The sequence below is a fragment of the Paenibacillus maysiensis genome (genome assembly GCF_000520815.1).
Lineage (GTDB): Bacteria > Bacillota > Bacilli > Paenibacillales > Paenibacillaceae > Paenibacillus > Paenibacillus maysiensis.
In genome coordinates, this window is record NZ_ASRY01000313.1 from 1 (window position 1) to 44671 (window position 44671).

50 protein-coding genes and 2 pseudogenes are annotated in these 44671 nt (G+C 44.5%); 7 read left to right on the forward strand and 45 right to left on the reverse strand.

All coding sequences use genetic code 11. The features are described 5' to 3' along the window. Positions 1–217 precede the first annotated feature (217 nt). Entirely contained in the window at positions 218–1369 is a 1152-nt protein-coding gene (locus L696_RS0124470) for an iron-containing alcohol dehydrogenase (protein ID WP_025685968.1), read from the reverse strand. Between the two features lie 283 nt (positions 1370–1652). Between L696_RS0124470 and exlX the strand changes: the two genes are divergently transcribed. Beyond that, positions 1653–2366: an expansin ExlX gene (exlX, locus tag L696_RS0124475; RefSeq protein ID WP_025685969.1), complete on the forward strand. Its 714-nt coding sequence runs from the start codon at positions 1653–1655 to the stop codon at positions 2364–2366. A gap of 273 nt (positions 2367–2639) precedes the next feature. After that, entirely contained in the window at positions 2640–4901 is a 2262-nt protein-coding gene (locus L696_RS0124480) for an AraC family transcriptional regulator (protein ID WP_025685970.1), read from the forward strand. Positions 4902–5224: 323 nt separating this feature from the next. On the opposite strand, the gene L696_RS0124485 is transcribed toward L696_RS0124480, so the two are convergent. The 5 genes from L696_RS0124485 to L696_RS0124505 all read right to left on the reverse strand — a co-directional run bounded on the left by L696_RS0124485 (position 5225) and on the right by L696_RS0124505 (position 9651). Next, positions 5225–6766: an extracellular solute-binding protein gene (locus L696_RS0124485; RefSeq protein WP_025685971.1), complete on the reverse strand. Its 1542-nt coding sequence runs from the start codon at positions 6764–6766 to the stop codon at positions 5225–5227. 115 nt (positions 6767–6881) lie between these two features. After that, positions 6882–7775 carry a carbohydrate ABC transporter permease gene (locus L696_RS0124490; RefSeq protein WP_025685972.1) on the reverse strand — a complete coding sequence of 298 codons (894 nt, stop codon included), beginning with the start codon at positions 7773–7775 and terminating at the stop codon, positions 6882–6884. 18 nt (positions 7776–7793) lie between these two features. After that, entirely contained in the window at positions 7794–8789 is a 996-nt protein-coding gene (locus L696_RS0124495) for an ABC transporter permease (protein WP_025685973.1), read from the reverse strand. 206 nt (positions 8790–8995) lie between these two features. After that, positions 8996–9343 carry a hypothetical protein gene (locus L696_RS0124500; protein WP_025685974.1) on the reverse strand — a complete coding sequence of 116 codons (348 nt, stop codon included), beginning with the start codon at positions 9341–9343 and terminating at the stop codon, positions 8996–8998. Between the two features lie 83 nt (positions 9344–9426). Further along, positions 9427–9651 (reverse strand): hypothetical protein, encoded by a 225-nt coding sequence (locus L696_RS0124505; protein WP_025685975.1) that lies wholly within the window; start codon positions 9649–9651, stop codon positions 9427–9429. A gap of 92 nt (positions 9652–9743) precedes the next feature. Between L696_RS0124505 and L696_RS0124510 the strand changes: the two genes are divergently transcribed. Beyond that, the gene (locus L696_RS0124510) at positions 9744–9923 is read left to right on the forward strand and encodes a hypothetical protein (RefSeq protein WP_025685976.1); all 180 of its coding nucleotides are present in this window, start codon (positions 9744–9746) and stop codon (positions 9921–9923) included. Positions 9924–10457: 534 nt separating this feature from the next. Here the strand turns inward: L696_RS0124510 and L696_RS0124520 are convergent. Further along, the gene (locus L696_RS0124520) at positions 10458–11345 is read right to left on the reverse strand and encodes a DMT family transporter (protein ID WP_025685978.1); all 888 of its coding nucleotides are present in this window, start codon (positions 11343–11345) and stop codon (positions 10458–10460) included. 189 nt (positions 11346–11534) lie between these two features. Between L696_RS0124520 and L696_RS0124525 the strand changes: the two genes are divergently transcribed. Continuing rightward, positions 11535–12284: a YdcF family protein gene (locus tag L696_RS0124525; protein WP_025685979.1), complete on the forward strand. Its 750-nt coding sequence runs from the start codon at positions 11535–11537 to the stop codon at positions 12282–12284. A 447-nt stretch (positions 12285–12731) separates the two neighbouring features. After that, complete coding sequence (locus L696_RS0124530; protein WP_025685980.1) at positions 12732–13802, forward strand: SDR family oxidoreductase; 1071 nt, start codon at positions 12732–12734, stop codon at positions 13800–13802. 46 nt (positions 13803–13848) lie between these two features. On the opposite strand, the gene L696_RS0124535 is transcribed toward L696_RS0124530, so the two are convergent. Next, positions 13849–14229: a winged helix-turn-helix transcriptional regulator gene (locus L696_RS0124535; protein WP_025685981.1), complete on the reverse strand. Its 381-nt coding sequence runs from the start codon at positions 14227–14229 to the stop codon at positions 13849–13851. A 244-nt stretch (positions 14230–14473) separates the two neighbouring features. Continuing rightward, positions 14474–14944 carry a 2-thiouracil desulfurase family protein gene (locus tag L696_RS0124540; protein ID WP_025685982.1) on the reverse strand — a complete coding sequence of 157 codons (471 nt, stop codon included), beginning with the start codon at positions 14942–14944 and terminating at the stop codon, positions 14474–14476. Positions 14945–15459: 515 nt separating this feature from the next. Here L696_RS0124540 and L696_RS0124545 point away from each other — a divergent pair. Continuing rightward, positions 15460–15825 (forward strand): annotated as a pseudogene (locus L696_RS0124545) (sigma-70 family RNA polymerase sigma factor); the annotation flags it as partial. Here the strand turns inward: L696_RS0124545 and L696_RS0124550 are convergent. From L696_RS0124550 to L696_RS0124740, 33 genes are all read right to left on the reverse strand, one after another. Further along, entirely contained in the window at positions 15820–17319 is a 1500-nt protein-coding gene (locus L696_RS0124550) for a recombinase family protein (RefSeq protein WP_025685984.1), read from the reverse strand. The pseudogene L696_RS0124545 and the gene L696_RS0124550 overlap by 6 nt on opposite strands. A gap of 162 nt (positions 17320–17481) precedes the next feature. After that, entirely contained in the window at positions 17482–17847 is a 366-nt protein-coding gene (locus L696_RS0124555; RefSeq protein WP_025685985.1) for a phage holin, LLH family, read from the reverse strand. A gap of 18 nt (positions 17848–17865) precedes the next feature. Continuing rightward, on the reverse strand, positions 17866–18747 hold the full coding sequence (locus L696_RS0124560; RefSeq protein ID WP_025685986.1) for an N-acetylmuramoyl-L-alanine amidase: 882 nt from the start codon (positions 18745–18747) through the stop codon (positions 17866–17868). A 133-nt stretch (positions 18748–18880) separates the two neighbouring features. Continuing rightward, the gene (locus tag L696_RS32195; RefSeq protein ID WP_025685987.1) at positions 18881–19222 is read right to left on the reverse strand and encodes a hypothetical protein; all 342 of its coding nucleotides are present in this window, start codon (positions 19220–19222) and stop codon (positions 18881–18883) included. A 98-nt stretch (positions 19223–19320) separates the two neighbouring features. Beyond that, a complete protein-coding gene (locus L696_RS0124575; RefSeq protein WP_025685988.1) occupies positions 19321–23697 on the reverse strand; it encodes a hypothetical protein in 4377 nt (1458 codons plus the stop codon). A 4-nt stretch (positions 23698–23701) separates the two neighbouring features. Next, positions 23702–24142, reverse strand: a complete 441-nt coding sequence (locus L696_RS32200) for a glucosaminidase domain-containing protein (protein WP_081750790.1) — start codon at positions 24140–24142, stop codon at positions 23702–23704. Then, on the reverse strand, positions 24115–25614 hold the full coding sequence (locus L696_RS0124585) for a hypothetical protein (protein ID WP_025685990.1): 1500 nt from the start codon (positions 25612–25614) through the stop codon (positions 24115–24117). The genes L696_RS32200 and L696_RS0124585 overlap by 28 nt, the downstream gene beginning before the upstream one ends. A 54-nt stretch (positions 25615–25668) precedes the next feature. Beyond that, complete coding sequence (locus L696_RS0124590; protein WP_025685991.1) at positions 25669–26295, reverse strand: stalk domain-containing protein; 627 nt, start codon at positions 26293–26295, stop codon at positions 25669–25671. A gap of 66 nt (positions 26296–26361) precedes the next feature. After that, entirely contained in the window at positions 26362–27114 is a 753-nt protein-coding gene (locus L696_RS0124595) for a hypothetical protein (RefSeq protein ID WP_025685992.1), read from the reverse strand. Next, complete coding sequence (locus L696_RS0124600) at positions 27107–28498, reverse strand: hypothetical protein (protein ID WP_025685993.1); 1392 nt, start codon at positions 28496–28498, stop codon at positions 27107–27109. The genes L696_RS0124595 and L696_RS0124600 overlap by 8 nt, the downstream gene beginning before the upstream one ends. A 4-nt stretch (positions 28499–28502) precedes the next feature. Continuing rightward, positions 28503–28691: a hypothetical protein gene (locus L696_RS0124605; protein WP_025685994.1), complete on the reverse strand. Its 189-nt coding sequence runs from the start codon at positions 28689–28691 to the stop codon at positions 28503–28505. A 12-nt stretch (positions 28692–28703) separates the two neighbouring features. Continuing rightward, positions 28704–29954, reverse strand: a complete 1251-nt coding sequence (locus L696_RS0124610; RefSeq protein ID WP_025685995.1) for a glycosyl hydrolase family 28-related protein — start codon at positions 29952–29954, stop codon at positions 28704–28706. Then, a complete protein-coding gene (locus tag L696_RS0124615) occupies positions 29951–30535 on the reverse strand; it encodes a phage adaptor protein (RefSeq protein WP_155985468.1) in 585 nt (194 codons plus the stop codon). The genes L696_RS0124610 and L696_RS0124615 overlap by 4 nt, the downstream gene beginning before the upstream one ends. 44 nt (positions 30536–30579) lie before the next feature. After that, positions 30580–30909 (reverse strand): hypothetical protein, encoded by a 330-nt coding sequence (locus L696_RS0124620; RefSeq protein WP_025685997.1) that lies wholly within the window; start codon positions 30907–30909, stop codon positions 30580–30582. Between the two features lie 44 nt (positions 30910–30953). Beyond that, positions 30954–31928 carry a N4-gp56 family major capsid protein gene (locus tag L696_RS0124625; RefSeq protein ID WP_025685998.1) on the reverse strand — a complete coding sequence of 325 codons (975 nt, stop codon included), beginning with the start codon at positions 31926–31928 and terminating at the stop codon, positions 30954–30956. A 14-nt stretch (positions 31929–31942) separates the two neighbouring features. Beyond that, on the reverse strand, positions 31943–32737 hold the full coding sequence (locus tag L696_RS0124630) for a hypothetical protein (protein ID WP_025685999.1): 795 nt from the start codon (positions 32735–32737) through the stop codon (positions 31943–31945). Positions 32738–32829: 92 nt separating this feature from the next. Continuing rightward, positions 32830–34584, reverse strand: coding sequence for a portal protein (locus L696_RS0124635; protein ID WP_025686000.1), 1755 nt, complete (start codon positions 34582–34584; stop codon positions 32830–32832). A gap of 2 nt (positions 34585–34586) precedes the next feature. Next, complete coding sequence (locus L696_RS0124640; protein ID WP_025686001.1) at positions 34587–34787, reverse strand: hypothetical protein; 201 nt, start codon at positions 34785–34787, stop codon at positions 34587–34589. Continuing rightward, positions 34780–35058 carry a hypothetical protein gene (locus tag L696_RS0124645; RefSeq protein WP_025686002.1) on the reverse strand — a complete coding sequence of 93 codons (279 nt, stop codon included), beginning with the start codon at positions 35056–35058 and terminating at the stop codon, positions 34780–34782. Before L696_RS0124645 ends, L696_RS0124640 begins: the two co-directional genes overlap by 8 nt. Further along, positions 35052–36533 carry a PBSX family phage terminase large subunit gene (locus tag L696_RS0124650; RefSeq protein WP_049827517.1) on the reverse strand — a complete coding sequence of 494 codons (1482 nt, stop codon included), beginning with the start codon at positions 36531–36533 and terminating at the stop codon, positions 35052–35054. Before L696_RS0124650 ends, L696_RS0124645 begins: the two co-directional genes overlap by 7 nt. Next, positions 36520–36957: a hypothetical protein gene (locus L696_RS0124655; protein ID WP_025686004.1), complete on the reverse strand. Its 438-nt coding sequence runs from the start codon at positions 36955–36957 to the stop codon at positions 36520–36522. The genes L696_RS0124650 and L696_RS0124655 overlap by 14 nt, the downstream gene beginning before the upstream one ends. A 94-nt stretch (positions 36958–37051) precedes the next feature. Beyond that, positions 37052–37240, reverse strand: a complete 189-nt coding sequence (locus tag L696_RS0124660) for a hypothetical protein (protein WP_025686005.1) — start codon at positions 37238–37240, stop codon at positions 37052–37054. Then, positions 37218–37391, reverse strand: coding sequence for a hypothetical protein (locus L696_RS29925; RefSeq protein WP_162472204.1), 174 nt, complete (start codon positions 37389–37391; stop codon positions 37218–37220). The genes L696_RS0124660 and L696_RS29925 overlap by 23 nt, the downstream gene beginning before the upstream one ends. 297 nt (positions 37392–37688) lie before the next feature. Then, positions 37689–38126, reverse strand: a complete 438-nt coding sequence (locus L696_RS0124670) for a sigma factor-like helix-turn-helix DNA-binding protein (protein WP_025686006.1) — start codon at positions 38124–38126, stop codon at positions 37689–37691. Positions 38127–38404: 278 nt separating this feature from the next. Beyond that, the gene (locus tag L696_RS0124680; RefSeq protein ID WP_025686008.1) at positions 38405–39397 is read right to left on the reverse strand and encodes a coiled-coil domain-containing protein; all 993 of its coding nucleotides are present in this window, start codon (positions 39395–39397) and stop codon (positions 38405–38407) included. Positions 39398–39782: 385 nt separating this feature from the next. Further along, entirely contained in the window at positions 39783–40079 is a 297-nt protein-coding gene (locus L696_RS0124690) for a hypothetical protein (RefSeq protein ID WP_025686010.1), read from the reverse strand. 103 nt (positions 40080–40182) lie between these two features. After that, a complete protein-coding gene (locus L696_RS0124700; RefSeq protein WP_025686011.1) occupies positions 40183–40386 on the reverse strand; it encodes a hypothetical protein in 204 nt (67 codons plus the stop codon). Next, positions 40383–40793 carry a YopX family protein gene (locus L696_RS0124705; protein WP_025686012.1) on the reverse strand — a complete coding sequence of 137 codons (411 nt, stop codon included), beginning with the start codon at positions 40791–40793 and terminating at the stop codon, positions 40383–40385. The genes L696_RS0124700 and L696_RS0124705 overlap by 4 nt, the downstream gene beginning before the upstream one ends. Before the next feature lie 32 nt (positions 40794–40825). After that, positions 40826–41014, reverse strand: a complete 189-nt coding sequence (locus L696_RS0124710) for a hypothetical protein (protein WP_025686013.1) — start codon at positions 41012–41014, stop codon at positions 40826–40828. 162 nt (positions 41015–41176) lie between these two features. Further along, positions 41177–41542, reverse strand: a complete 366-nt coding sequence (locus L696_RS0124720) for a BC1872 family protein (RefSeq protein ID WP_025686014.1) — start codon at positions 41540–41542, stop codon at positions 41177–41179. A 167-nt stretch (positions 41543–41709) separates the two neighbouring features. Continuing rightward, positions 41710–42528: a DnaA ATPase domain-containing protein gene (locus L696_RS0124730; protein WP_081750792.1), complete on the reverse strand. Its 819-nt coding sequence runs from the start codon at positions 42526–42528 to the stop codon at positions 41710–41712. Continuing rightward, on the reverse strand, positions 42422–43270 hold the full coding sequence (locus tag L696_RS0124735) for a replication protein (protein ID WP_025686016.1): 849 nt from the start codon (positions 43268–43270) through the stop codon (positions 42422–42424). Before L696_RS0124735 ends, L696_RS0124730 begins: the two co-directional genes overlap by 107 nt. An 11-nt stretch (positions 43271–43281) precedes the next feature. Further along, the gene (locus tag L696_RS0124740; RefSeq protein ID WP_025686017.1) at positions 43282–43464 is read right to left on the reverse strand and encodes a hypothetical protein; all 183 of its coding nucleotides are present in this window, start codon (positions 43462–43464) and stop codon (positions 43282–43284) included. Between the two features lie 135 nt (positions 43465–43599). Here L696_RS0124740 and L696_RS0124745 point away from each other — a divergent pair, with 135 nt between their 5' ends. Next, complete coding sequence (locus L696_RS0124745; protein WP_025686018.1) at positions 43600–43812, forward strand: helix-turn-helix domain-containing protein; 213 nt, start codon at positions 43600–43602, stop codon at positions 43810–43812. On the opposite strand, the gene L696_RS30705 is transcribed toward L696_RS0124745, so the two are convergent. The 3 genes and pseudogenes from L696_RS30705 to L696_RS31045 all read right to left on the reverse strand — a co-directional run. Then, positions 43809–43976: a hypothetical protein gene (locus L696_RS30705; RefSeq protein ID WP_155985469.1), complete on the reverse strand. Its 168-nt coding sequence runs from the start codon at positions 43974–43976 to the stop codon at positions 43809–43811. The genes L696_RS0124745 and L696_RS30705 overlap by 4 nt on opposite strands. After that, complete coding sequence (locus tag L696_RS0124755) at positions 43939–44205, reverse strand: DUF3310 domain-containing protein (protein ID WP_025686019.1); 267 nt, start codon at positions 44203–44205, stop codon at positions 43939–43941. Before L696_RS0124755 ends, L696_RS30705 begins: the two co-directional genes overlap by 38 nt. Before the next feature lie 118 nt (positions 44206–44323). Beyond that, positions 44324–44671, reverse strand: a pseudogene (locus tag L696_RS31045) (hypothetical protein); the annotation flags it as partial.

Here is a 44671-nt window from a genome sequence, read left to right on the forward strand (position 1 = left end):
CAAGGCTAATACCGACAGGGAGACCCCGGTTCCAATAATCAAATGGGCTCTTCCCATCATGATGCATAACATCCTTTCGTTGCAGCATACAACAGAGTTCGACATCACTCTATTTGAATCAGCATGATTCGATTGTATACGACAAACAAAAAGAGAACAATAGTTCGCTTATTATATTTAAAGGATATCGTTCAAAAGTCCCGGTTAAAAATTCGCCTTACAGTATTTTTTGGAACAGCGCGATAACTTCTTCTTTGGTCGGCTGAAACGGATTACCAGGCGCACACGCATCTTTCATCGCATTGTCGGCTAACAGATTAAGATCCGGGTCCGTTACCCCCAGCTCAGATAAGCGTTTCGGGATTCCAACCTCCTGCGCCAGTCCGCGGATGGCATCCACGACAAATTCAGCGCACTCCTCGTCAGTTCGCCCTCTGACCGAGAATCCGATCGCTTGAGCGATCGGTCTGAATTTACGGGGAACATGCTGCGCATTGGCCTCCTGCACATAGGGCAACAGCATTGCATTACATACCCCATGCGGAAGGTTATACACACCGCCAAGCTGATGTGCCATCGCATGTACATATCCCAACCCCGCATTGTTGAAGGCCAGCCCTCCCAGAAAAACAGCATATACAAGCTTTTCTCTTGCTTCGATATTTTGACCGTTCTCCACAGCTTCTGGCAAATAACGGAATATCAGCTCGACAGCGGCCAAGGCAGTGGCATCTGTCACCGGATAAGCACCTGGTGTAACCAGTGCCTCAATCGCATGAGTAAGCGCATCCATACCTGTTGCAGCAGTTAATTCAGCCGGCTTACCCACCATTAATTCGGGGTCATTTACGGAGATGCAAGCCAGACTATTTTTATCAACCATGACCATTTTAACCTTACGCTTCTCATCTGTAATGACATAGTTTATGGTGACCTCACTGGAAGTTCCCGCCGTTGTATTCACCGCCACAATTGGAACGGACGGTCGTTTGGATTTGTGAACACCTTCATATTCTGAAATATGTCCTCCATTGGTGACAATGATGCCAATAGCTTTGGCAGCATCCTGAGGCGACCCACCGCCTACCGAGATGAGAACATCACATTCGTTATCCTGAAATACCTTGACCCCTTCGTGAACATTGTCACAGGTAGGGTTAGGCTGTACTCCGTCATACACGATATATGGAACTTCATGCTGCTCCAAAACAGCAACAACCCGGTCGGTAATCCCATTTCGACGCAGCCATTTATCTGTCACGATAAGCGCTTTCATAAATCCTTTCTCTTGCAGCATCGGTCCCAGATCCCCAAGACATCCAATCCCCATCAAGTTTACTGGCGGTGCATAAAAGACGTTCGTTCCCATGCGTAAACCCCTCCCTTGTGCTTTTCGTTCTCCAATCATCCCTGCTCTCTGATATTAAGCTCCATCTTCCTGATCCTACCATCTGACCGAGCAAACGTCTGCGAAAAAAAGCACAGTTCAATCATTCCCATAAAAACACGCAATAAGGTCTAGAAGCATGTTGAAAAATATTTACAAAATTTTCTTCTTGCCTCAAAAGCCTATTGTATTATTTGAAATATTATGTAATATAGTGTTTATATTTAATATATGAATCTATTAAATGAACAAGGAGGAAATAATTATGAAAAAGAGTTCTTCGTTTCGCAAGTTCAAAACGGTTGGGCTGGCATCATTGCTAAGTCTTGTTTTGTTCGCTCTCCCCGCTTCAGCTGCTTGGAATGATACATACACAGGGTACGCCACCTATACCGGATCTGGCTACTCAGGAGGAGCATTACTACTTGATCCCATCCCTTCCGATGCCAAAATTACGGCTCTTAACCCTACACAACTGAATTATAACGGGATCAAAGCCGCATTGGCAGGAGCATATCTGGAAGTACAAGGCCCCAAAGGCAAAACAACCGTCTACGTAACCGATATTTATCCTGAAGCTCCAAGTGGTGCGCTCGACCTGTCCCCGAATGCCTTTAACCAAATTGGCAACCAAATTGATGGAACAATCAATATCTCATGGAAAGTCGTCAAGGCTCCAGTTACTGGCAACGTCTCCTACCGCATTAAAGAAGGCAGCAGTCAATATTGGGCAGCCATTCAGGTACGCAATCATAAATATCCCGTTTTGAAGCTGGAGGTCCAACAAAACGGTCAATGGATCAATCTTGAAAAACAGGACTACAACCACTTTTTGGGGACTAATTTAGGAAAACAGCCTCTAAAAATCCGAATTACGGACATTCGCGGGGTTGTGCTGAACGATACAATCCCGGCTTTGCCCGAAGAGGGCTCAGGCGGAGCCTATATCGTGAAAGGTAATGTGCAGTTCCCTGACTGATTGTAGATATCTCCCTACAGCTTGAACCCCGTCAGGTACAAATAGCTGCATACAACCGATGCTGTCCACTTGGGACAAGCTTTATGTAATCCCCAGGCTGGGAATCGACGCAAGCGATTTTGCGTGTCAGGTTCCTGGCCTTTTTACGAGAAAGTCATTATTTTTCATAAAAAATTGGTTTGTTCACTGTCCTGTTCACAGGAAGGCACGTATAATGAATACATAATTAGGGTTTATTTTGGCTATATGCACATAGACAGGAGACCTGCCCACATGAGCAATTTCAAAAAGCATCACAAGCTTCACAGCAAATTGCTGATCAGTATCACGTTATGTATTACGCTGACGTTGCTGGTATCTACCACGGTGTATTATTTTTATTATATTCGGGTGGAGAAGGAGCAGGCATTCGAAGCTAATCACAGTAGCCTGGCACTGAGAAGCAGAGAGGTCATTAACATGACATCCATTGCCCAATCGTTGGCCTTCCAAATGTACCGCAGCAGCACCCTGTCCAAGTTGTTGTATTATACCAAACCCAATGTATATGATGTAACCGCTTCCATGTCTGAGCTGAACAATTATCTCAATTCTATGCCGTACATTGAATCCATCTATGTGTATAATCCGAAAAGCGACACCTTCTACATTTCATCCTTACGGGGGCAAAACGGGTTATACAGCAAAAGTGAACTGGCTGACACGGATATTATACGCGTGCTGGACCATTATCAGGATTATAAGCCATTTACACCTATTCCACGCACCTATCCGCTGCTGTCTGCGTCTGACTCCGTTGCCGGAGCAGATCAAGCCAGCACAGACATTGCCGCCTATACGTATTTATGCTACGACGCAATCAACTCGAACGAAGCGATGAATTCGGCTGTGATCGTCAATGTATCTGCGACCTGGATGAACAAGGAAATGGCCACGAATCCGGCATCAGGCGGAGCGGCTTATATTTTGGACGATCAAGGTAGACTTTTATCCGGCGCGACACTGGCAGACGAATCTTTGAACGAAAAAGAACAGCTATGGCTGCATACCCGAGTCAAAAAACAGGAAACAGGATATTTTGTAGAAAATTTTCACGGTAAAAGATCACTCATTTCTTATACCTCCCAGGACGGACTGGGTTGGCAGTATATTAGTGTCACCCCATATGAAAGCGTTATTAAAATGGCGAGTGTTATTCGTAATGCGATGCTGCTGATTGCCGTTGTCATTGCATTGGCAGGGTTTGTGGCTTCCTGGCTACTGTCCAGAATGCTGTATACCCCCATTGGGCAGATTGTTGTCCATATGAATTCACTCGAATCAGAAAAACGAAACAGCATGTATACGATCCGGCAAAACATTTTACGGAATATTATTCGAGGAGTCCATTTGCTTCCTGCTGGAGAGGAACCGGAGCGGTTGCGTGAGCTTGGAATTACATTCCAGTTCGATAAAGACTATCGACTGGTGCTGCTACGAATAGATGAATATGCTCGGTGGCAAAGTGAACGCGGTCCTGACCTGTTGCCCTATAAGTTCGCTATGATGAATATCGCTTCTGAAATATGCGGGCAGACGTACCAGGTGGAAGCCGTTGATATCGACGAAGACAGCATCCTATTGATGCTCAACATTCTTGATCCTGCGGAGCATACAGATACCGTACTGCTGGAAACCTTATTGCGCCAGATACGCGAAGCTTGCCTTGAATACTTGAAGCTGAGTATATCTCTGACCTATAGCGCCATCGCAAGCCAGCCGGAACGACTACATCTGTTGTATCGTCAGGTACAGGAATCGTCCATGCACCGATTTTTTCAAGGGCACGGCTGTATTATTGATGCGCAGAACACCATTGACGCAAATACTCAAAATGCTTACGTATATCCGTCGGATAAGGAGAAAAAATTGCTAGACACGCTGTTATCTGGTCATACGGAGGAAGCTCATGGCATGTTCAAGGACTTGCTGATGCATATGGAGAAATATTCGTTTTCCATCGTGCAGGTAGCCATATCTCGGCTGATGATGAGTGTGAATCATGCCATTCAGCATATGAGTGAACGTAATGGATTTGCTCCCGAATCTATACCTGAATTGCCATCCACGGATCAGTTGGAGACGGCCCAGGAGCTTATCGAACAATATCAATTGCTCTTTGATCATGTCCGTTCCAGCCTATTGGAAAAACGAAACACGAAACAAGAGCGGCTGGTACGGCAAATTAATGAGCGAATAGAGCAAGCCTATGCTGATTCGGATTTTTGCCTCAACCAGATCGCTGAAGAGCTGGATATGTCGCCGATTTATGTCAGTAGGCTATACAAGCAACAAACCATGTCTACCATCGTAGATGTCATTCAACAGCTACGCATTCGCAAAGCCTGCGAGCTGCTGGAGCAAACCGACTGGTCGGTAGCTGACGTGGCAGAACAAACCGGATTTGCGAGCAGCTCTTATTTTCACCGTATGTTCAAGCGTAGCTTGGGCGTGACGCCGACAGATTTTCGCCGTTCTAAAGCAAATGCGCAGTAAGTAGGGCGATAGTTAGATGCCTTATGCGATCACTCCGAGGACGGAACGTTGCTCCCATCGCTGTTGTCTCCGGATTTTTTGAATTTTCCCTTAGCGGTATAAATTCGGAGACAAAGGCGACCGCTAACGCTTGTACGCAATCGTTCCGTCCTCTCCGCTACTTTCAGCGGTTTACTCCACTTCTCAAAGACAAACACTTCCCATCACCACCGTCTTCGTTAATGCCATTAAAAATAGACTGACATTAAAAAACAAGCCTCCAACTTCCTGGAGACTTGCTTTTTCTTTTTATCCAACTGTTAAAATCTCTTTGCCTTGCCCAATTACTTGATGCCCTTCTCCTTGACGTAGGCTTCCCATTGTTTTGTATATTCGGTTTGGATTTTCTCCAGGCCAGCCTGGTTCGCCTTCTGCAAGAAGGTCTCCAGACCTTGATCTACGTTGTCGATCAGTCCAGCCTGGAGCGGATAGAGATATTGCTTTTCTACTTGCTCCAGAGCGGCTTTTTCAGCCTGATAGGTCGTGTAATCCTCGGCAAAGCCGGTAAACAGGTCAGGCTTTTGGATTTTATCCAGCTCTGCGAAAATCTTCTTCACACGGTCAAAGCCTGAATCAAACAGCATGTATTCCGGGTTACGCCATGCCCAGCTATTCATGCCTTCCCGTGAGAATCCGTTGGAACTGCCGCTACCGATCATTTGATAGTAACCGTCTTTGACTTCATAGTTTTTGCCCTCAATACCGTATTGCGTGAGCAGGTTATAGCGTTTGTCCGTGACAAGCTTTTCATAAAAGGCTAATGCGCGTGCAGGGTTAGGACTGCTTTTGGGAATCGCAAAGCCGTTATGAATCGGATGCACTGGAGTTGCAAATCCCGTCGTCAGCGGGAACGGATAGTAATCCAGCTTCCAGTCCGGGTGAGACGCTTTGAGCTTAATCACCATGTCATTAAAACGGGTCGGATTGTCACCGAAAATACTCGCTGCTTTACCGGAAGTTACCTGATCCTGAAGCGTATCCTTTACGTTCAATACGTTTTTAGGGATAAATCCTTTGTCGGCCCAGCGTTTGTAGGTGCTCAGCTCTTCTTTTTGCTCATCTGAACCCCAATATTTATAAACCTCTGTCGGTTTCTCATATTTAATACCAATGCCGTAAGGCAGTGCACCCACGCTCTTCGTCACCAATTCGGAATAACGGTCATGCAGGTTCCCTTTGATATCACTGTTCAGGGAGATGGGTTTCATGCTAGTCTCATGCTGACGAATGCCATCCAAATAAGCCTCGTAGCTCTTCATATCAGTAGGCTTAGGCAAGTTGTATTTCTCACGTAAATCCTCGCGCCATACAAATCCGTTTGTAACGTATTCCTTGTATGTGCCAGGCACGGTGTAGATTTTGCCTCCGATTTTAACGCCATCCCACATCTCCTGAGGCACAAATTTTTGCAAGGCAGGTGCCGCCTTCGGCAGCAGATCATCAAGTGGCAAGAATGCGCCTTTCTTGGCATACGCCTGATACTGCGTCCAGTCTGCGGTAAAGATCAGGTCAATCGGCTGGCCGGAAGACAACAGCAGCTTATACTTCTGATCCCAGTCCGTCCACGTCGTATAGTTAAATTTGACGGTGGCATTCAAATCTTTTTCCGCCAATTTATTGATTTCAGTCTCAATAGCAGGTAAATCCTTCGGAGCATCACCCAGCATATAAAATTGCAGTTGTACCTTTTGGGTTTTATCGTCCTCTCCGCTTGCCTTTTGTGCACTGTTTCCGCTACCGCCTCCACATCCGGCTAATAACGCCATGATAACCATAACTGCAATCAGGATGGACATGCGTTGCTTTCTTTTCTTTGTAAATGTCATGTGAATCCTCCTTTTGAAGTGGTTGCTGGGTTTAATAAAACGCTTACAATGTATGTTGTCAAGAATGGCACAACGTCAGCACGTCATGCCTTCTTTAAACCAATGAGTGTCCACTTTAGCCTTTTACAGCACCAATGGTCAAGCCCTTGACAAAATAACGCTGAACGAATGGATACAGCAGTAAAATGGGCCCGGTAACCACAATAGCCATTGCCATTTTGGTCGACTCGGTCGGCATGTCGTTGGATAGTGATACGCCAGTACCTGCCCCCATTTGAGCGATAAACTGCATCGAGTTGATTACATTATACAAATAATATTGCAACTGATATTTATGTGGATCATTAATAAAGAGTGAAGATGAGAACCAGTCGTTCCAATATGCCAGGGCCAAAAACAGCCCTACAGTGGCGATGCCCGGAGTAGATAGAGGCAGCACAATCCGATAGTAGATTTTAAAATCACCTGCACCGTCAATTTTAGCGGACTCGAACAGTTCTTCCGGCATGGAGGAACGAATGAAGTTTTTCATCAAAATGATCAGAAACGGAGTCATTAATCCCGGGAAAATAAGCACCGTATACGTATCTAGCAATCCCAAATACTTCGTCAGCATAATGTACCAGGGTACTAACCCGCCCCCGAACAACGTGGTAAAGTAAATATAGAATGAGAATGCGTTCCGGTATTTAAAATCTTTACGCGCCAGCACATATCCCGCCATCGTCATCAGGAACAGACCCAACGTCGTACCTACTACGGTTGTAAAAATGGTCACCCCGTACGCCCTCAGCACCTCTTCAGGAAAGGTGAACACCGTCCGGTATCCTTCCAGCGAAAATTCCTGTGGAATAAAATGATAGCCATCTCTGATAATCGACTCATTACTGGTCAATGATGCCGAAATAATAAGTAGAAAAGGCAGTAAACAAGCAATAGAAGCAATAACGATTACCGCATAAGAAATAATCCGAAAAATTCGGGTATAGACATCCTCTTTGATCGCCATCCGTTTGGGTCCTCCTTTCTAGAACAAGGCATATTCGTCGTTCAACCTGCGAATGATGTAGTTCACGGTCATGATCAGCACGAAGCCGAACAAGGACTGGTACACGCCTGCTGCCGAAGCCATGCCCACATCAAAGGTTACTTTCAGCGAACGGTACACGTAAGTGTCCAAAATATCCGTTGTATTGTACAGCACCCCATTATTGCCGATTAATTGATAGAACAGGTCGAACTGTCCCTTCATAATACTGCCGAGCGCGAACAGCAGCAGCACGACAAACGTCGATTTGAGCATAGGCACGGTAATGTACCAGATCCGCTGAAAAATGTTGGCCCCGTCCATTTTCGCTGCCTCATAATACTCGTCGCTAATGCCTGTAATGGCCGCCAGATAAATCACCATACTGTAGCCGAGATTTTTCCACAGGTAGAACAGGATAATCAGGAAAATCCATACCCACGGCTTGTTGTATACATCCACGCGTTCACCGCCAAATTGCAGCAGCAGCGTGTTTAGAAAACCGTTGTCATAATTAAATATGTTGTACACGATGACGCTTAGAATAACGAAAGAAACAAAATAAGGCAGGAACATCACAGATTGAGCTACCTTTTTAAAATAACGGCCACGCAGCTCATTCAGCAAAATCGCGCACACAATCGCCAGCACGTTGCCGAGTAAAATAAATGCTGCGTTGTATCCGATCGTATTCAATGTCAGTTTGGTCAGCGTGCCGGATTGCCATAAAAACTGAAAATTCTGGAGTCCGACGAACTTGGCATCGAACAAGCTGGTATTGAAGTCAAACTGGGTAAATGCATAATAGATACCCACCATAGGAATGTAAGAGTTAATGAAGAAAAAGATCAAGGTCGGCAGCAACATGAGAAATAATATCCGATTGCGGATCAGTTCATGGAAAAATCCTTTTTTCCTGCCGCTTGCCAGCCTCCTCCCGTTCAGACGGGAATCTGTCGTGAGCATAGCGGAACTCTTAGGCACAGGCTGATTCAATGTGAGTCACTCCCCTCTGTATACGTTACCGACAGCATGGTTTACAGCACCGCCGTTGTATGCCTTTATTTTATGTAAGCGTATTCAAAATGAAAAGTGAAGCCTTGCATGCTTCATGAACAAAGGAGTGTACAGGGGGGTGAACAATTCGGATATTTGTGAAGTATTGTGTGATGTCAGGCGTCTGATCGACGCCCGAAACCCACTTACAAAGCATAATTGAACGTTTGAGGCTGTCCTTCACTATCATGTAGCTCGAAGCGCAGTTCACCGTCATTTTTGTTCTGACCGATAAACTTAATACCATCTTCCCTGAATCCGTTCAGTTGCTCAGGAGCTAATTGAAGCAACTCATACACCAACAATGACTGGTGGGTTTTAAGATTAAATAATATTAAAAAGCCCTCATCATTCGATCTGGCAAGAATAAATCCCTCGCCCATGCCTTCCACTGCAAAGCTGTCCTTCAATCGACCGGAAAGCTTCCCCATATTCCATGTTTCTTTTACAGAACCATTACCGTCAATCAGACGAACGGTCTGCCCATCGTTCATGACTGCTTTACCATTTTTTACGACAAGGAGATCGCTTTGTCTCTATTCTTTTTAATTTTACAGTTTATTGGAAGCGAATTTGCTCATTTATAGTAATAAATATTTACTCCTTTTCCATTCCAAGAGTTAACTGCATTAGACCAACCGTTTTTAACAACAGAGGTTAAACTATCCGCCGCCCATTTATAGCTCATATTTTTAGAATAATAGCGCCAATTTTCTGTCTCATTTGCGTGGACATATGTACTCAAAGATAGAAAAAGCGTGGCGCATAACAAAGGAGTAAAAAATTTTTTGAAATTTTTCATAGTAACCCCCCTAGTTTTTTGATAATATATCCAATATATCTTATGTATTCAATATTATTGACATAAATGGAAAATAATTAGGAGGAATCATCATGAGACTTATAATTATGATTCTATTACTAGCTATTATGATGGGGTGTGGTGATCAAAATCCACCTAATGATAAGGCTATGAGTACCACCGACACTTTAGCAATTGAAACTATTCGGGATAACCCGGATGCAGATTCTTTCTTCTTGATAGGCGTGTCTATATTAAACATGAGGAAATAGAGCATGGGCAAAATCAATTGGGAGACTTACTAGGAAGAATCAAAAGTAACTATGCGGATGGTATAACTTTTAAGAACCTGATGTCTACCAAACTTCCCGTGGACACAGAAATTTATCGCATTAAAAATGAGGATTCAGTGGATCAGGTTATTGCTAAGCTAAATAACAAATTTTTTATCTATAAAGCGTTGGTCGAGGGCTGAAGTATGCCTGAGGATTTGAATACAACCATGGTCAGCAATAACGATAAAGAGTTCATTGAAGCTTTATCAAGGCATGTATAATATTTTCGATCAAATATCCTGTCCGTTTTTGTAGACAGACTGTAGACGAGTTCAAAATGTACAACAATTTTAGATAATAAATAATGGCACTTCATAGCAACTAACTCCCCGAAAATCCTTGTAGAATAAGGTTTTGGGGGAGCCATAATATCATCAGGTGGAAGATAAAAAGTATGGGACAGATGTTAAAATCCTCTAAAAAAGGACCCTGCTACCTGCGCAGAGTCCTTGCTTGTACCATATTCTATTTTCAAGCTTGCTGTACTACTCTCGCTCTGCGATTCACCAAATAAATGCTAAGCCCGATTAAGATCAGACCGATTAGCAGGAAAGCCGTAATCGCTTCGCGCAGCACCAAAGAGCTGACAAACACCGAAATCACAGGCACCAAAAACGTATAAGACGCAACCTTACTCGCATCCCCTGAGTTAACCAGTGTAAAATACAGCAGCCATGAGAGCGAAATACCCAGCACAATGCCGAACACCAGCCCTGACACATAAGGAACATTCCATACGATGTCTGACCAGCTTTCCGTCACTGTTCCGGCTCCTGTCAGCACGATGCCTCCCAGTGTGCATTGAAATGCGACCAGCCACAGCGAATCCACGCGCTGGTTTACCTTTTTCACATATACTGTACCCAATGCCCAGCTCACGGCTGTAATAATAGCGATCACTACACCTGCCACAGCCACATGTCCCGAAAATCCTCCGACACTGACAGCTGCAACGCCCAAAAATCCGATGACCAAACCTGTCACCTTAAGTCCGGACATCGCTTCACCCAGCCACATCCATGCAAAAATCCCGACCAGTACAGGCTGGAGATAGACCAGCACTGAAAACAGGCCGGACGGTACGTACATCAGTCCCACTGTTTGCAGACCGTAAAACAGTACCACGTTAAAAACACCCGAAATGGCGTAGACACGCCAATTTTCTTTCCAACGGATACGATTCCATCTCGGTACTAAAATCGCTCCTAACAGCAGACCTCCGAGCAACGTACGCAACCCCGCAAACAAAAGTGGAGGTGTAAACTGCAACGCTACTTTATAGATGGGCCAAGATATGCCCCATAATACAACCAGCAGCGCGATCATCATGATCCGCTTGGCTGTCGTTAACTCTCCCATGCTGCTTTCGCTCCTCTATGAAAAAAATCACTAGACTTTATATATTACGCCTATGGTACAACTTTATCAAACAAAAAATATGGATTGGAAAGCACAACTCCAGACAGAGGAATCCGGTCATTTGCCTATGTTACAATATACCAAACCAAAAAGAAAAATAGAGATTGAAGGATAGGAGGATGTCTGCACTTGATTTATATCATCAAATTTTTATACAGCTTCGTGCTGCCTCCCGGTTTATTTATCCTCGTGATGGTTGGGCTTGTGATCTGGCTGTGGAGGCGTGCGCGTAAACCTGCTTTCATTCTACTCATTGTCACACTACTGCTGTATGGCTCCTCCACCAATTGGGTCGGTGATTTGCTGATCAGCAGTCTGGAAAAACAGTACCCGCAGCCTCATGCCGTGCAAGGCGATGTTATCGTTGTGCTTGGCGGCGGAGCTACAGAGGGAACACCTGATATCAACGGACAAGGTAATCTGCTGGGTTCAGCGGCCAATCGGCTACTCACTGCGGTACGGTTGCACGAAGCAACGGGCTTACCTATTCTGTTTTCCGGTGGACAGGTATTTGGCGACAGTGGCAACGAAGCGAATATTGCCCAAAGACAGCTCCTGGGACTCGGTATTCCCGCAAAAGATATTCTGATCGAAAACCGTTCCCTGAACACGCAGCAAAATGCCGTGTATACGTCCCAAATTTTGAAGCAGCATCAGCTCACCAAACCCATTTTGGTAACCTCTGCCTTCCATATGCCACGTGCGGCGTTGGAATTTCAGCGTGCAGGCATGTTGGCTGTACCTTATCCGACAGACTATCTGGCAAGTGAAAATCTTTCACTATATGCCGCCAAGCTCTCCCCTTCTGCCGGAGCCATGGCTACTACTGGAACAGCCCTCAAGGAGTATCTGGGGATTCTTGCTTTGAAGCTTAAATAATGTGACGTATATCTAGCGTATAGGCACACATCACAAACAAGCGCCTTGGCAGCTCGCAGGTGTAAACCTGTAAGCTACCAAGGCGCTTGATTTTACCATGAGTCCAAAGAAAATAAAGTAGTGGACTGAAAATTATCAAGACCTAAACTTAAGGAAATCAAATAAAATAAAGGGTTCTACATATTATGCATGACTAATATGTAGAACCCTTTATTTTTAACTATCGTTTCCTGTTAATTAAACTACCTTTGAAAGCTAGCGCCGAGTATACCCATCTACCATAATGATTAAGAAAGCAAAGAGAGAGTTGACTGACTTCTTTTCATCTGAATATACCTCGATTACTTTAAAGTGCTTATGTCACTTTAAAGTGCGTACTTCCTATGTATGGTTAGTTGATGCAAGATAATGTTGTACAAAGAATAGTACAGAAGGAGCTGAAACACTATGAATAATGAATCTACAACAACACGCAAAGTCGCCTTGGTCGTAGGTGCTAATGGTGTTATCGGTCGCAACCTCATTGATCACCTCATCTCTCTTCCTGATTGGGACGTGATCGGCGTATCGCGTCGCGGTGGAGAATCTAGCAACCATGTTCGATATGTGGCTGCGGATCTACTCAATATAGACGATCTTCACGAGAAGTTAAGCGATTTAACTGGGGTAACACACATTTTTTATGCTGCTTACCAAGACCGTCAAACTTGGGCTGAACTTGTTCCACCGAACCTCGCCATGTTAGTGAACATCGTAGAAGTGATCGAACCAATCGCGTCGGGCTTGAAACATGTCAGTCTGATGCAGGGATACAAGGTATACGGCGCACATCTCGGCCCGTTCAAAACTCCTGCTCGTGAGACAGACGCTAACCACATGCCTCCTGAGTTCAATATTGATCAGCAAGATTTCTTAGAACAACGGCAAAAAGGTAAGGCTTGGACTTGGTCTGCACTCCGTCCTTCTGTAGTCTGCGGCTTCTCGCTTGGAAATCCGATGAACCTCGCAATGGTCATAGCGATTTACGCTTCAATTTCGAAGGAACTTGGAATACCTTTGCGGTTTCCAGGTAAGTCGGGAGCTTACAACAGCCTCTTGGAGATGACAGACGCTGGGCTTCTCGCAAAGGCAACAGTATGGGCGGCGACCGACGAGCGCTGTGCGAATCAGGCATTCAACATTACGAACGGCGATCTGTTCCGTTGGAATGAGTTATGGCCGAAGATCGCTCAATACTTTGGTATGGAAACAGCACCTCCGTTGCAGATGTCTCTGGACGTTGTCATGGAGGACAAGGAGCAGCTTTGGAACAAAATGGTTGAGAAGCATGGGCTTGCTCGGAATTCCTATAAAGACGTATCCTCTTGGCTATTTGGCGATTTCGTGTTTGCATGGGATTACGATTTTTTTGCCGACGGAACTAAGGCTCGTCGTTTAGGCTTTCACGAATTCGTCGATACCGAAGCAATGTTTATGAACATCTTCAACGACTTCCGCAAGCGTAAAGTCATCCCGTAAACTACCGTATAAAATAAGAAAGCCGACCTTGTATTGGGTCGGTTTCTTAACTGTTATTTACGTCTGTAAGCATTGGATTAGCCAGAACAGTAGCCTTTCCCTCGTACTTTCTCTCTATATGCGAATCCCCCCAACGGCACATCAGATGTAGGAGTTCCTTTAGACTCCAGCCGTAGTCTGTCAACTCATACTCAACTCTAGGTGGTACCTGATTATAGGAAATACGTAAGATGACGCCCTCTTCTTCAAGCTCCCGAAGGTGCTGCGTTAACATCTTTTGAGTAATTGCGGGAATCAAGCTCTTAAATTCATTATTACGTTTCTTACCGAATGTCAAATGAAAGAGAATAACAGGTTTCCATTTCCCACCAATTACCTCTAAAGTTGCCTCAACTGCAGTGTTGTAAATTTTTTCAGTCTTTTTCACACAACTTGCCCCTTTTCGAATATTTCGACACAGGTCATTGGTAACTCCTGATGAATTGGAGCCATTAAATGTCCCTATTAAACATTATAACTACAACCAAAATGTTACGCTATCCTGCCCGTTAGCTTAATGAGGCCACGACAGTCTAATACTTTATTTTCTTCTGACACCATGAGTCTTTCTTTCATGAGCACTGTGAGAGTTCAAAATCTGTATTTTATCCTACTTTCATGCTCCGAACCCACTACATATCCTCATGCAGGAAAATTTCCGATATTAGTTCCTCCGATATCACCTTGAAGCCTTCCCTTTTCAGCAAAGCCGAGGTCACGCCATTACCCGCTATTTTCCGGTTTTCAAATGACCCGTTATAGATGGCGGCTGATCCGCAGGATGGACTGTTTTCTTTTAAAACAATAAGCGTAGCGTTAATCTCCTTAGCTATGTTCAAAGCTTCGTATGCACCTTTAATGTACATCTCACTGACATCGTTGCCCGAGGACTCAACCACCTTGGCTGTACCGTTCAGTACATCCTCCCCCGTCCCGCCCACAATTTCAGCAGGCGGTCTCGGCGTCATAAAGCCCCCCAACAGTTCAGGACAGATGGTTACAGCCTTCTTTTCCTCTACCAACTTCTGAATATGTACGTCCAAGCTATCCGTCCCGTTATACCGGACCTTCATCCCTGCCAAACACGAACTTACCAAAATCATCTGCTTCCACCTCATGTCCATTGCTTTTCACAACTTAAGTCATTTAAGTATAATCAAATTTTCTCATAGAGTCATCGTACAAACCGAAGAATGCCCGACTGCAATGGCATCCAGCAAAAAAAACAATAAGCCCTCTTATCATTGCACACCTCCATATTCTGTTATTTGTCTATAGAATACGATTTAAAATGTGGAGGTGTGTGAAAATTTTGATATTTTAATGTAAAAATATCCACCAGAAAAATGCTGATGGAGTTCTTGTCGTTTCGAGCTATGTATTGCAAGTTACCCTTTCAACATGTACATCCGTTCCTTGCCGAGTCACTACTATTTCATCTCCTACGATGATCATTCCAAATAAAGATGCCCTTACTTTCTATTCCCATAAATTGTTACGGAGCAGTTTTCGGAGTACAGGCACGGATGGGCACCTGCCCACATACAATAAACAGATCACAAGCCCGGTAAGGTACCATAAACCGGTAAGTTCGCAACTACCTCAGGAGGTGTCATCCGTGCCCGGACTATTTGGCGCTATCGCTCTGTTCATCAAGGAATTGACGCTACTCGTCTCTTACGTGAAAAACAACGCCTTTCCGCAGCCATTGACTGAGAAAGAGGAAGCCCGACACCTGAAGCTGTTTGCCGAAGGCAACGCGCAATCCCGCAACACACTAATTGAACACAACCTCCGACTAGTGGCTCATATTGTGAAAAAGTTTGATAACACCGGTGAAGATTTGGAGGACCTTATATCCATCGGCACCATCGGACTGATCAAAGCCATTGAAAGCTTTCAGACCGGGAAAGGCACCAAATTGGCAACGTTTGCGGCCCGGTGTATTGAAAACGAGATCTCAATTACAATAGAGGTGCTAAAAGGTGATGATGTTCACTTCATCTTTAGTTACCCTTACTTCTCTAACTACTCGACGGATTAAATTTTGCTTATCCTCAAACGTAAGCTCATCAGGATTAAGGGTCAGGTAGTATTCCAAAGTTTCCTTGAGCAGATTACGACTGCTTTCAAAATTCTGTACATTATCCGCCTCAGCAGTCAAATCAGCATGACGTTGCTTTAAAACCTCTTCACGTTCTGCGAGTTCCTTAAGTTCCTCTCTTATTTCCTCTTCACCCATCCCGATATCAGAAGAGAACAACTTTATAAGACGTTTACGAGCTGCCTTTGTCTTCTCCATGTCCTTTTCAATCCGTTCTAGTTCTTGATCAGAAAACGAATCTTGAGTAGCTTCTAGACTGGCTGCTGCAATTTCTTCCGGTTGGGACAACCATGCGTGTACTCTTTCCCAAACGATAGTATCTAAGGTTTCACAGGAAATCTTCATGCCGCACCCTTTATTCTTTGCTCCAGATGTGTTCTTTACGTCGACATAATCTAATACGTATTTCCCCCAATTCTTACTTCTTCTTCCTGTCATAGTATTCTCACATACTCCACAACGGACCAGACCAGATAGTAGATACTTACGAAATCCATTCTTGGCAAAGCGGCGACGTGCCTCTCCCAGAAGCTTTTGCGCTTGCTCGAATTGAAACTCTGTTATTATCTGCGGGCAATCAACATAAATCCATTCTTCTTTCGGACGCATTTTTATAGGTACTTTCTCGCCTTTAGGCTTATGTTTATTTCCTAGCATACCTTGCGTATCCCATTTATTTTGGGCAAATTTCCCTGTATAAGTTTCATTCATAAGTATCTGCCGAACTACCTGTTTATGCCATACCTTTGCGCCACGCTTTGTCGGTATTTTCTCGCCTGTAAGATATACAGCTATACCGTTTATACCTTCCGCAATCTCGTTAGGTTGGGTGAATAGGTTGAAAATAAGTTGGACTACGCGAGCTTCATCCTCGTTTATAAGGAGTGCATCGTTTTCCTTGTCAAATTCATATCCATACGTAAAATTGTTTTTGACCACTTTTCCTTGGTCGGCTTTCTCTTTTCGACCACGACTCATGCGCTCATTTATCTTTGCTTTCTCAAATTCAGCGACAGCACCGCGCATAGAGTAGAATAATTGACCTTCTGGTGTCTTGGCATAATCACCATTAATGAAAATAAGTTCTGCACCATTTCGTTCAAATTCATCTGTTATGATAAGTTGAAGCATGAGTTTACGGGCTAACCGATCCGGGTCCAAACAAATGACTTTTGTAATAATACCCGCTTTTACATCTTTTCTAAGCTGTGTTAGGCCAGGACGTTCCAGAAATTCTCCTGAATACCCTTCATCCGGATATATTTTAACGTCATCTGTCCCGGCTTTCTTCTTCCCTTCTCTGATCTGAAAGTCTATCGAAAATCCCGTGCGTGCTTGTTCGTCTGTTGATACTCGTGGATAAATTCCGATCACGCTGCACACCCCCATATTTCTGATAGAGATAATCATAACAGGCGGATCGCAGCTTGTCAGTAGAATCAGACGTTATAAACTTTACATGCATGTGTGCATCACCTCAGCACATCATATGTGCCGGGGGATTGTCCCTATAACAAAAAAAGAGCCCCGAAGGGCTCAAGCAGACTTTTTCGTATTTGCATTGTAATCTTGCACAGCCTTTTCGATCACGGCCCGTATCTCCTGTTCAGTTACATTCAAGCCCATTACACGCAATCTGCCAATCACATAGTCAATGGCTTCCTGTAGTTTCTTATCTCCTTCGAAGTCCTTGAACACGGATTCAGCATAAGCAACCGCCTCAACGCCAACTTTGTGTAAAAACTCCCGGTCTTTAACAGACGTATTGGATACATAGTATTCAGTAGCCTTCTGCTGTGCCTTTTTAAGAGCACTTGTAGCAATCGTAGCCAATAGACCAATCAGTGCAGTTACGATGGTTACCACGTACGGTTGAGCTGCTTCTATTAATTGTTCCTTCATTGTATATCGCTCCTTTAATTATAATTTAGGGAAAATATCTACCCGTTTAGGATTTTTCTTGTCCCAGAAAATGCGTGCTCCAAGTGCTGCTGTAAGTGCGCGCACTGGCACATGACCGATGCCGTTGATGTTGACTGTTTCTACCGCAGCGCCGTTGATAGTAACCTTGCCGCCTGTATATCCGATCTTACCGCCAAGCATCTCACCGATTGGTCTGGATGGTACAAAGGTTGTATTGTTAATGCTGAATCCTGTAAAGTCCTGACCACCTACAATGACCTCCATTGTCGGGTATGGCGCTGTCTCGGCTGGTTTAGGTGTAACTGGTGCTGGTGTAGGCTTTGTATCGGGTCCCGTAAACGGTACGCCTACGTGAGCGCACAAGCCTTTTGCAATGGCTAGAGCAACATTGTTTTGAAAGTCGTTGTCAAAGAGCGTTGCTTCTTCCACCGCGTTGCTAATAAAGCCGACTTCAACCAGAACTGCATCCATTGTGGTAGATCGAATTACCTGGAAGTTACCATAAGCCACACCGCGATCTCTAAGCCCTGTAGCTGCTACCATATGTTTGTGTATGGTGTTGGCAAGGTTCTTGCTGGTAGGACGCATATAGTACGTCTCTGTGCCTGTTGCGTCCGGGTTGCTGCTACTGTTGGCATGGATGGATACAAAGGCATCTGCTCCAGCTTTGTTAGCGATGGATACGCGCTCTTTAAGCTCCAAAAACACGTCTGTACCGCGCGTAAGGATCACCTTAAGTTCCGGATTGTCCTTTAGAAAAGCCTCAACCTTAATCGCCATAGTAAGGTTAAAATCCTTTTCCTTCTTGCCAGCAGGCCCAACTGCTCCCGGGTCCTTTGCTCCATGTCCTGCATCAATTACGATTATTTTTTTCGCCATCTCGTTGTCCCTCCAGTTGTTGGATTTGTCGGCATCTTGGGCATAGGTAGACGTCGCCCAGAATAATAAAAAGGGCCGTCTTGGCCCCCTCAGAAAGTTTGGCAAATCTTCGTTTGGCGTGTTCGCATCCCATTCAATCCCCACCTCCTGCATTATTATATCTATCTTGGATTCCATCCGCATAATTCGTATATCTTGCTCCTCCGTCAGTAGCCAAGGAAGCCACTTCCGAAGCAGTCTTTTCACTTTCTTTTGCTTCAAGATCAAAAATATTATTCCGGCCGCCGTTGACAGCGAAAGCCCATTCTTGATGATCTGTTCTGCCGCGCTCACTATAAAGTCGTACATCTCTGTCCACCGCCGGGTATAAAAACTTGTCTCGTGCTGTCGGTCCGAGTAACCATAAAACCATATTCAAAAACTCTGGAGATACCGCACACTCTCGGCTATCATCATCCAGCTCTATATACTCCATAATGACCTCCATAAAGAAAAGGACCGCCAGATAATCCGGGGTCCTTAATAAGGTGTGTAGTTAGTAATCATTACCACCAGTTGCCATATTGTAAACGGTTATTTAGCAGATAAATTGAATTCTTGCATAATCTGCTTACGCGCATTTTCGCTAGCTTTTTTAAGCGACTTTTCCATTTGCTTTGCCTTTTGCTCAGTTGTTCCACTAAGATTCCTAATTCTACGTGCTGTCTCTTCACCCTGAACCTGAGATAAGCGACTAAACTGCTCGCCTGTAAGCTTGTTACCCTTAAGTGTTTTACCCGGTACACGTGGAGCCAATGTTTCGTCTTCTGTTTCAGTGATCAGGTTAACCACTTCCTGAGCTTCGGGAGATAGTTTATAACGAGACGGGAACCCGGGATTTAGGAATATGTTAGTCAAGCTTGGATCTTGATAATTCCTTTGCTCTTGGCCTAAAGTGTCATATTTCTTAGGCAACATTTCTGCCAATCCAGGTATCTTCGCCTGAGCTTTATTAATTGACTGTTCTAACTTATTAGGAGAATATGTTTCTCGTTTGCTGTTATCCTGCGTCTGCTTAATCTGATTTAATATAGTAGGAATAAACGACGACGGAATATCAGAAAGCACGTCAACGATTTTGTCAGTAGCTGTTTGACCAGCATAACCTGATGCAGCGTTAGCAAGGCCTTTCAAGACTGATTGTTGTTGCAGCGTATTTATACCACCAGCAAAGCTATTGTATCCAGCTGCTAGCGTTCCGAGAACTGGGCCTTCGTCTGCCTCTTTCTCATCTTTCACATTCTTGTTAATATTTGCTCCCATAGATATAGCGATGGATACAGGCTGCATCCAGTCATAGGTATACAAAAGGTCACCCTCTTCTAGCTTCACATCAGAGTTAAATCCAGATTCCACAAAGCGACGCAATGCGGAAAGATTAACTTGATATTGTCCTTGACCCGCAGATTGTTGTAATGCTCTGATATCTTTATCTTTGCTAGCTTCACCTGTAATAATACCTTTGTCCATCAAGAAATATCCCATTCCCGTCATTCCAAATGTACCTACGATTGCACGTGACAAGGATAACATCATCTCTCTTGGATTAGACTCACCATAACGTAACCCTTTCATCAGTATATTAGCACTACGCATAAAACCAGCAGGACTATATTCCAATGCTCTCATAAGGAGTGCCCCAGGAGTGTTAGGATATTTAATAACCAGGTCTCCAATACCAAAATCTTTGTTAAAGTTTAGTGCTTTCTTTGCTCCTGACAAAGTACGAGATATTGCATTTTTGTCTTGGAACGTTACGTATTTTCCGTACTGGTCGGCTATCTCCAATATATTTTGGTCGGCACGGTTAATATAGTCTTGCACATATTCACGTGTTGGCTTAATGCCTTTGTTGATAGCTTCTAACGTGGCCATTTCTCCCAAAGTGTCATTATATGCTCTCATATATGCGGCATTGTCAAAGCCACGCAAGGATGCTCCAAGGGTCTTTTCGAGATACGTTAAAGGATTGTACTTTCCTTTAAAAGCTTGTCCGTTCAGATCGTATTGCGTCTGCAAACCGTTTATATTAATACCTTTCCAACCAGCCTTCGCGCCTTCCATCCAGCTTTTCCAAAACTGACCTTGGTTATGGGTTCGGAATGTCACATACCTCTCTTTTCCAGTAATTTTAGAACGCAACATGTCAATAGGTGTAGCTAGAATTTTATTTAAGCGCTCCACACGATAGAACAATTCGTTACCCAAAACGTTTCTTACTTGTGTTTTAGGATTAAGTAACTGCGCCATTGTCTGAGCAGAACTTACTTTTTTCCAAAAACCCGGTTTGTCCAAGGATTGTAAAATTACTTGTAAATCCTGAGATGCAATACGTTTCGCATCTCCAGATAAACCAGATACTTTACGAGCCAGCACCAACAAAGATTCAGCCTCATTATCAGTTAAGTTTTTCTCACGTATAACCTTTTCCGTTAGTTTCTCAGCTTGGCTAATGGTATTCTGGCTCACCTTCTTAGCAGATAGTTCAAAAGCTTCCTTAGAGCGTGCATATAATCCCTCTAGTGCTGGGCGAATCCCTTCGCCAAACTCTTTTACCATTTCTTCTGACCATTCCGAAAACTTAACTACATTTTTAGCCATCTTTGCAGCTCCGACAATAGCCTGATCAGCCCATACATCCAAAGGCAATGAACTAATTTGAATGCCGCGTGCACGCAGCCGTTCCCGTGCTGCTGCTTCCTGTGCATCCAGAAACTTAACTACATTATCGCGCACACGCTTATCTTTCATAGCTGGTGGTCTACGTGGTGGTGTTGGTTTAACCTTTCGACTGGATTCTTTTACGAACTGTTTGGATTCCTTGATAAAACGGGATAGTTGATCCAATTCAACATCATTCAGCTTTTCGCCAGCCTTAGCACGTTTCAAGATATCTACCACATCATTAGCCAAACCCTTAACACCAGTCATACGTTGCGTAGTCTCTGCTAGATCGGTCATTTTCGCTGCCATATCATCCGTTATTTTCACTTTTTCCGCTTTGGTAGGCAACTTCTCATTAACGCTGTTAGCAAGCTTCTGAGCACGCACCAGCACGCCTTCTGGAGTTAATCGTTCAAATAAGGAAAGGGCTTGGATGGACTGTCCGGCATTGGTTGCTTCTTCTGCTACTTTATTAGCAACATTGACTGCCATTTCATAATTTTTCTGCTGGTTATAATGGTCAATAAGTCGTTGAGCCGTTGCTGCTTTTTCCGCAGTGAAACGAGATTCACCCAGAACATAATTAGTTGCCTCGTTTACATCCTGAGTCAGTCGGCGGTTAGCCTGCTGAACTGTTTCTGCGTTTGTAATAGGTCGATATGTGGAGTCAAGACGTTCCGAAAACTCAGCTGGTGTTTTCTCAGACTGTCGTAACGTGCTGGCGAATCCACGCTCTACTGATCCGTCTTGGTTGATAATCTGTGCTTGGCGTTCATTAAGTCGCGAACCTCCCGGTGCTTCTGTAATATCGGAAACACGATTAATAGGAGGTTCATTAACGGCGTTCAATTTTGCGTTAGCTGCATCTATTCTTGCCTGCCGCACTCTCATGAATTCAGGTACGGAAGGATCGTTTATATTAAAGTTTTGCTGGCGGTTAATAGATGATTCATTCACTCGTTGAACTGGTTCGCGACTTGCACCCGGACGCGCCCCCACACGTTGCAAAGGGGTAGGTGCTTCACCAACAAAAGTGGAATTACGGCCTGCTGGAAGTCCTAACGGTTCCGGTGCCCAGTCTGTAGGGTTTACAATAGCATCGTCCCCACGCGCTAAACTAGAACGCTGTCCGGCCTGTGCCATGCGTTGATCACCACGACCAAGAGGTAAAGCTAATGTGTCCGCGCTTTGTGTCGCTGTATTACCTCTTCCCCTACCCAATGCTGCCCGTCCTGCGGCTCCCGCGCCTCTTATGAGCAAATCGCCGCCTGCTCCAAAAGCCGCCCCTAAACCTGCATTGTGCAGCATTTCCTGTCCGGACGTTTGATCTTGGTTGATTCCAATAGCTGTATTTCCAATAGCACCAGCAGCGGCCCCACTGAGAGCACCACGGGTAAAGCGGTCCGCTGTCCCGGCACTTACTCCCGGGATTCTAGCGGCTTGTCTGCTAATTGTATTTGTAAGGGCGTTCCCGGCGCGTGTAGCGAGCACGCCTTCAGCGGCTTCCAGCGGTCCAGTCAGCAAGTTTTGTCCCTTAACACCCGGAGCAGCAGGGTTAAATGCTAAACCGAACACACCGCCTACATTACCTGCATAGTCCGCTATTTTATCCGCTGTGGCGTTGCCTGTTGTGGTGTTGTAATACGGCTTATCACCTACAACCATACCACCGCCAGTACCAAAAGCGCGGTTTATGAAGTTGCCCGTATCTGTGTTTGACATTATACCAGTACCCCATTCAGCTAATGGCTGGAGCGGCTTGAGATATGGATTCTTGGCAACAGTATTTTTGATTTCTTGCATTCGCTGATCGTACTCAGACGTAGGACTAACATCTACGCCTGTATACTGTTTGTACGTTTTAATGGCTTTAGGATCGCCCATAGCAGCACGTGCAAAGGTACTGTTCTCTATATAACCGGGACCAATAATTAGCGCAGGCGGTAGCTTGAGACGGTTCTTTTCTCGGTTAGCTGCCTGTCGTTGCATTTCTTGCCCGGCGTAGTTCAAACCTTTGTTTGCAAAGTCCCTCACAGCCGGGTTGTTCAGGGTGTTTTTTACGGTATTTGTCACATTGTCTAGTAAAGTGGGAGGTGAAATATCGGCAGTACGATTTCGCACAGCCGCGAATTCACTTTCCGCATTACCGCCAACAAGATTGGGATTACTTGCACGGGCCAACACTCTGGCTCTGGCATCGGCTCCTTGTTTTTTTCGATTTCGCACTGCGTCAAATTCGCTTGCCATATAATCACCTCTTGAACATACTGTAATATTTTGATACGCCGCCTACCCAATTGCTATTAAGGTTAGTAGGATCATTGCCTGCCCCAACAGGTGCATATTTTCGCTGAATCTGCGGAATGGTGGTAAGACCCTTGTCGATATAATTACGTTTCAAATTGGACGCCATTTTATCAATGCCATCCTGTAAACTATTGAAGTTCATAAGACCATTCTTGCCCATCATGCCGCCAACGTTATTTCGATTTTTAACGGCTTTACTACTGCCATTGCCTGTTTCATGTACTGCTATGGCTGCTAATAAAGCCGGATCGATACCGTATTTTTTCCCAGCTTGTACAAATACATCGCCAGACCCTTTAAGAGCACCACTCAGAGTTTTATTTAATGCTGCCCCACTAGCCGTAGCTGTGGGGCTAGTCAGTTTCCCGAGTATAGCTTCTTGAATTTATCAATTTCCGCTTTTTGCATACCGAGAGACGAAAGAATTTGCCGAGTTTCAGTGTCACTCAGGCCAGCATCGACAACATTCTGGAACATCTCTTGACGTTTGCTTGCATCCGTGGTTATCTTCGTACCTTCTTTGACGCTATCACCGTCTGCATTTTTACCATAGATAGGAACCGAGTATAGTCCTTGCATGCTTTGCAGAACTTGGTTAGCTGTCAGGCCGCCAGACGCACCACTTGGATTAGCTTGTCTATAATCCAGATCAGCCCATTGCCGCGCGTTATCGTCCGACTGTAGCGCAAGTGTGGCTTGACGGTAGGCTGTGTTATTCCGCTCTTGCAAACTCTGTAGAGCATAATTCATGCCGAACTGGCTAACATCCCGGTCAAAGACAGCTTGCCATTGCTTGTCTGTAATAGCGTCCCGCGCCACTTGATAAGCAAAGTTTTGATCATATTGACGTACACCTTGGTTATACTGTGCTGTTTGTAGGTTCTGCGTAAATGCTTGACCCTGTGCTGCTAGATCCTGCTGTTGTGCTTGCAGAGTGCGGATACCCGGGTTAACAGCACGTGCCGCTGTTGAATTTACATTGGCTGCATATGCGTTAGGGTTAACGCCTAGAGAAAGGAGTTGCGCCCGTAATCCATCAGCCCGTGCGCTTAACTGTGCCCGTTGTTGGGCTGTTATTCCTTTTACTTCTCCTTGTTGCTTTAGTCCTATAATCTCATCAATGATTGGTTGCGCACCTTCTGGCGTCCAACTGCCCGTCATTTGGGCTTCCGTCACGCGGTTTCCGAATCCACGCTGATCCTCACCTTGGTACATCTGCGCCAGTGTTCCCATGTTGGCCAGTTGCTGTTGCTCCTGCGCTTGCTGGTTTTGATAGCGTTGGTAGGCTTGGCTGACTAGTGCTGGCACGACTTCCGTTTCTACGCGTCCCATTTGATCGGCTGCAATTTCGTCTGAACGATCGGAAGTAATGGTACTATTCAAAATTCCGCGACGGTTCATTTCAGCCATTGTCTGATTGGTGCCCGTTTTAATGTTGGCCTGCGCCCGTTGTAGAGCTGCCTGATACTCTGGATCGCTCTTAACGTCATAGCTGAATGGTGTAGACTGTTTGGTAGCTATCTGTTTCATTAGCCCCATCAGCTCTGATCCTTGTTGAGTGTTAGCGCTAGTGGTGTTAACTGGCTTAAATGGCGCTGCCGTTGGCTGTGCCTGCGTGGTTGTCGGCGACTTGTACCCGAGGTTGGTGGTCAGGTATTTTTGTTGTGCCGATGTATCCAAACCAGCGGCCTGCCGTTTCTGTATGACCTGTAAGGCTCGCTGTGTCTCGTTCTGCTTGTACGCGGCGTTACTGGATATATTGGATTGGTTCTGTGCAATCTTCTTCTTTAATACTCCCTCAGCCGTGTTATAGTTTGCGCCACCATTACCAATCTGTAATTGCTTAGTGACCGCCATAGTTTCACCCCTTTGGGCATAATAAAAGGACCCCCATATGAGAGTCCTTAGTGATTATTTATTTGAATCCGTAAGCCGGGTTTCTAGCTTAGCGATATCTTTATCGTACTTGGTAATTTTTTCTTTGTACTCAGCGATTTTTTTGCTATTTTCTTCTATCATCTCTTGTGCACGAGCTAAAGATTTTTTTCTATTTTCCTGAGTGATCGGGTCATTGCTTGCTGGCAAATTCGATAATTCATCTATTCTTTTGTTGTATTTTACTTGACTATCTTCTGCGTCACGCAACAGCCCTTCCCAAAAGGATTTATCGCTCTTTGTCGAGGTTATCATGGCTTCTATATTTTGAGTATAGATCTGGATACTTTCGGATTCCTGTTGAGAAGTATTTTTTGATTCCACAGAAGATTCTTTACTAGATTGAGTATCTATTTGAATTGTTTTTCCATCCACTTTAACACCAGCTCCTAGTGAGTCGGACACTGCACGTAAAGGAACATGCGCTTTGCCATCTACAACAATAGCATTTTCAGTCAGCGAATTACCGTTAACCTTCACGTTGTACTCTCCTGCTACCGTCTGTCCGACCATAGATTTAATCTGATCTGCAAATGCATTACCAGCCGTAGCGACAACCGCACCAATTAACACTCCACTGAGTATATAAGACCATTTTTTCACGTTTGTATCCCCCGAATAGTAGATTTGCCCTAATTCTACCATTCATAAAAGGGAGAGTAAACTAAATTATTCAGGTGCACTTGCAGGAATAAATACCGTGGCAACAGTTCTTGTTTTGCTATACAGTTTTAAATTTCGTGTACTATTATCAAAGTTGGCGTTTGTTATCATGTTGTTTTCAATATTGCCTCTAATTTCTGCGAGTTGTTGTGTCAGGTCTTGTACGTGTTCTATTTTCAAACCACTTATTCCAAAAACATTTTCAAAGCTGATCGGCCCCTCAAAATAAGTCTTATCATCCGTACTCTTTATATGGACACTGCCCATATTACCTACATGAAAGCCCTCTGCATCTCCGAAAATCATGCCACGTGGTGACCCATTATCCATAAACAGCAGCGAACCACCATCGTCGGCCTGACCTAACGACATAGATTCTCCACCTTGCGGACCGTACGCCTTGAATCCCTCTGGAGACATTTCCACTTTAGGAAACTCATCACGGCTTGTTGCGATATATGAGCCGTATATCTCTACTGAATCAATTACCCCGGCTGTTATCGCTCCAAGGTCAGCAGCAATGGCAGAAAGCTTTTGGACATTCATTTTCGCTGCTGTAATAGTACCTGTAACAAGGATATCCCCATCAATCTCGTTTACGTTTCGCGTATCTAAGTTATTGAGAATATACATTAATTCCTCAGTCTGCATAACAGATGCATTGTGCAATTGTTTAACCAGCGAGCGCAGCTGGTCAACACCGCTTTGGCTTATATCCCCTAAGCTAGGGTTAACGGATGGCAACTCGACATTAGCCATTACGTTTTGATACCTCCCGTATGATGCGATGTATCTTCGCTTTCCCAGTACCGGACAACTTTAATCTGTACCATGTTTCAGGTGTACGAACAATGACCGGGATACGAATACTTTGAATGGCTCCGGTTCCGTTGCTGGTGGTATACACCTGATTCCACGTACCGCCTTCTGTGCCTCCAGCATAGGCGACATTGAGTGTAGATCCGGGTTCTATGTCTGCCACAACAAACAGACGGTTAATGGTCTTCCTGACTGTCTCGTCGTTCTCGCTGAATGGTTTAGTTTCAATAGACCAGTTAATAGGAGATCCGTTAAACGTATTGCTGCCCATTTGCATGACTTTTCCGTCCGCTGTCCCAAAAAACATAGTTTGTCCATCCCAAAAGTAAGATGTAGCCACATAGCTCACAGGCCACCAACGTCTGCCTTGTAAATCGTACTTCAACGTGACGTTAGGCAAGGTTGCGGCACCCGTTACAAGAGATAGGTATATAAACCTTCCATCTGTACCAGCGCAACAATGCCTAGCATTAACCATATTGATTTGACTAATATAGTTTTTGATCGGATCACTGATTTTAGTGGGGGCAGCACCGCCTAAGTAGTCATAGAATCCATCCGGCCCTAACCAGTACAACGAGTCCCGGGTTCGAACGATTGTGCGATTAGAAATACAACCAACCGCATAGGGCTGCGTCATATTGAAGTTGGTGGAATCCTCGCCGAATAATTTATGCATTGTATACTTTTTGAACAAAATAACGTGGTTTGAAAAGGCAGTGAGGCCTGTTGGTTTCTCGCCATCCTGCGTTTCGACGGTTATTTTACCTGTACCGACATACTTATCAGTGGATGACCAATCTAACGCATCTCTGAGTCCAGAATAAGACAATAGGTTGTCGTTTCTATTTGCCAAATAAAATCGGTTTGCATGCGTTGTAAGAAAGGAACTGTTTTCCGGGGCCCCCGAGACGGTGGTAGTGGTTGATCCATCATATTGTCTCATCTGCATAGTGCCATTGATAAAGTAAAATTTGGTGCCATCGAAGAATAAAGCCGCATCCCAAAGTCGGGAGTTGTCCACGTCGGTATATTCGTATACAGGCACCCAATTAAGCCCGTCATGTCGATATATACCTTTTCCATTCCCACAGTACCTTACCCCTTGGATATTCAAAAGAAAGCTTATATAGCCTGTGTGCGTCGTTACAAGGCTATGTCCATCAGTGACTTGAAGGGTTGGATATAAAAAAGAATCCATATTGAGGGACGATGTCGCTTGTCCGTCCTTAATCTCAATGGATTCTACAGATTGGTTAATACCTTCCGCCAGTGTCATGACGGCTGTTTTTGTTTTTTGCGGTGCTGAAGGCCAGAAATCCATAGGATCATTCCCCCTTTGTTTCACCATCGGCAGTCGGCATATATGGATGGCCGGAATAATCTTGAGGAGTTAATCGTAAAACCTCCTCTGCCAGTGAAGCTTCTTCATGCTGCAATAATAGTAATTGTGTTTGGAGTAACCTTTGTCTTTCACGGTTCAATTCAAGTCTTAATTCAGCATTCTCCAATTCCATAACTTCACTCTCCTATAAGGCGTGATCTGCCCCGTTTGTGTCGATATATCCGAAACGATTACCACCTCGATAAAATTCAATATAGCCGTTGGTCGAATTATATCGCATATAAATACTTCCAGTGCCTTCAAACGATATTTTTTGATTAGCACCCAGACGTATTGCTTCGCCAGTAATTGTGGCCGCTGAAAGGTCTAATCCTATTACAAAACTGCCCGGGAAACTTAAACCTCTCGTGCTAGTTCCGTCAAGTTCGAATACTGTGTTCATTGTTCCGAATGTGTATATACCTTTGCTGAAACGCCCCTTACTGGTGTCGCCGTTTTGGGGACCAATACGCAATCCGATTGATGCTATTCCAGTTGAACCGGAATCTGTGCCTTTGCCTGCCACAACATCAATCCCAACTCTAGAACCTGTATCAGCACCGTTACAAAAAATATCAATTTCCAGTCCTACGAGTGCGCCAGCTGTGTTTGTATTTGTGGTGTCTCTGGCCTCGAAAACACCTGCAAATGTCGGACCGGTGGACATTTTACTAGCCTTACCATAGACCGAGGTGTTTTCTCCGGCTGTTGCCGAGTTATACATCGCGCTTAAGATACCCCATTCGTAAGATGTTACATCTTTACCTACGGTACTATAAGCTGTTAAAGCTGTGTTGGTATACCCTGGCGTCCCCCCCGTAAAATTAGCCACTCTTCGGATGACCATAGTCGGGTCAGGGGTTGCAACGTAATTGTTAATATTTATATTCCCGGAAGAATTGTCATTGATAATTACGTGTTGCTTATTAACTAGTAAGTTTTCCGTATATAACGTTTTAGCTGGTATAACTACTATACCGCCGCCCAAAGAATACGCAGCATCAATAGCGGCCTGAATACTTGTGGTGTTATCAGTCACACCATCAGACACCGCTCCATAATCCCTTACATTTATAAATACGGAATCCTCGGGTCCATATCCAACTTGATTAATTCGCTTATTGTAGCCTCCGACGAACTTGGCATTATCCCCAAAATAGTTTATGGCACCGTCATTGTTAATATAGGTAACAACATAATCACCGTGCGGAAAATATATAGCAGTTCTGCCTTCTGAGTTAGCGAGATTGACAAGCGCTTGTAACTGATTAGTCACATCTGTGCCATCGGGATAAATTCCATAGGCAGTCACAATATAAAAAGCTTCACCAAATCCGCGTTTTATCAACTCAGCATTCCGATATTGACTAGCTATCAATTGACTGGCTTGGCTCATTGCAACACCCCCATAATATCTTCAATAATAGGGTAATCCGGGGTCTCGTCGTTAACCTTATTGAATTCTTGTAGATATCCGTTATATTTAGACGTGAAATTGTTAACCATCGCCACATCGTTAAAACTTTCTGCTATATGCACTAAGGACCCATATATTAAGAGTGAGTGAAAGTCTTTGTCCAAATCCGGGAAAGCGTTTAATTCTGTAGACTTTAACTGCTTAGGTTCTCGATTATAAAAAATAACGAGCCCGCCTTCACTGTCCTCTTCCGGGGTAGGATACACACCAAGTTCGTCGAGTTCAGTAAAATAGTAAAAAGGTGCGTTCGATTCTTTCTTGATGTCCTGGTATAGATATTCCTGATCATTAACCAGTACATCTATTACATTGGATCTGGCACAAGGCAACTGATAGGCGAAAACACCCTCAATGATATCGTATCCAGTCATCACGGTTTCCCTGAATGTTGTTCTAAACAGTTCGTTTTGGACCATGTTTATCTTACGGATTACACTATCATTGGACAGGCTATGTGGGTATTTCTCTGCAATTTCATCCAGTATTTCTTGTATTTTCACATCCTCACCCCTCACATAAACAAAAAGCCCCCTGCGGGGCCTTATTACATACCTTTTATTTCCGTTTTGGTGCTATTCTCGATGCGTTGGTTAACCTCTCGGGTCATTTCGTAGCTGTATTGATAGATTTCTGCAATGGCTTCAGGTACTTCAACGGACTTACCACGAGGCACCGTGTACACTACGCCATTAAATCCGATAGGAACCACCTTATCATTCGGGTTAGCTGGATCATCAGGGATCATAATTTTAACTTTTGGCATTGCCTTAAGTTGTTCCAGCACACTTTTTTCAGCTTCAGCAGCTTGACGTTCCAAGGCCTTCTCTTCCATCTGCATTTGTTCGGGTGTTTTTTCAGTGTCTTTCGTTGCCATGTTGTTTCCTCCTCAAATTAAAAGGAGCCCGAAGGCTCCGTGTATTAAACTGTTGCGCCAGATTCGTACCGTACGATAGCCAGTTCTTGCAGTCGTACAGCAGCAAAAGCACATTTCCAAGCTACAGTATTGAACTGATTCAACGGGTCAGCTACGCCGCCGCTACCAGCGGGATGAACAATGATTTCAGGTTTCATACTGCCCTCGATGTCTGGCAGGCCATAAGCGCCGCGACCAAGGAAGATAGTTGCGTATGCGTCATTGGCAGCAGGAGCACCAGCAGAACCAGAGGCGTATTTAACGCCGTTGTCCACTTCCATGAAGTAGATGCCGTACATTTTGCCCAGCATACCTTCTTCGCGGTTTTTGGTGTCTACATAGGTATTCTGATCCTTCCACTCCTGCATCTGCATAATATCCAGCGCCACGTCAGGGTGAACCAGAGCGACATAGCCAGTACCTCCATTCGGCAATCGGATAGGCTTAACCTTATTTCGTTTCATGGTACGACGAACTTTCAAGATATCTAATGCAGTGATCTTATCCGCTGGCAACAACGTACTACGTGATGCTTTACCATTTGCGTAGAATACGTTTGTACCAGCTGCTACCACGTCACGGACGATGATATCAATGGATTCACCTGCATTCTCGCCCATCAGACCTGATGTTTCTTGCAGTAGTGGATCAAGTCCGGTCATATCAATGAAATCAGAGATCTTAGTCCATGAACCGTACTCTTGAATAGTTGCAGTGATCTTCACAATGTCGAGGTTAACGCCATCAGGAGTTACCCCCTCGGTCAATGCTGTAGTGTTAACAGCCAAAGAGTTAAGACGGCGGAAGCTTGTTGTAGCACCCTTACGCTTAGGAATGTTCTTATTTTTATCTCCGAATTTTGTCCATTGTAGTTCTGGGATTAAACGTTCGAGCAATTCGTCTTGGTAAAACTCTGCTTGTTCTGCTGTAAGGGCATTTACCCCAACTGTTGCGTTATAACCTTGTACTTGTGTTGCCATGTCTGGTCATCTCCTTAGATTACGCGTCCACGCCTGCTGTCCCTAAATGCTTTACGCTCAGCTTGGGTCATACCGAGGTATCCGCCCTTCTGATCTGGCGCATCAGCACCGAGTGAGCCTGTGGAACTGTCCGCGTTTTGTTGTAGTTTTCGTATTGCCTCTTGCTCCGCTTGGGTTTTCGCCGTGTTCACTCGCTCGTCATATGTATGGAGCTTATAAGCGACATCCAACGGATACCCATTAGTAGCGGCAAGATTAATAACATCGTTTTTGTACTTACCAAAGTCAGGGTATTGAGTTGCATCATTTTCCATTGCGGCAATCTGAGCCTCCACCTGACGTAATGCGTCGGCTTCTCGAAGCTCATTGAGTTGTCGTTCATACTCGCTCACCTTCTGGTTAAGAGGTTGCAAGTGGTTGCGTATAACTTCCTCGTCTACACCCAACTGCTCGGCCTCTTGCTGTATGCGTTTTTCCATCTCGGCCTGTTCCAGCGCGGCCATGTAATCATCGTGGTTATCGAAACCGTAATATTTAGCTGTTCGATCAAGCATTTGTTGGTACTTTTCAGCCTCTTTAGCCTTAGTTCCATATTCCTGCTCAAGTTTGGCTCTAATCTGTTCTTCACGAGCCTTCAAAGCATTAGCAAACCCTTTTTCATCGTTCTGAGCGGCGACCTCAGACTCTTCAACGCCCGTATTTGCATCTACTTGCTCGGATTGTAGTGATTCTTGACCTGTTTCTTGCTGCATCTCGGCGGCAGATGCTTCTTCAACGCCCGTATCTTGCACTTCCAATTGATCTTCCACGCTAATTCCTCCTTGTTATGCGGCGACCATAACGATTCAACGCCCGATTTTGTATATAGAAAGGGCCTCCGCAGTCTCAGCAGAAGCCCGTATTACATGCCTATTGGCATTGGTTGTTGCATTGGTGCCGCTTGCGGTGCTTGTCCCATCATTTGTTCTGGTGCTGGCTGCTGTGGAGCAACCACATTAAGCAGCGTCATAACCTGTTGCTCTGGAGTAAGCGTGTCAAACTGCGCTCTTTCCTCCGGTGACATTTGCTCGACAATCTGTTCCATCATGCCGATAATGCCTTTCTTCTCGTCCATTTCCTTCATGAGACGGTCCCGATAAGGTACCGTATTTTTAGGCATATACTTCAAATACTGCTCGTATGTGATGTGACCAGCACCCAGCGCGTTCTCAAGGCCAGATACAACGAGTGACTCGGAATAGGTAGATGATGGACCCACGTCGATTTTAAGGGTAAAGCCCACATCTTGATACTGAGACCCGTTGAACATAGTGGCGTAATCGTCGCCTTCATCGTCTTTTAGCAAGACCTGACGCGGTAGATTGTACTTGACCTTCCAGAAGTCTTCCCACACCCTACCGATATCCTCTATAGCCCTGTAAAAGCGACGTTTGATAGACTCGATAGGGATTGCAGCAGCCTTTTGTAGCAGCATAATAGCCGTAGCGTTAAGGTCTGCGCTGGGTGCTGATCCAGTCGCTGCCTCGTCCGCTCCGGTCATTTGCCGAGTGAAAGCCATAATGGATTCAACCAAGTTGGCGGCATTAGCACTGATTGGACCCGGATTAAGGTAACTCACTCCACCATTGCCAGGAGGAGAATTGTCCTCTATCATCTCACCCGGTGCGTTAGTCACTTTACTTGGGTTGATAGCTCCTGACTTGTACACCAGCTTAGGCCAGCCTGTAAGCTGCACAGACAGTATCTGCATAGCTACCAATGTATTGATAGCCTTCTGGTTAGGGATAAGCCCTTCTGTGTCTCCTATGCCGTGTATGGACTTCTTACGTCTATCCCACTGCATCACCACGATAGGGTAAAGGGATAACCCTGTGGAAGTTGGCTTCTTAATGGTTACACCAGAGACAACCTTGCAGAACATGACCTGTCCTTTTTCTCGCCAATAACGAGTTAATACAGTCACCTTATTGCTGTCATTTAACTCCACTCTGGCCATGTCATACCCTTGATCCTGAGTTTCCTTGTCAGGCTTGATCTGCTTTGCCATAAGGTCAGTAACACCGTTGGCTTTGGCGTATTCTCTGACACTTTCAACCATTTCACGACTGTTAATGAGGATGTATGGTTGCTTCTGTACATTTCTCTGTTGCGGATTGCCGAAGAACACATTGATTGGATCAAGGACCTCACCTTCCATTTCTCCAATGTAGGGATACTTATTTCCACCCTTAATGCTGTTGTCCCAGTAGTAATGCCAGATAGTCGTACCAGTATTGGCTGCTATGTCCAGCGCTTCCTCGTTAAGCTCATCCTGCTTGATACGCTCCCATGTAGCCTCGCTGTTACGGCTGAACAGTTCTCCTGGATCGTCTTCCTGCTCCGGTTGCTGGTCGTCAACTTCTTCGAGAGAGAAGATCATTTTAATTTGCTCACTCATGACGTTTGCAACCTTGTGCGTCTCAATCATCTTAATGACGTTGAATACCGGACGTGGTAGATGTTTAGTCCGCTGTGTAGCAGCAGGCCATTGGTCAGACGCTTTGAACCTCTCATACTCAGGCCATTTATCAAGAAAGCCCATCCTACGGAAATAGGACAGGCCATCTTTATATTGCTTCTCCAGTTCTCCAGCCAACTTATCAACCGTCTGCTGCATGCTTATTCACCTTCTTTCTTCGCAGGGCCATGTAGATACTCTTGCATCAGGCTAATCATGCCCTGTTGCTGTGCTTCTGTCAGCGGTACAGGCGGTTTGACCTCACCTATCAACTCACGTAGTTTGGCGTTAATGAGCTGCTTTGTTTCTTCTTCCAAGTCAGGTAGCTTGAGTAGGTCGCCTAGTTTGATAGCTTCATCCATTTGATGGCACCTCCTGCTTTAGGCATACCATTAAACTCTGGTCTAACGGGTCTGCAAGGCTATATGGGGACGGCATAAACACCCACTCTAGTTTTATTTTTGATATATCTATACCTTGTTTTCCCAAAGATTCTTTTGAGTTCTCAAAAATTAGTTCTTTGCATTCTTCAAATTCTACATCATCCAACGTTTGTACCCTGGCCCACGCTAAAAATTCTTTATCATATTTTTCATGAACCCACTTTTTAAATTCTTCCGGCCACTCTACCATCCTAAGTAGTCACCTCCTGCATTCATTTCATCGTCTGATCGGAACGGGAATGGCGTTGGTTTTTCCTCTACCATTCTTTCGAACGCTTTATCGTCCTGTTGCCCACGGCTGTAGTAAGCAATAGCCAGCGCCATAACCAAGTCATCGTGTGCGCCTTCCTGCGCCACTGGCTTACCCTTCTCATTACGGACAAAGGTTAGCATCTCATTGAGTGTGTCCAAGTCGTTAATGAGGTGTACTGACTCACGTACAACACGTACCAGTTCAGCAATGGCAGAAGGCCGGGTGAGTTTGTCAGTGCGGAATCCATACGCTTTAGTTATCGATCCAGTAAACGTGTCCTCGCGCTCTCTGACATACTGATTACGATAGTCCAAGCGAGTCAACACCTTGACAGGATGGCTGCTGAAGTTAGTTTCAATACTCATTAGCGCGTTGTTGTAATGTTTACCAAGACAATACATCTGCTCAGCATACAAATCCTCGTCAAACTGGTTCTTGTACCGTGCTGCTTGATTACCAGTCACATTGTTGATTATCTGACCCGTAAAGTTATCCGATCCATCTCCAGCCGTATCACCACCAACTACATAAGGAATGTGAGAACGCGGACGTTCAAAGATATTTATATATCCACTGTCATCCTCAATCCACTTGATAGTGCTGTCGATGATCTTATCCGCTACATCTTTCTGATAAATAAAATACCCACGTTGTACCACGGGATCATGGACACGAAGGTATGATATACGCTCACTGACTTTCTGAGCGTTGAATATTGTTTTACCAAGCACTCCCCATTCACCAAGCGCATACACCTGATAAAAATATGGGTCAGTCTCTTTAAATGCCTCCAACACCTTAATAGCCTCGTCATCCAGAAACTTATTGTTCTTGTATGTGCTATGGATCGTTGTGGCGTTCGGCTTCGGGTTATCGAAGAATTCCCTCTTAAGCCAGTGATTAATGTCAATCGGGTTAAACGTGATCATCATTTGCTTGTAGTTGACTGTACGTCCACGTAGCCGTATATCAAGTTGCCTAAAGTCCTCGGGTGAGCACTCACTAGCTTCTTCCATCCATACGCTCGTAACACCAGAAATGGACTTAAGCTTCTCAACGTCATCCAGACCAGCAAACAATATTTCATTGCCATTGATACAACTGATATGAAGTTCTGAGCTGGTCCCCTTCGGAATCTTAAACAGCCTTTCCAATCCCCATCGGTATATAGCGTTCTTAAGCTCCATAAACACCGACTCACGCAATGTTTTGGCTACCTTACGCAATACAAGGATACGATGCTTTTGTTCAGTCAGCAGCCGCAGGATGATCTTCTGAGCCGTAAACACCGACTTACCCGAACCGCCGCCGCCCATCAATACCAAGTATCTATCCTTGTTGCCGTAGAGTGGATAGAACGTGTCGTTCGTCAGGTTCGGCAACTCGGTTAAATCGATGTTAATCGTCGGCATCGACACCAAACCCTTTCGGCAGCGCTACTTTTATGTTCAGGTCCCCATCCAAACCTATTTCTTGTTTATCTCTCCAGGACTTCGGTTTGCGGTTCTTTAACCAAAAGATAAGTGCCGTTGTGTTAGGATGAGCGTATTTCGTCAAGCTATATACACCGTCTTTGCCTACACCATCCTCTACATATTCGTAACCGAGAGCAGCTTTCAGCAAAGCATTCTCAACCATAACATCAATGACTTCCTTACCGTTTTTTAAGGCTTCTACCAATTCGGGATATTCTTTCTTATAAGATATGAATGCATCCTTGCCAACATCAAGATTCTTGCATATATCAGCCTCAGTTAATCCGTCCCTTGCCCAAGCCTCAATTAGCAGGAGTTTAGGTTGTACGTGTGATTCGTATTTACTCGGTCGTCCTGCCATCCTTACCACCTCCGATCTATTAAGACACACAGCGGAATCGAACCGCTATAATCCTGTATGTGTCATATCAAAATAAAAAAGAGCAGCATAGTCGCTACTCTTCCGGTTTATATTCAATTAGCCATACACCATGCTCAAATTTCGCCTTCAACCTTCCGTCTTCGCACATACGCTGGACTGTCCGAATGTTTTTGCCTGTTCTTTCAGCGTATCCTTTTACGGTTGTTACACAGTCCAGCGGTGTTAGTTTTTTCTCATTGTTACCACCGATTTGCTTCAACATCTTCTTTGATCCAAGCTATGGTGTCACGGTCATCATGCCGATTAACAATTTTCATGGCATTTTTCCGCGCTTCCTTTTCGTCCTTACCAGACACAGTCTCGCAATAATCTCTCTGGTTGTAAGAATTAAATTTTACGGTCCATGCTTTCATAACCATATCCCCTTTCACCTCATCCAGTCTATCTGGCTTGTTGGTGTCGTATGTACGACTTGTTGATATAAATATAACTCATTGTCGCACATACGTCAATAGGGTTTAGAAATAAATTTTTACACAAAAAGAGCAACGGTTACCCGTTACCCTCTCTGTACAGATATCATTTGAAGAAACAGCGTGGACAGCGACTGCGCATTTAGCTACCGTTGCCCATCGCATATTTCCTATACTATTATTATATCCGCTCCCGTGCGGGTTTTGTGGGAATAATATGCTGGATTTATGCGGGTTTTATGCGGGATATTGAAAGTGTCCGTCCCTATCGTACATGTGGTCGCAGTTTTCAATATGTTCAAATTCTTCGTCCAACGGGCTCAAGGCGTTTATCAGCTGTTTTAATGCTGATGTATGCCAAGAGGTTACCGTACCACGATCCCGATGCAGTTCATGTGCTATTTGCTTGATAGACTTCTTATTTTGATCCAGATATTTTCGAGTGATTACAGTTCGTTCGTTATCGGATAATACTTCATCGACTGCGCCTTTGATCATTTTAACAATCAACGAGTATCGTCTATAATCCCAATCGCCCGCCCTCATTAGCCTGTGATTTTTCATGTTTATTGGCATCAATGGTCCTGATGAACTGGCACCTGAATCCATATTCCTCACAGCGAATTCATATGACCTGTAGTTTGTAAGCATTTTAATGACTTTTTCCTTGTCCATCAATATCCCTCCTTTAGCTCTACTAATGGCACAAAAGCAACCTCTCTGTACCCATCATGCAGTTTGTATTCTTCGTATAAGTGAAATGATGGCTTTGTCCAACGTCCGATACTCCAACCTTGTCTATAAAAATCGAAGTAGACCAGCAATGAACCTGTCGCCTCTTCGTCCTTTAAGTCAATCATCACCGCGTATGGATGTTCTATTCCTGGATGATTAAGCCTATAATGCTGCATCACGCTTTTATCTCGCTCAAGCATGTGAGGAAAAGGCAGCCGTTAGGCCACCTCTCCTTTACCAAATACCATTGCTTCTAACGCCGCGACTCTTTCCTCAATTGTCTTTCCTGCCACTTGCTGACCAGCGTCCCCTTTAACCAGTCTGTCTGCATCCTCTTGCGTTTGAAACTGCGTAGGCAGTTCTACGACGTCTGCCTCTTCCACACCGCCAGATTGTGCCAGATCCTCATTAGCACGTTTTTGTTCTTCGGCTGCTCTTCGAAACTGATCCGCTTCTTCAGCGGTCACCTCCCGATATTTACCTTTGTCTAACCAACCAAAAGTAATTTCTTCGGCTGTTTCTGCCAACTTAGCTTTAAACAATGATCCCTTATTGTCTACTTGCTCCACATCGTAAATGGCTGGCAATGCATCTTTATACGCCCTAACTGCTTCTGCCAGTGCAGCAGATGTATTACTACTTATCACCTTTGTTGCAGCAGATGCACCAATAGCAGCCTCCGCGCGTAGGTCATCAATATGACTGTTCAAACGTGCAATTTCTTGCGCTGCCGCATCCCGTTTCTGTCCAAGATCCGTAATTTCTTCTTGCGCTGCTTGCAATTCCTTTTTAAGTCCATCCGTTTTTTCATACAGATCGTCATATTGCTTTTGCAGATCATCTCGCTCTTTCTTTAGCGATCCTGCATCTTCCTGTGTACGTTTGAGTTCCTCAAGGTATTTTGTATCACGATCAGACATCATTTCTTGCACTGCAATTCTAAGGACTTGGTAAGCACCCTCATTACTGCAAAGCTGACGCATTTTCATGCCATCTACCTCAAGCCCGTCCAGTATATAAGCAATTTCAGCATGCGCTTCTTCTTCTCGCTGGCTATATTCAGCTAGTCGGGCATCCTGCTCAATATCTTGTTCCAAATCTGTAATATGTTGAGTAAGCACTGCCACCTTATTTTGGTCAGCTGCTGCAAGTTTTTGCTGTTCCGTCCGTAATTCATACCGCAAATTTTCTAGCTGTTGTTGTTTGTCCACCTATACACACCTCGTTATCCGATTATTTTCATCTCTATACTATGATTATACCATATATAGTGCCGTTATAGTACATTTTTCGCACTATTACACAACATTTCGTATGTGGATGTCACTTGACTATCTCAAATATTTACGTATGGCGATCATCACAATTGCGTAAATCAATAACGCCGCTATTAAGTCCATCGTTAGGCTCCTATTTGTTTATCCGGTGGTTTACCTATGAATCTATGGACATCCGTTTTAAACCACGTAGCAGGCTCGTATAGACCTTTTAACTTTTGCCCTAGTATTCGGTTGTCTATCACCTTTATCACGCCTATACGAGTCCCAGAATCGTCCATAAGGGTATATCCGTCTTTGTGGTTGATCCAACATGCTATCATGCTGCACCTCCATGCTCTGACTTTTTGGTCTTGTCCAGTTCGTGAACTACCCTCGTTTTAGGTATACCAAGCTTTTTAGCGATTTGAGAGCGTGGTACGCCTGCATTTGCTTGATGCCTAATATATTCGCTTATCTCAGGGTCTAACGGCTCGTATAGGCTTGCTATGAGTCTGTCAGGCTCAACACATGGTGCATCATATCCAATCATGCGCGGTGCCCGTGGCCCTCTCTTTTTCTTTACCTGCTTCTGTTCCCTAATTTCTCCGCCTGTACGATAATATTTTTTAATCATGCTGCCTCATCCTCCTGTGCTTTCTCCCACTCTAACTCTGCTCTAGCTATACGTAGGGAGCCTTCAAGATCCTTATCTAAGTAGTCGTAGTCGTCTATTGGATTCATGGGGTATCCTCTCCCTTTGCTAGTCTCCGCAGGAATAGTGCATTCCTCAACATGTCACCACTTTCCAGTTCATCTGCTATCGTCTGGAAGTGTCGAGATGATTCTCTTTCAGCTACCCTGTCACTATGCTCCCAATTTTGCTCAAGTCTACGTAGGTGATCTATCAAATATTTTCTTTCAATCTCCCAGTCCTCTTTCATGGGGTATCCTCCAGTAGTGATGGGTTTTCATAGATGTTGCCAATGATTGAGCAATGTCGAGTTACCTCAAACCCTGTCCATCCTCCGTTACCTGCATTTGCCTTGTACAAACTGAGGGGCACTTTCTTAAACCTCGCTTGGTTTGAGTCATAACAGATGATTGCGACTTCATTTTGCTTAAGTGCGTAATCTGGTGGAATAACATCTCCCTCGTATATCTCTTTACCGTTACGGTCTTGTAGCCCGGTATATTGCATGAGCACTTTTTCGTCGTCCGAGAAGCCGCGTACATATTGCCCATCAAGTGGATTGAATGCCGCCACCTTGCCGTCTGGATCAATAGTCACCTCATAGTCCATTTCCTTTGCGAACACGTCCCACGCTCTGAATTTGATGGGTCTACTCATTTGTATCCTCTCCTTGCCCTTTAGGGGCTGAATTATATATCAGACCATATACCGTAAATAGACACCGTATCGCCAAGAACACAAACACCACCTATCGGTTCACAATCAACCTCCCCATGTCTTTCACGGGCAACTTCCACCTTTATGTCGCCACCATATATATCACGTTCTTTAATCAATACTTCAATCAAGTCGTTCAGGGTTCTCACTCTGTCATTCATTCCTCTATCCCCTCCATCACTGATATTCTCCATGAGTGTCCAAACCACACCGAACACAATAGCCTGCTTGCTCTATTTCATTGCTCCCGTAACCTGTGCTGACTGTATATGTCTCCCACTTATGACCCCTGTATCTACAGATCAGACGTTTGATCCATTGGATCATTCCTCTATCTCCTTTCCTTGGGTAGCTATTAGAGCTGCTAAACAGATACGTTCTGGTGTCATATGCCATATCAGATCGGGCCACGCGATTACATGCCCTTCTCCAAATACCGTCAATTGCTGTAGTTCAATTAAATATCTTCTACGTTTAGAGAATATCTGTTTCTTCATGTGCTCTATCACTTCCCATGCTGCACCCATGCCCGTCGAATAATCTTTTGGATAATGGTCGAAGCCTTCCGAACTTATCCATCCATAATTTATAGGGCTTTTCTTTTTGCCCATCACTTTAACAGCGACCCATATATTCCGTTCCTGTGGATTCATCCAATTCCATTTAGCTATCACTTCATCACGATTCATAACCGATCACTCTCGCATTCTTCGCAATCTTCTGCGTTACTTTCTTCCATCCGAGCATTTAACTTTTCCAGTACCTTATCAGGGAGCTTCCCGCAGGCACATCCCATCTTTCGTCCTGTAGATTTCTCTATCAGTGTGTAATGACCCATCTGTATCTTCTTCCCTTCTTATTGGAGTCCGTCACGCAATCGGTAATTCAGTTCTATTCCGCCTTTTAGCACCACTAAGTATTCGCGGCACATCTCGTTAATTCGGCTGCCTATACCCTCGTCAATCTCGCATAAGCCAGCTATTGTTTTTTCAGAGCTGATAAGGATTGGCTTACGTTCAAGGTAGCGATAATTGATGATGGCGAACATTTGCTCAATTACAAAATCCGTGGGCTCCTCCCGGCCCTTAAACAAATCGTCTATATAAAGCACGTCTGCCTGCTGCATTTTGTGTATGCGTTGCTCCAGCGTGTCCAGATTGGCTTTAATCTCGTTGAAACCCTCGACAAAAGGGAAATATAGTACCTGTGTCCCTTTGGCTAAGAGATTATTAGATATCGCCATAAGCAAATGCGTTTTACCGCACCCAGGACGTCCAAGGAGGGCGATACTGCTGTTGGGTACTCCTTGGTAGTCCAAATCCCTAACGCAGTTGTACGCCGCGTTGTAGGCTTCCACAACCGGATGCGGTCTGCCATCCTGTACAAAGTTGCCGAAAGTCTTCTTCTGAAACTCCGGTGTGATCCGGCTGGACTTCATCATCCGTTCTGCCACCCTTTCCTTTTTGCACTCGCAATCTCGCCAGTCGTCCCGGTAATCAAATGGGCCGTCTCCGGTTTTAACACGTACCAAGAACCCTTCTTCATCTTTGCATTTTTGGCAACGGTATTTATCCTTGGGTTCCGGTTCGGTTTTGGAGGTCAAGGTAAGCAAACTCGCTCTCTTTTTGATGTCCTCCAGATTGAACTCTTTCACCGCGGACTTTATGCTCTGCATATTGATTCCCCCCTGCTCTCATTTCTCTTGATTGCTGACGCGAATGTATCCCTTCCTTCATCCAGCGTTCACTAATTGATTTAAGGAACTTGACGTTCACTTTCCCGTTATCAGCAGACTCAGAAGCCTCTAACAACAGTTCTTTGCAAAATGACTCGTCGTAACCTTTTTGTCTGACCTCTTTGAAAAACTGTCTAAAGAGTTCTGGCATGACAAAGGTTCCACAGACTTTGGTGTATACATCGCCTAGAGCCATTTTTTCCGACTCATGTGTAGTAGTAGATATTTCTTTAAGATTTTCTTTAAAAGACTTTCTTTCTTGGTACCCTAATCCGGGTACTCCCCCCGTACTCTGATTAGGGTACTCCCCATACTCTGATTCGGGTACAGTACTCTTTTTAGGGTGTACTCTATTTAGGGTACTGTCATCTATTTGCCACTCACTGAAATTTTTATTGAATCCAATCTCTCGGCTGGTTGTGTAAGTTCCTTCGGCGTAAACCTTTATCACCTTCATTTCAATGAGCTTGTCTAACTCACGTTTTACTTGAGCTTTTTTTGTATCCGTCGCCTCAGCTATGAACGAGAGTGACATACCATGACTTTTCCTTTGAAACCCATAGGTGTTCCTTAAGATAGATATGATGATTCCATATTGAGTACCGTTGAATTTCCGTTTTGCTATTTCCTCAAGTATTTCATTAGTTATCCGTGTAAACGGTGCATCCAAATGACTGGACATGTAATCACCACCTACATCGCTTGTTTGTCTTGATTACCTGAGTGACACGACCATTTTTTCATGTACTCATTAACTGCCTTATCCAAAAATTGCTGCATCGGTATTCCGTGCTCTACGCAGAATAATTTCAACCTTTTGTGTTCCTGCGGATCGAGACGGTAGGGAATATTTTTTGTCTTGGTGTATTCTGCCATTATCATTCACTCCTTCAAGTCTCATTGACGTCATTATAACACGTTATCGTTTATTTTGTAACGTTATCGTTATATTTTAGTTTATACCGTTTACTTATCGCCTACTATACGTATGATAGGAATAGGTGATAAGTGATGATTAAAAGTAATTTGCCAATGCTTATGGCGGGTAAAAAAATTAGAAGTATAAACAAATTAGCTAAGGAAACTGGCGTGAGTGCCCCGGCTTTGGGTCGCCTATACGATGGGACTAACATCCGTATTGACTATTCAACTATTGAAGCACTCTGCGCCTATTTTGAAATCGGTATTGGTGATCTATTGGAGTACGTACCAGACGAGGACTAAGCCCCTCTTTGCTCTAACCGATCCATCTTTTGCTTGATGCGGTCTATCTGCCATTCGTAGTGCATGACATCTCCGTAATTGTTGTATTTTTCAGCCTCGTCCCGTTTCTCAATCGCGTGGGCGAGGTCAATCTTCAGTAGTGTGTAATCGTTTTTTGCTGCCATCTTCACTTTCCTCCAAGTCTTGTATGAGCCGTTCAATGTATTCAACCGTCTTTCGCAGGTCCTCTACTCCATTCTTCCGCTTCCATCGCCACAAGTATTTAATGCATGCACCTGTGATATAAGCTTCTAAGCCACTCAGTCCCTTTGTAGCGGTCTTTATAGCAGCAAGGCACTCTACTTCACCTTCGACTCCTACATCGTAGTGAGAAGGACGTATAGCGTCACTCATAACCCACTCTCCCTATTCAATGTGTTGTGCTCTATCTGCTCTATAAGGAAATACCGATCTATACTTACAACTCCTATAAACAACAGTACAGCAGCTAATATAGTGGTATAGGCTCTTATCATGGGGTGTTCTCCTGAGGAGTCCTAGTTGCCTTGTGAAGCAATCTCAGTCCCTCTATAGACTTCTTTAGTCTGGCTATCTCTGCATCCTTTTGTTGTATAAGGGATTGTGCTGCGACAAAATCATTGTACAAACCTCTGGAAACCTCCGCCCAGTTAAGTTCACCTACCTGTATATCTGGCTGCTGTGGTGGGTCTGGATCAAAATACGATTGGCTAATAAGAGAATCTACCATCGCATGCATGTGTTCTTTTCCCTTTTCGTATGAATTTGTTGAATTGGTTTCATAAGCGCCGCTCATCCATGCTAACAGCTTATCTGCATCTATTAAGCGTGGTTTATCTGT

Bases quoted from the DNA above. Each gene is read 5' to 3' on its own strand.
- L696_RS0124720 (WP_025686014.1), bottom strand. From the start codon at position 41,542: ATGAATCGTGATGAAGTGATAGCTAAATGGAATTGGATGAATCCACAG.
- L696_RS0124585 (WP_025685990.1), bottom strand. From the start codon at position 25,614: ATGGCGGTCACTAAGCAATTACAGATTGGTAATGGTGGCGCAAACTAT.
- L696_RS0124650 (WP_049827517.1), bottom strand. From the start codon at position 36,533: ATGCCGACGATTAACATCGATTTAACCGAGTTGCCGAACCTGACGAAC.
- exlX (WP_025685969.1), top strand. From the start codon at position 1,653: ATGAAAAAGAGTTCTTCGTTTCGCAAGTTCAAAACGGTTGGGCTGGCA.
- L696_RS0124500 (WP_025685974.1), bottom strand. From the start codon at position 9,343: ATGAACGATGGGCAGACCGTTCGTCTGATTGACGGTAATGGTTCTGTA.
- L696_RS0124670 (WP_025686006.1), bottom strand. From the start codon at position 38,126: ATGGACAAGGAAAAAGTCATTAAAATGCTTACAAACTACAGGTCATAT.
- L696_RS29925 (WP_162472204.1), bottom strand. From the start codon at position 37,391: ATGAAAGCATGGACCGTAAAATTTAATTCTTACAACCAGAGAGATTAT.
- L696_RS0124740 (WP_025686017.1), bottom strand. From the start codon at position 43,464: ATGGCAGAATACACCAAGACAAAAAATATTCCCTACCGTCTCGATCCG.
- L696_RS0124605 (WP_025685994.1), bottom strand. From the start codon at position 28,691: ATGGAATTGGAGAATGCTGAATTAAGACTTGAATTGAACCGTGAAAGA.
- L696_RS0124660 (WP_025686005.1), bottom strand. From the start codon at position 37,240: ATGTTGAAGCAAATCGGTGGTAACAATGAGAAAAAACTAACACCGCTG.
- L696_RS0124730 (WP_081750792.1), bottom strand. From the start codon at position 42,528: ATGCAGAGCATAAAGTCCGCGGTGAAAGAGTTCAATCTGGAGGACATC.
- L696_RS0124705 (WP_025686012.1), bottom strand. From the start codon at position 40,793: ATGAGTAGACCCATCAAATTCAGAGCGTGGGACGTGTTCGCAAAGGAA.
- L696_RS32195 (WP_025685987.1), bottom strand. From the start codon at position 19,222: ATGGAGTATATAGAGCTGGATGATGATAGCCGAGAGTGTGCGGTATCT.
- L696_RS0124655 (WP_025686004.1), bottom strand. From the start codon at position 36,957: ATGGCAGGACGACCGAGTAAATACGAATCACACGTACAACCTAAACTC.
- L696_RS0124560 (WP_025685986.1), bottom strand. From the start codon at position 18,747: ATGGCGAAAAAAATAATCGTAATTGATGCAGGACATGGAGCAAAGGAC.
- L696_RS0124755 (WP_025686019.1), bottom strand. From the start codon at position 44,205: ATGAGTGACGCTATACGTCCTTCTCACTACGATGTAGGAGTCGAAGGT.
- L696_RS0124635 (WP_025686000.1), bottom strand. From the start codon at position 34,584: ATGCAGCAGACGGTTGATAAGTTGGCTGGAGAACTGGAGAAGCAATAT.
- L696_RS0124690 (WP_025686010.1), bottom strand. From the start codon at position 40,079: ATGATTAAAAAATATTATCGTACAGGCGGAGAAATTAGGGAACAGAAG.
- L696_RS0124510 (WP_025685976.1), top strand. From the start codon at position 9,744: ATGAGACTTATAATTATGATTCTATTACTAGCTATTATGATGGGGTGT.
- L696_RS0124540 (WP_025685982.1), bottom strand. From the start codon at position 14,944: ATGATTTTGGTAAGTTCGTGTTTGGCAGGGATGAAGGTCCGGTATAAC.
- L696_RS0124625 (WP_025685998.1), bottom strand. From the start codon at position 31,928: ATGGCAACACAAGTACAAGGTTATAACGCAACAGTTGGGGTAAATGCC.
- L696_RS0124610 (WP_025685995.1), bottom strand. From the start codon at position 29,954: ATGAGCCAAGCCAGTCAATTGATAGCTAGTCAATATCGGAATGCTGAG.
- L696_RS0124505 (WP_025685975.1), bottom strand. From the start codon at position 9,651: ATGAAAAATTTCAAAAAATTTTTTACTCCTTTGTTATGCGCCACGCTT.
- L696_RS0124595 (WP_025685992.1), bottom strand. From the start codon at position 27,114: ATGGCTAATGTCGAGTTGCCATCCGTTAACCCTAGCTTAGGGGATATA.
- L696_RS0124745 (WP_025686018.1), top strand. From the start codon at position 43,600: ATGATTAAAAGTAATTTGCCAATGCTTATGGCGGGTAAAAAAATTAGA.
- L696_RS0124640 (WP_025686001.1), bottom strand. From the start codon at position 34,787: ATGGATGAAGCTATCAAACTAGGCGACCTACTCAAGCTACCTGACTTG.
- L696_RS0124470 (WP_025685968.1), bottom strand. From the start codon at position 1,369: ATGGGAACGAACGTCTTTTATGCACCGCCAGTAAACTTGATGGGGATT.
- L696_RS0124620 (WP_025685997.1), bottom strand. From the start codon at position 30,909: ATGGCAACGAAAGACACTGAAAAAACACCCGAACAAATGCAGATGGAA.
- L696_RS0124480 (WP_025685970.1), top strand. From the start codon at position 2,640: ATGAGCAATTTCAAAAAGCATCACAAGCTTCACAGCAAATTGCTGATC.
- L696_RS0124710 (WP_025686013.1), bottom strand. From the start codon at position 41,014: ATGAATGACAGAGTGAGAACCCTGAACGACTTGATTGAAGTATTGATT.
- L696_RS0124485 (WP_025685971.1), bottom strand. From the start codon at position 6,766: ATGACATTTACAAAGAAAAGAAAGCAACGCATGTCCATCCTGATTGCA.
- L696_RS0124575 (WP_025685988.1), bottom strand. From the start codon at position 23,697: ATGGCAAGCGAATTTGACGCAGTGCGAAATCGAAAAAAACAAGGAGCC.
- L696_RS0124520 (WP_025685978.1), bottom strand. From the start codon at position 11,345: ATGGGAGAGTTAACGACAGCCAAGCGGATCATGATGATCGCGCTGCTG.
- L696_RS0124555 (WP_025685985.1), bottom strand. From the start codon at position 17,847: ATGAAGGAACAATTAATAGAAGCAGCTCAACCGTACGTGGTAACCATC.
- L696_RS0124600 (WP_025685993.1), bottom strand. From the start codon at position 28,498: ATGGATTTCTGGCCTTCAGCACCGCAAAAAACAAAAACAGCCGTCATG.
- L696_RS0124490 (WP_025685972.1), bottom strand. From the start codon at position 7,775: ATGGCGATCAAAGAGGATGTCTATACCCGAATTTTTCGGATTATTTCT.
- L696_RS30705 (WP_155985469.1), bottom strand. From the start codon at position 43,976: ATGGCAGCAAAAAACGATTACACACTACTGAAGATTGACCTCGCCCAC.
- L696_RS0124700 (WP_025686011.1), bottom strand. From the start codon at position 40,386: ATGAAAGAGGACTGGGAGATTGAAAGAAAATATTTGATAGATCACCTA.
- L696_RS0124530 (WP_025685980.1), top strand. From the start codon at position 12,732: ATGAATAATGAATCTACAACAACACGCAAAGTCGCCTTGGTCGTAGGT.
- L696_RS0124645 (WP_025686002.1), bottom strand. From the start codon at position 35,058: ATGGTAGAGTGGCCGGAAGAATTTAAAAAGTGGGTTCATGAAAAATAT.
- L696_RS0124735 (WP_025686016.1), bottom strand. From the start codon at position 43,270: ATGTCCAGTCATTTGGATGCACCGTTTACACGGATAACTAATGAAATA.